This window comes from Enterobacter cloacae complex sp. P16RS2 (assembly GCF_014982155.1).
Taxonomy (GTDB): domain Bacteria; phylum Pseudomonadota; class Gammaproteobacteria; order Enterobacterales; family Enterobacteriaceae; genus Enterobacter; species Enterobacter cloacae_M.
This window is the reverse complement of record NZ_JADCKW010000006.1, coordinates 34,086-91,756: the sequence shown is the minus strand read 5'-3', so window position 1 is coordinate 91,756 and position 57,671 is coordinate 34,086. Positions and strand designations below refer to the sequence as shown.

Below are 57,671 nucleotides of genomic sequence, written 5' to 3'. Positions count from 1 at the left end.
GCAGAACTCGACGTGCTGGAAGAGAAGCTGGCGCAGCTGGAATTCCGCCGTATGTTCTCCGGCGAATACGACAGCGCTGACTGCTATCTCGATATTCAGGCAGGTTCTGGCGGCACCGAAGCGCAGGACTGGGCCAGCATGCTGACGCGTATGTACCTGCGCTGGGCAGAAGCGCGCGGCTTCAAAACCGAAATTATCGAAGAGTCTGAAGGTGAAGTTGCGGGTCTGAAATCCGTCACCATCAAGATCATTGGCGATTACGCCTACGGCTGGCTGCGTACCGAAACCGGCGTTCACCGCCTGGTGCGTAAGAGCCCGTTCGACTCCGGTGGCCGTCGTCATACCTCCTTCAGCTCCGCGTTTGTTTATCCGGAAGTTGATGAAGATATTGATATCGAAATTAACCCGGCGGACCTGCGTATCGACGTTTACCGCGCATCCGGCGCGGGTGGTCAGCACGTTAACCGTACGGAATCGGCGGTGCGTATTACCCACATTCCAACCGGGCTGGTAACACAGTGCCAGAACGACCGTTCCCAGCATAAGAACAAAGACCAGGCCATGAAGCAAATGAAAGCAAAGCTTTATGAGCTGGAGATGCAGAAGAAAAATGCTGAGAAACAGGCGATGGAAGACAACAAGTCCGACATCGGTTGGGGCAGCCAGATCCGTTCTTACGTCCTTGATGACTCCCGCATCAAAGACCTGCGTACCGGGGTTGAAACCCGCAACACGCAGGCGGTGCTGGACGGCAGCCTGGACCAATTTATCGAAGCAAGTTTGAAAGCAGGGTTATGAGGAACCAACATGTCTGAACAACAAGCACAGGGCGCTGACGCGGTAGTCGATCTTAACAACGAACTGAAAACCCGCCGCGAGAAGCTGGCAGCGCTGCGCGAGCAGGGCGTGCCGTTCCCGAACGATTTTCGTCGTGACCATACCTCAGACCAACTGCACGCTGACTTCGACGCTAAAGAGAACGAAGAGCTGGAAGCGCTGAACGTTGAAGTGGCCGTTGCAGGCCGCATGATGACCCGTCGTATCATGGGTAAAGCCTCCTTCGTGACCCTGCAGGACGTTGGCGGCCGTATTCAGCTGTACGTTTCCCGTGACGACCTGCCGGAAGGCATCTACAACGAGCAGTTCAAAAAGTGGGACCTTGGCGATATCCTGGGCGCAAAAGGTAAACTGTTCAAAACCAAAACCGGTGAACTGTCTATCCACTGCACCGAACTGCGTCTGCTGACCAAAGCCCTGCGCCCGCTGCCGGACAAATTCCACGGCCTGCAGGATCAGGAAGCGCGCTATCGTCAGCGCTACCTGGATCTCATCTCTAACGATGAATCCCGTAAGACCTTCAAAATTCGCTCCCAGATCATGGCCGGTATCCGCCAGTTCATGGTCAACCGCGACTTTATGGAAGTGGAAACCCCAATGATGCAGGTGATCCCTGGTGGCGCGTCTGCGCGTCCGTTCATCACCCATCACAACGCCCTGGACCTGGACATGTACCTGCGTATCGCGCCGGAACTGTACCTGAAGCGTCTGGTGGTCGGTGGTTTCGACCGCGTGTTCGAAATCAACCGTAACTTCCGTAACGAAGGTATCTCCGTTCGTCATAACCCAGAGTTCACCATGATGGAACTCTATATGGCGTATGCGGATTACAAAGATCTGATCGAGCTGACCGAATCCCTGTTCCGCACCCTGGCGCAGGACATTCTTGGCACCACGCAGGTTCCTTACGGTGAAGAAGTCTTCGACTTCGGCAAGCCGTTCGAAAAACTGACCATGCGCGAAGCGATCAAGAAATACCGTCCGGAAACCAACATGGCGGACCTGGATAACTTCGATTCTGCGAAAGCGATCGCGGAAAACATCGGTATCAAGGTTGAAAAGAGCTGGGGTCTGGGCCGTATCGTGACCGAGATCTTCGAAGAAGTGGCCGAAGCGCATCTGATTCAGCCGACCTTCATCACCGAGTACCCGGCTGAAGTCTCTCCGCTGGCGCGTCGTAATGACGAGAACCCGGAAATCACCGATCGCTTCGAATTCTTCATCGGTGGCCGCGAAATCGGCAACGGCTTTAGCGAGCTGAACGATGCGGAAGACCAGGCTCAGCGTTTCCAGGATCAGGTTGACGCGAAAGCGGCAGGCGACGACGAAGCGATGTTCTTCGACGAAGACTATGTGACCGCGCTGGAGCACGGTCTGCCGCCAACGGCGGGCCTGGGGATTGGTATCGACCGTATGGTCATGCTGTTCACTAACAGCCACACCATCCGCGACGTGATCCTGTTCCCGGCGATGCGCCCGGTGAAATAAGGCGTTAAGATGTAAAAAAAGCCCCGAAAGGGGCTTTTTTATTGCGCCGCGAAGGCTTTGAGTTTTTCGCGGGCGGTTGTCGCTTCCATGACCATCCACGGGCTAAAGGCCCAGGGCGTCGCGTCCAGCGCGCGGAATAACGCGTCCAGCTCAACCCACTGATAGTCCATCACTTCATCTTCGTTTATCGTCACGTCATTGGTGATGCGGGCCGCGAATACCGGGCAAATTTCGTTTTCCACGATCCCGGACGGGTCGGTTTCCCGATAGCGAAATTCAGGGGCGACGGCGGTGATGTCGGTTAGCTCAGCGCCCACTTCAAAGCGGCAGCGGCGGATTATCGCCTGTATCGTCTCTTCGCCGGACTGCGGGTGGCCGCAGACGGAGTTGGTCCAGACGCCGGGCCAGGCTTTTTTGCTTAAGGCGCGCCGGGTGATCAGACATTCGCCGTTTGCGTTAAAAAGCCAGGAGGAGAAAGCCAGATGCAGAGGGGTATGTAAGGTGTGCGCGGCATATTTTTCCTGAGTGCCAATCACCATTCCCTGGTCGTTTACCAAAATAACGTGTTCTTGAATACTCATTCATGCTCCAGTGCCAAAATGCCGAGTGGTTCAGCACCATCAGCCGGATCATTATACTGCATTCTTATACGAACGGTTTGGCGCGTAGAGCGGAAAAGGGCATGACCCCTGTTCGTTTTGGCTGTTATCATAGTGCGCCATTCACGCTGACCGAGGATCTGTTTTGTTTGCAGGAAGCCTGACGAGAAACCCCATCACCGCCATTTTTTGCCTGACGCTGACGCTATTGCTGGCGGGCTGTTCAGGGAGCAAATCTTCGGATACGGGAAGCTATTCCGGTTCGGTCTATACCGTTAAGCGCGGGGACACCCTGTATCGAATTTCGCGCGCAACGGGGACCAGCGTGAAGGATCTGGCGCGGCTGAATAATCTCTCTCCACCCTACACCATCGAGGTGGGGCAGAAGTTGAAGGTGAGCGGCGGATCGTCCTCTGGCAAAAAATCCTCTTCGAAAGGTAAAACCGCTAAAGTGACGCCGTCTTATCAGGTGCCGCAATCGTCCTGGCCGCCGGTTGGACAGCGCTGCTGGATTTGGCCGGCTAGCGGTAGAGTGGTCGCCCCTTACTCGCTCTCTGAAGGTGGCAATAAGGGTATTGATATCGCGGCTGCACGCGGTACGCCGGTTTATGCCTCAGGAGCCGGGAAGGTGGTTTACGTCGGCAACCAGCTGCGCGGCTACGGTAACCTGATCATGATTAAGCATGGTGAAGACTACATCACGGCCTATGCGCACAACGACACGATGCTGGTCAACAACGGGCAAAACGTCAAAGCCGGGCAGAAGATTGCCACCATGGGTAGCACCGGTACGGACGCGGTGAAGCTGCATTTCCAGATTCGCTATAAGGCGACGGCCATCGATCCGCAGCGTTATCTGCCTGCGCCCGGCAGCAAACCGAAGTGCTAAGTGATTATTTTATCGCCTGTTAGTTGTGAAGAGGCTTGTATGAAGGTGCGTAAGGTCTATAATGCCTTACGCACCTCAAAGCGGGCGTAGTTCAATGGTAGAACGAGAGCTTCCCAAGCTCTATACGAGGGTTCGATTCCCTTCGCCCGCTCCAGCGATTTTTTACACTCAAAATCAGCTAAAAAAGCGTTATGTTTCCGGTGCTTAGAGGGAGGTGCTCTGTAAGCGCTGTTGAGAACCCTCTCGACGTTCTACCTTGGTAACTACCGCGATTTGGTGAGTAGTGATCAGGAAGCTTATCAAAACGCTGGCGGTCGTTCCAGTGTCTTACCGTGATAGTCCAACAAGAAAACAAAGCCTTTCACTAAGGCAGTAATCCATTCCTGAAACTTTTAACCGTTCCACACTTAGCGCGGTGCCCCGTAACAGCCTGTCGTGATGACACGCCACGGATAAACGAGCAAATGTTGGGAAGCCTAACCAGTCCGGAAAAGGGGCTGGCTCTGCCGTGGTGTTCACCGAGCCATAAATGATCGGTACTCGATAAGAGAGCGGTTAACTGACAATTCTGATGATATGCCTTCGGCGCTTAATGTTGGTATGCGCAACACGGCGCTAAGTGGCTTCTATTGATTAATTATTTTGGTAATATAATCATCCCAAAACCTACAACTAATAAATATATAGGAATTAAGCTCAATGGCTGGGGACTCATCACTAGTATGGCAGGTATTTGCAACTATTATAGGAGTGTCGCTACAGGCGGCTATCGCTATTCTTGGCTGGCGCTATGCTGCGAAAAATACTCGAGATACTCTCGATATTCAAGAGCTTGTATCGAATCGAACCACAGCATCATTTATCGCAGAAAAACGCCAAAAATGGATTGATGAGTTACGTTCTGATATGGCTATACATATTGCGCAATCTCAAGAAATAGTGTGGAAATGGCAGGCTATAAAAGATACTACCTCTGAACGTGTTGAGGTTTTGCTAAATGCTGCTTTTGAGGGGAACATTGAAAAAATCAAAGATGAAAAGAAGATAGAAGCTAAAAGAAATGAAATAGTGCAGAAGATGCTTGATGATTTCTCAAAAGAAAATGGCGCTAGAGATCGAGAACACCAAGAAAGACATATACGTATAAAATTTAGATTAAATCCTAAAGAGCATAACGATCTTCGGGATTTACTTGATAAGATTAGAAAAAAAGTACTAAGTGCTCAGGGTGCTACACCTGGGGTTATAATTTCAAATATAAACAATGAGTTAGGTTTTCTTCTGGATTCCGCAACTATCTTGACTCAAGGTATCCTTAAAAAAGAGTGGCAGCGTCTGAAGCAAGAAGTTGCTTATCCTGAATCTTTGATCGCGAACATCCCGAAACCCAGGATAACTAATCAGGATCATCACTAGAGAACGTTTTCACACTGGCATAATGTTTACCGTCCCGGGTAATTGTGAAGCTATATATAGAATTTTCGTAGCGGCAAAGTGTTTTTCCGTTGGCGGTTTCGGTCTGTTCTGTCAGTTGAAGCGTGATTCTCCCCGCATGAGTCGCCAGCGGCAGCAGGTGCCACAACACATAGTAAAACTTTCTTCATTTCCTCAACCTGCCCCGTGGGTGTCCCGTCTCTTTATCCTCACATTTTACATTCTCCTGCTGAAAATATCCCCGGTTCTATTACAGATTCGCTGAGTGGAACTATTAGCTACCTAATAATTTCATTAGATCTGCATGAAATATCCTAGTGTTGCCACTGCGTTACACTACTTTGCTTGCGTTGCAATTTGCCTCGCTTTATTACAACAGGAGAAACGCTGTCTTTCTGTAGTAAAAAGCCTTGGTATATTGCTTAATAAGTTCCTCTGCTTGTTATGGAAATAATCACAAAGGTTATTTAACAATCAATAACAACATGCGCAACAAGTATTAGACCTAAGTGAAACTACGTTTCATAACAGAAGGTTATGCGGTAAAGTGGTGAGCGTTAATCTTCAATAAATCTTAGGCAGGGAATGTTATGGCTGGTGTATTGGCAAACACAGCAGCAGTGGTAGGGATTTTTGATAAGGCGGTTAGTATCACTCAGAAGCTGGCGAATAACAGTGATAACCTGGGGCACGCTTAACTTGAGTTAGATAACCTGTTTTTTGAACTTGCTAATGCCAAGATCGAAGCCGTAACAATGCAAACTCTTGGGACTGACTCCGCCTCAGATCTTCGTTTTTACTCGCCAAACGAATTCTCCTGATTAAAAAATGACTTATATCGCCGACCTCGGCTTCTCTACATTCCTGTATCCCGTCGACCCGGTAAGCGAAGCGTCACCGGGCCATGACAGATTAATATTGACTCATCACCCTTTCGGGAACACCCAAACATGCTTCTCAGGCAGCGAAAGATGGCAGTGCTGCGGATCCCGAACCTCATGCCCATACGCACGAATAACAAAATCATCTCCGACCGTGCGGAACAGGTACTCCCAGCGGTCGCCGAGATACATGCTGGTGAGTAGCGGCAGCTCAAGCTGATTTTCCCCTGGCCCCTCGACTACCGCCACGCGCTCGACGCGGATCACCGCCGTGGCGTCATCACCGCTCTGCACCCCTTCACCGGCCTGGCCCCACAGCACCCAGCCTTTGCCTTCGATACGCGCTTTGCCTTCGCGCACTTCGGTAACCTTGCCGTGCAGGCGGTTGTTGCTGCCCATAAACTCGGCGGTAAAAAGCGTTTTCGGCGAGCCGTACATCTCCTGCGGCGTGCCCTGTTGCTCAATTTTGCCGTTGTTGAGCAGCAGGATGCGGTCGGAAATCGACATCGCTTCGTTCTGGTCGTGCGTCACCATCAGCGCGGATAACCCGAGCTTGATAATCAGCTCGCGCAGGAACACGCGGGCCTCTTCGCGCAGCTTGGCGTCGAGGTTAGAGAGCGGTTCGTCCAGCAAAATCACCGGCGGGTTGTACACCAGCGCCCGGCCAATCGCCACGCGCTGCTGCTGCCCGCCGGAGAGCTGGTGCGGGTGACGTTTGCCGAGATGGCCCAGACCCAGCTGGTCCAGCACGTCCTGCACGCGCTGCTGGATCTCTTTGGCCGGGACTTTGCGCAGCTTGAGCGGATAGGCCACGTTCTCAAACACGGTCTTGTGCGGCCATAGGGCATAGGACTGGAATACCAGCCCCAGGTTACGCTCTTCCGCCGGGACCTCGCTGCGCGGCGTACCGTCGTAAACTTTATTTTTGCCAATGATAATCGACCCCTGCGTCGGTTTTTCCAGACCCGCAACGGCGCGCAGCAGGGTGGTTTTACCGCTACCGGAGGGGCCTAAAAGGGAGACCACTTCGCCGCGCTTCAGGTTCATGGAGACACCTTTTAAAACAGGATTGTCGCCGTAGGTTAAGTGCAGATCGTCAACCGCTAATTCAATCATGTATTTTCACTCCGAAACGAAGGGCAATGCCCAGACCTACCACGACCAGCAGGATGTTAATGAAAGAGAGCGCCGCCACGATATCGATGGCACCCGCGGCCCAGAGGGAAACCAGCATCGAGCCGATGGTCTCCGTGCCGGGTGAAAGCAGGTACACACCCGTTGAATATTCGCGCTCAAAGATCAGGAACATCAGCAGCCACGAACCGATAAGACCGTAGCGGGAGAGCGGGATGGTGACGTGGCGGGTGATCTGCCCGCGCGTCGCCCCGGTGCTGCGCGCCGCTTCTTCAAGCTCCGGCCCCACCTGCAGCAGCGTGGAAGAGATCAGCCTCAGCCCGTAAGCCATCCACACCACGGTATAGGCCAGCCAGACGCTGAAAATGGTGCTGCGCAGCGAACGCAGCCAGACGATGACGTTTTCGCGCATCCAGTCGGTCCAGGCGAACCCGGAAAGCCAGCCGGATTTCAGCGAGTTATCGAGCCACATCGGCAGGAACAGGAACACCCATAGGAACGCCAGACCCGCCAGCAGGCCAGGCACGGCGCGCGGCACCAGCACGCTGTAGTCCAGGAAACGCGTGGTGTTGTCCGGCTTGCGGTGCATGGCAATGCCGACAAACAGGTAGCACACCACGGCCAGCGCGCCGCCAATGACGCCAATCGCCATGGAGTTGACGATGGCGCGCAGCAGGTTGGGCTGCGCCCAGATGGTGCGGAAGGTGTTCAGAGAAAGCTCGTCCCACAGCGAAACGCCCACGCCCCAGTTGGAGATAAACGCGCGCAATACCACGCCGAGCAGCGGAACGCCGATGGTGACGGTGAGCCAGAAAGCAATCACTCCGCCAGCCACCCAGCGCCATTTACCCAGCGGCAGCGCGCGGGCCTGCGAAGCCTTACCCTTCATGGTGACGAAGCGGTTGGCGGTGCGCATCAGGCGACGCTGGAGCATCACCAGCGGGATGGTGATGCAGATCAGCACCACGGCAACCGCCGCCATCAGGTTATAGGATGGGGTGCCCATCTTGTTTGTCAGTTTATAGAGATAGGTCGCCAGCACCATGTTGCCTTCCGGGTCGCCGAGGACCAGCATCAGGCCGAACACTTCCAGCCCGAGGAAGAACAGCAGCACGGTGGCGTACAGAATGGACGGGCGCACCATCGGCAGGCTGACGGAGGTCATCACCTGCCAGGGCGACGCGCCCGCGGTGCGCGCGGCTTCTTCCACATCCGAGCCCACGCTGCGCAGCGCTGACGAGATATACAGATAGGCGTGCGGGACGTGCGTCAGGCCGGCAATGACCACAATGCTCGACATGTCGTAGATATTCCACGGCACAAAGCCAATCAGCGCCTGAGCCCACTGGGAGAGAAAGCCCACCGGACCGGCGGCCACCACGTAGCCGAAGCCCAGCACCATCGGTGAAACGAAAATCGGGACCAGGATCAGCGGCTCAATCAACCGGCGGCCGGGCAGGTCGGTACGCACCATCAGAAACGCCAGCACGCCGCCCAGCGGAATGGAGATAAAGACCAGCCCGAAAGCAAGAATAAAGCCGCTTTTCAGGGCCTTATAAAAATCAGGGTCGGTGAAAATAAACTCAAATGATTCAAAGCTCCACTCTTTTGACGGCGAAAAGAACGGGGCGGACAGGAAGCTCTGTATCACGATAAACGACAGCGGCGTGTAGATAACCAGGGCGGTTATCAGCACGACGATGCCTCGCGGCAGGCTTTGCCACTTTCTGCGTAATGTATTCATGGGGTATCCCTGGTGTTGCAGCCCAGAAAAACGAACTCAGTCGATAAGGGAGCGCGGCGGCCTGCGCCACGCTCAGACGCTTATTTACCGGCGGCGGTACGCCACTCTTTGATGTACTCCAGGCGTTTTTTCGGCTGCAGGTATTCCAGCAGCGTTTCATCAACCGGAATTGGCTTCAGCGCGTTGCCGAGGATTTTGGTCAGGCCGTCGATATCATTTTTCCCTTCGATATCGTTACGAATGGAGGGAATGTCTGCCTGATTGGCCAGAATACTTTGCCCTTGTTCAGACAGCACATAGTCCAGCCACAGCTTCGCGGCGTTGCTGTTTTGCGATTGCTGGCTGATGAACGACACGCGCGACAGCACCAGGGTGTAATCTTTTGGATAGGAAATGCCGAGCGACGGATCGTTCTTCGCGCGCGCTTCCGCGTAGGAGCCGAGGATGTTGAAGCCAATCAGGTTTTCACCGGAGGAGACGCGCTCCATCATGGTGCCGGTAGACGACTGCACCGACAGGCCACCTTTGGCGACGTCGGCCAGGGTCTTAAAGTAGTTTGGATCGGCGTTGTGATCCTGCACCGAGAGCATAAAGCCCAGACCCGATTTTTCGATGTCGTAGGTGGTGACTTTGCCCTTGAATTTGTCCGTCTGGCTGGCAATCAGCTTCGCCAGCGCGGCGTGAGAATCCGGCACGTCGCCGGCCGGGATCAGGCGCTTGTTGTAGATAAAGACCACCGGCTCATAGGTGGTGCCGTAAGCCTTATCTTTCCAGACCGCCCATTTCGGCAGCTGGCTTTGCTCCGGCGATTTATACTCCATGGCGTAGTCGGTGGCGAGCTTCAGGCCGGTGTCCATAGAGGAGCTCCAGACCACGTCGCCGCTCACGCCGCCGGAGGCCTGTTCGCTGATGAAACGGTTGTACAGCTCGGTGCTGTTCATGTCGTTGTATTCGACTTTAATGCCCGGGTAGGTTTTTTCGAAGCCCTGGATCAGCGGCCCGGCGGCCTTGATGTCGGTGGTGGAGTAAATAACAACTTTGCCCTCTTTCGTTGCGGCATCAACAACTTTTTGATACTCAGCAGGATACCCCTGCGGCAGGGCAGACAGTGCAGAAGCAGAGAACAGTACAGTAGCGGTAAGCAGAGAAATTCGGAACGTGTTCGACATTATAGTTAACCTTTTAGTTACATTTGAGGAACTAATTGTCAACATAGCGTATCGGGTTCCACCCACAAGAGGGTGAAGCAAGCAATGATTCCGAAGTGTGATTGTCGCCGTCGTTTCAGCAATTAACACCATAAAATCCGCGAACGTTAGCCTCCGAACGGTTCTGGATTACGGTTTATCGGGCGCTTTGCGGTATAACCTTCGCGGATGACCAATATTGCCATACAGCATTTCGATGCTGATTAACCCGCTCTCCACGCAGTATTCAAGGTAGCGACGCCCCGTGGTTTTGCTGATCCCCACGTTTTCCACCACCTCTTCAACCGACATCGCATCGTCGGGATGCTCGGCGAACAGGCGTTTAATCCGTTCCAGCGTTTGGGGTTCAATGCCTTTCGTCGACGGCGTAATGGAGGCTTCCGCGGCGGGCAGATTAAACAGGCGATCCAGCGCATGCTGGTCGACCACCTTCACCTGCTGCACGGTGTGGATAAAACGCATAAACCGCTCCAGCGAGGCGTGCAGGCGCTGGAAAAAGACGGGCTTAATCAGGTAGTCAAACGCGCCGCTGCGCATGGCGTGGCTGCAGGTCTGCATATCGCTGGCGGCGGTGATGAAAATCACCGAGCATTCGTAGCTTTTCAGCAGCGGATTATCGATGAGCTCCACGCCTTTACCGTCCGGGAGATAGTTGTCCAGCAGGATAAGCCGAGGCTGATGTTGACGAATCAGGCTGCATGCCTGCTTAATCGACGCGGCGATGCCCACCACGCGCAAATGGAAATTCTGCTCGATATACTCGCGATGCAGCTCCGCCAGGTGCGGCTCATCTTCAACTATCACAACGTCAAGTGGTCGGGTGGTGCTCATGCTTTAGCCCTGTTGATCGGGGAGTAGAATAGGTATAAACACAGAAAAAATCGTGCCCTGCGGCGTGTTGTCGGCAATCTCAATGCTGCCGCCGGCCTTGTCGATATATCCTGCCACCAGGAACAGGCCAATACCGTGCTCGGTGCCCACAATGTCGTTTTCGCTGTCCGGCTTGCTGCTGAACCCCTGGCGGAAAATGTGCGGCTTCAACGCATCGTCCACCCCGCAGCCCCGGTCGGCCACCTCAATCAGCAGCTCCTGGTTACGGTCAGAAATGTAGAGTTCTACCGGCGCGTGAACCGGGGCGTTGAGTGTCGCCTCCACGGCGTTATCCAGCAGGTTACCAATAATGGACATCAGCTCCGTTTCACTCAGCGCGGCAGGCATGCGGGTGAGCTGGCAGGCGGGGTCAAACAGCAGCTCGATGCCTTTTTCGCGCGCGCTGACATATTTTCCGAGCAGCAGCCCGCACAGCGCCGGGGAGACAAAATGGGCTGAGACAAAGTCCAGCACGCGCTGCGCGCCCTCTGACTGCACCTGAATGTAACGGATGGCCTCGTCATAGTGTTTCATCTGCAGTAACCCGACGAGAGTGGCGGTCCAGTTCAGCTGTTCGTGGCGCATAATGCGCAGGTTATCCGCATAGCGTTTGATCTGACTGAGCTGGCTGCTGAGCGTGTTAATGTCGTTTTTGTCGCGAAAGCTGTAGACCCAACCGCTTTCAACGCCCGGTTCGACCTCAATGGCTACCCGGTTGACGATCACCTCGCGCTGGTTCAGCACCGCAATCTGGTCGTGGCTCCCGCTGCTCAACGAGGCGTAGCGCTGGGATAAAAAGCCCGGCGCCGTCTGCAGAATGTCCTCCAGCGGTTTACCGATAAGTTCTTTCTCATTTTGCCGAATATCCAGCATTTCGCGTGCCGCGCGGTTAATTAAAATCAGCTGCTTCTCGCTATTAACGGCAAATACGCCTTCGTACATGGCTTCTAATAGGGCGCGCTGCTGCAAGACCAGCTGAGCGATATCTTTCGGCTCCAGCCGGAACATCTGTTTTTTTAAATTGCGGGTAAACAGCCAGGAGAAAATAAACAGCAGCAGCAGAAGCGCAGCGCCGTACAGCCCGGACTGCCAGAGAATGCGGGCATTAATATTAGCAATATAGGAGGTCAGATAGCCGACCGAGACAATACCAATCACCTGATGCCGCGCGTTGAAGATGGGCGCTTTACTGCGTAGTGACACGCCAATCCCGCCCTGACGCACGGAAATAATGGTTTTGCCCTTTAATACCTCCGCATTATCCCCGCCGATCATCGGTAAATTAATCCGCTCCGGGGATTCCGAATGATAGAGGTGCTGCTCCTCGGTATCGCCAATCACAATGTAGCTGGCATCGCTTTCGGCGCGCAGCGGCTGAATTAACCGGGCGATGCCGGGGATATCTCTGGCCGCGACCATGGCCGCCAGACCCGGCATCAGCGCAATCTGGCTGGCCTGAACCCGGGCACGCTGGCCGAGATCGTGATGGAGCTGTCGGTCAATAAAATGGAACAGGATTGTTCCCAGCAGAACTAACAGCAGGCAGGAGAAGCACACCAGCGCTAAAAACAGCTTTACCTGAAAAGAGAGTCTGCGTTTCATTCAACCTGCGGAAGTTATGTAAAAGTGACATTTGCCGAGCCTGACATGGGCCAATAGCGGACGCAATCTGGCGAGAAAAGAGTTGTGACCTGGCTTTTCGTTTTCGGCGTTATACCCTAAATAATTCGAGTTGCAGGACAAAACGGCTTGCCGTTTTGAACAGCGCTTGCGCTGGCCCCGAAGGGGCGAGGCTACAGGCCGAGTAACGCGGCAAGGGAACGAATCCCCGGGAGCGTACATAAGTACGTGACTGGGGTGAGTGAGTGCAGCCAACGCACCTGCAGCTTGAAGTATGACGGGTATATAGCCATCAGGATCCCGTAAGGCTATGCTTCATTCAGCACGATAATAATTACAGAGGCAATGTCATGGATAAAGAACTACTGGATGCGGGTTACCGGGCCTATACCGGCGAGAAAATTGATGTTTACTTCAATACCGGGATCTGCAAACACTCAGGTAACTGCGTGCGTGGGAGCGCAAAGCTGTTTAATCTGAAACGTAAGCCGTGGATCATTCCCGATGAAGTGGACGTTGAAACGGTTGTACGCGTGATTGATACCTGCCCGAGCGGTGCGCTGAAGTATCGCCAAAAATAAGCGAGGAACCATGGATATTCTGGAAGGCCATAACAAGTTTTACGTGAATGATGCGAACGGCAATCAGGTCGCGGAGATTGTCTTTGTACCGACCGGCGAGCACCTGAGCATTATCGAGCACACCGACGTGGATGAGAGCCTGAAAGGGCAGGGCGTCGGTAAACAGCTGGTGGCGAAAGTGGTGGAGAAGATGCGCGGCGAGAATCGCAAAATTATTCCGCTGTGCCCGTTCGCGAAGCATGAGTTTGATAAAACGCGCGAATATGACGATATTCGGGCGTAAATAACACCGGCGATGGCCGGTGTTTTTTTATCTTACCTGCTCAAACAGCAATACCATCGCGATCAGCACCATTATCCCTCCAGATGCCATGCTCACCAGACGCGCCGCCTGTGGCCGGGTCGCCAGTACCGCTTTCGAACCATACCCCACCAGCAGATAGACCAGCGTACAGGTGATAAGGTGCATCACGCCAAGCGCGGACATCTGCTTCGCTATCGACCAGCTTCCGGTCGGGTCGGTGAACTGCGGAAGCAGCGCCAGGAAAAGTAAAAATACTTTCGGGTTAAGACCGCTAATGCAGAGCCCTTTCACCGCCCACTGCCTCCAGTTTCCCTCATGATGGGGGGCCTTTTCCGGTGCGGCAGGGTGACGCAACAGTCCGATGCCAAGCCACAGGAGATACGCGGCCCCCGCGACGGTCAGCCCGGTTAACGCCATCGGGTGTTGAGCAATCACTACGCCCACGCCAGCCACCACAATCAGCGTGGCTAACAGATGCCCGGACATTAACCCCATCACCGCCGGTACCACGCGTCGCCCGTTAATCCCGGCGCTAATGGCGTAGGCCCAGTCGGCGCCTGGCGTCATGATAAGCAGAAACGAAACCACCCAAAAGCCGGCCACAATACTCATTTCCATCGTCCTGAAGACTCCCGCAGTGCGTCAAACGTTGCGAAAAAGAATATCGCTAACCCTGCGAAATAGGCTTTCAATGTTATGCTCATAACACGGTGAAATTGAGAAAATCTTCCAAATGGACAGCATCGATCGAAAAATTCTTGCGGCGCTCCAGTCTGATGGACGCCTGTCGCTTACCGAGCTGGCTGAGCGGGTCAATCTGAGCCTCTCGCCCTGCCATCGTCGCGTGCGGGCGCTGGAGCAAAGCGGGGCCATAACGGGATACCGTGCCAGCCTGGATCCCGCCAAAATGGGGTTTAACTTCCTGGCAATCGTCTTTGCGACGCTGAAAGAAGGGGACCGAAAGGCGGTTAGCGCGTTTGAAGAGGCGGTGGAGGAGATCCCGCAGATCGTGCTGGCGCAGCGTCTCTTTGGCGATCCCGATTATCTGATGCACGTCGTGACCCGCGACCTCTCCGCTTTCCAGAAGCTGTATGACGAGAAGCTCTCCGCCATGCCCGGCGTGCAGCATCTTCGCTCTACGCTTGTCATGAAAACGGTGGTGCAGGACAGGCCTTTTCCGCTGTAAGCAGCAGGCCAGGACTGAATGGCCTGCCCGGCAGAGCGCCGGGCAGGAAAGGGAATTAGCCGACAAACATCACCGACACGCACAGCACGCCGACGATCAGCGTCAGCAGGTTGCCAATGGAGCGGTACTGTTTCAGGGAGGGGATCAGATACGTCGACAGCGTCGGCATGATAAACAGGATCATGGCGATAAGCGGGCCGCTGATGGCGTAAATCATCGAAATGGCGTTCGGGTTAATGCAGCAGACGGCAAAGGTGATTAACGACACCCCCATAATGGAAATCGCACGGTTGAAGGCGCGGCTCTTTTTCACGCCCACCTGATTAAGCGACGACTTCACGATCTCCGTCGCCCCTTCAATCACCCCAAAATAGGTGCCGAGAAACGATTTCGACATCGCAATAATCGCCACGATAATCCCGGAAATGCCCAGCCACGCCGGAGAAGAAGGCATCATCGACAGCGCGGACAGGATCGTTACCCCTTGCTCTTTGGCGGCCACAATGTACGACGGCGGAATTGAGAGCAGGCAGCTGAAGACAAAAAACAGCACGCTCAGGCAGATGATCAGGTAAGCCACCTTCATGATTTTCTTGCATTTATCCATGGCACCGTCGGCAAACTTCTCACGACGGTCAACGGCAAACGTTGAGATAATCGGGGTATGGCTGAAAGCAAATACCATCACTGGAATCGAAATCCATACCTGATGCAGGGTATGGCGATCGACGGCCATCTGGCTGGTCAGCAGCGAGGGTTGCCAGCTGCCGATCAGGTAGAGCGAGACAAACAGGAAATAGGCAATCAGCGGAAACACCAGGAAGCCCATCACTTTTATCGTGATATGCCGTCCCATCAGGAAGATCAGATTCAGGACCAGCACCACGCCCAGGCTGACCAGCACGCGAACGGCGGTATCCACCGTCAGGTGTTTCGCCAGCTGCTCCGTGAGCGAGTTGGTGATGGCCACCGCATAAATCTGCACTACCACAAAGAAGGCGATAAAATAGAGCGTGGTGATCAGGTTGCCAATCTTCCTGCCGTAGTAGTGCGAGACGGCGCCGGTGATCCCTTCGTTGCCTTTTGTTTTCGACGACAGGATAAATTGCGCCAGCGCTTTGTGCGGCCAGTAGGTTAAGGGATAGGCCACGAGGGCGGTAATAAACAGGACGATTGCGCCTGCGGAGCCCAGCTGAATGGGCAAGAACAGCGTTCCTGCGCCCACGGCCGTGCCATAGAGAGCGAAACTCCAGAGAGTCTCATCTTTTGACCAAATTTTCGACATTAGAGCAACGTATCAACTATCAAACCATCGGAATGGCGTGCAATTTACCATAGTTATGCCTGAAGAGCGCAGTTGCTTCGACGGAGTTTGGCCGGAACGGGCGTCCGGCCAGAGGCTGTTTAGCCTGCCAGGGCGCGTCGTTGCTGGCGACGCTTAAGAAATTTCTCGCGCAGGCTATCGTACGCCCAGTTATAGAACATGGTGTACGGCAGGAAGAACAGGAAGAAACCTATTTCCAGCGTGAATGCCTGAGGCAGGGTAACGCCCAGCACGGCGGCGACAATCGACACGCCAATCACAATAAACCCGCATTCGAACCCCAGCGCATGCAGCGCACGGACTTTTGCGGTACGTTTGACGCGCTGAACGGGCCAGAAACGGTCGAAGCCAAAGTTATAAATAATGTTCCACAGCATGGCGGTGGTGGCCAGAATAATGGTCAATCCCCCCATCTCCACCACGGAACGCTGCATTAGCCACGCCGCCGTAGGGGCGAGGATCGCCGTAGCAATCCCTTCGAAACAGACAGCATGAAAGATCCGCTCCGGCAGCTTACGTTGGAGTGCATCCTGATGTTGCATAGTCATAGACCTCATTAATTCGCCGGTATGGGCGTTGATGCAGCCTATTTTTATCGCTAAAGCTGATATATTAAAGATAGTATCCATCGCTAAAGTAGATAGGTTATGCGCTATTCACCCGAAGCCCTTACCGCGTTTGTCGAGACCGTTGCGGCGGGCTCTTTTTCCGCTGCCGCACGCCGGCTGCGGAAAAGCCAGTCGACGATCAGCACGTCCATTGCCAATCTTGAAGCCGATCTCGGTTTCGAGCTGTTTGACCGCTCGGCGCGTCAGCCGGTGTTAACGGTCCAGGGAGAACAGGTGCTGGGCTACGTGCAGGCTATCCTGGCCGCCAGCACGCGGCTGGACGAGCTGGCGGTGTCGCTAACGGCGAAAACGGAGGCGCGTCTGACGTTTGTCCTTTCCGATACCCTCAACCCGGACGTGCTGGAAGATATGATGAAACAGTTTGACGCGCGTTTTCCCCATACGGAATTCGAATGTCTGATTGGCGAGGAAGAGGACGTGATCGATCTGCTGCAAAAGGAGCGAGCGCAGATTGGCCTGACGGAAGCGCGCGACGGTTACCCTACGGATATTGGCGTCACCCGGTTGCCGATGCAGACCCGCATGGCGATCTACGTCGCGACCACGCATCCGCTGGCCGGACAACATGACGTTCAGCATGACGAGCTGCACGGCTGGCGCGAGCTGCGGCTGAGCACCTATCTTGAGCGCGAGGCTGAGATCGCGCGCGGACCCGTCTGGTCAGCGCCGAATTACCTGTTACTCTTGAGTATGGCGGTACAGGGATTTGGCTGGTGCGTGCTGCCGTGTGCGCTGGTGGATGAATTTGCCGCCGCGAAATCCCTGGTACAGCTCAATGTTCCCGGCTGGCCGCGGGCGATCGGCATCGATCTGCTGTGGAATAAACGATCCCCTCCCGGCGTTGCCGGCAGCTGGCTGCGGCAGTATCTGCAGGATGCGCGCTGATCCTTGTGATTAAACTCACTATTTTTAAACAATTAAGATAATTGCCAGTAACAATCCTCTACTATCGTCATGTCATTTAACACAGAGGTCGTGATGAAAGATGTCGTAATAGTGGGTGCGTTGCGTACAGCTATCGGCTGTTTTCAGGGAGCGCTTGCGCGTCACTCGGCGGTTGACCTGGGCAGCGTGGTCGTAAGAGCGCTGGTGGAACGTAGCGGGATCGCAGCACATGAAGTTGATGAGGTGATTCTGGGCCAGGTCCTCACGGCCGGTGCCGGGCAAAACCCTGCGCGTCAGGCGGCGCTGAAGGGCGGGCTGCCCAATACCGTCTCCGCTATCACCATCAACGACGTCTGTGGCTCAGGATTAAAAGCGCTGCATCTCGCGACGCAAGCCATTCAGTGTGGTGAAGCGGACGTGATCATCGCGGGCGGGCAGGAGAATATGAGCCGCGCGCCGCACGTGTTGACCGACAGCCGGACCGGCGCACAGCTTGGCAACAGTCAGCTGCTCGACAGCCTGGTGCATGACGGGCTGTGGGATGCGTTCAATGACTATCATATGGGCGTGACGGCGGAAAACCTGGCGCGCGAGTACGGCATCAGCCGTGAGGTGCAGGATGCCTATGCGCTAAGCTCGCAGCAAAAAGCGAGTGCGGCGATTGATTCCGGTCGTTTTCGCGACGAGATTGTCCCGGTCAGCACGCAGCGTCAGAGCGGCGAGCGTATCCTCGTGGATACCGATGAACAACCGCGCACCGACGCCAGCGCTGAAGGCCTGGCGAGGCTGAACCCCGCGTTTGAAATGCAGGGCTCGGTGACGGCGGGAAATGCCTCTTCCATTAACGACGGCGCTGCCGCCGTCATGATGATGAGCGAAAGCAAAGCCCTTGAACTCGATCTTCCGGTCCTGGCCCGCATTAAAGCATTCGCCAGCGTGGGGGTTGATCCTGCGCTAATGGGGATCGCACCGGTCTACGCTACCCGCCGCTGCCTGGAGCGCGCGGGCTGGCAGCTTTCGGATGTGGATCTGATCGAAGTGAACGAAGCCTATGCCGCGCAGGCGATCTCCGTCGGAAAAATGCTGGAGTGGGATCCTCTGCGGGTCAACGTTAACGGCGGCGCGATCGCGCTGGGGCATCCTATCGGTGCGTCCGGCTGCCGGATCCTGGTTTCGCTGGTCCACGAAATGAAAAAACGTAATGCCCGCAAAGGGATTGCCACACTCTGTATAGGCGGCGGGCAAGGGGTGGCGCTGGCCATCGAACGCTAACCTCTTCTCAAACAAAATGACCTCCTCCGGGAGGTTTTTTTTCGCGTCCTTTTTCTCCCGGCGGTTGAATTGTGATCCGAACATCATTTCCGCTATAAGCAAAAATAAAAATGAAACGTTGTTTTAAATATAATTGAAAAGCCCACTTTATACCGATAGTATGTGCTCATTATGAAAAACGGAACGCTGTTTCGTTTATTTCCGCCTTCGGGCATGACCACATCTGGAGGTTACCGTGGACGTCAGAGAAAGCATCCACAGTGCGCACGCCAAAACGCTGGATACTCAGGGGCTGCGCAATGCATTTTTAGTCGAGCAGGTATTCGAGGCCGACAGGTACACCATGGTTTACAGCCATATCGACCGCATTATTGTGGGCGGGGTTATGCCCGTCACGAAAAGCGTCTCCGTGGGCGGTGAAGTCGGTAAACAGCTGGGCGTGAGCTACTTCCTTGAGCGTCGCGAGCTGGGTGTGATTAACATCGGCGGGCCGGGCACCATCATCGTAGACGGACACTGCTATGAGATTGGCCATCGCGAGGCGCTGTACGTGGGTAAAGGGGCGAAAGACGTGGTCTTTGCCAGCATCGACGGCAGCAAGCCTGCGAAGTTTTACTACAACTGCGCGCCGGCTCACTCCACCTACCCAACCAAAAAAGTGACCCCGGCGGACGTCGCACCCGTGACGCTGGGCGACAACCTCACCAGCAACCGCCGCACCATCAATAAATACTTCGTGCCGGACGTGCTGGAGACCTGCCAGCTCAGTATGGGATTGACCGAGCTGGCACCGGGCAACCTGTGGAACACCATGCCGTGCCATACCCACGAGCGCCGCATGGAAGTCTACTTCTACTTCAATATGGATGAGGACGCCTGCGTGTTCCACATGATGGGACAGCCGCAGGAAACGCGCCATATCGTGATGCACAATGAGCAGGCGGTGATTTCACCGAGCTGGTCCATTCACTCTGGCGTAGGGACGAAAGCCTACACCTTTATCTGGGGAATGGTGGGTGAAAACCAGGTCTTTGATGATATGGACCACGTTGCGGTCAGCGATCTGCGCTAGTCGCGGGCGGTGAAGCATAAACCTGCCTGTGAGTGACAGGCTCTGAAAGAGTAAGGAATAAACATGATTCTGGATGCATTCTCTCTGCAGGGAAAAGTGGCCGTGGTTTCCGGGTGCGACACCGGGCTGGGTCAGGGGATGGCGTTAGGCCTGGCGGAAGCGGGCTGCGATATCGTCGGGATTAATATCGTTGATCCGACTGAAACCATCGAACGCGTGACGGCCCTGGGCCGCCGTTTCCTGAGCCTGACCGCTGATCTGCGTAAAATCGATGCCATTCCTGAACTGCTGGACCGCGCGGTGGCTGAATTCGGTCATATCGACATTCTGGTGAACAACGCCGGGCTGATCCGCCGCGAAGACGCCATCAGCTTCAGCGAGCGCGACTGGGACGACGTGATGGATTTGAACATCAAGAGCGTATTTTTCATGTCCCAGGCGGCGGCGAAGCATTTTATTGCGCAGGGGAAAGGCGGCAAAATCATCAATATTGCCTCTATGCTCTCGTTCCAGGGCGGCATCCGCGTGCCGTCGTACACCGCGTCCAAAAGCGCCGTAATGGGCGTGACCCGCCTGCTGGCAAACGAATGGGCGAAACATAACATCAACGTGAATGCGATTGCGCCGGGCTACATGGCGACGAACAACACGCAGCAGCTGCGTGCGGACGAGCAGCGTAGCGCGGAAATCCTCGACCGCATTCCGGCCGGACGCTGGGGTCTGCCGATCGATCTGATGGGGCCGGTTGTCTTCCTGGCCTCCTCCGCATCGGATTACATCAACGGCTACACCGTGGCTGTAGACGGTGGCTGGCTGGCGCGTTAATTCCACCCGTATTAAGAACCTCTGCCCGTGGGCGGAGGTTTTTTTTGCGCAATAATTGGCTTAGTCCATATCGATAAAGATGAAAAATCCATACTAAAAAATCACAAATGACGGCAATCACACTTTTATTGCTTAAATATTAACTGATTAGTAAAAAAGCGTGATTATTCGCCATGAGTTGAAATTGTAATGTCCATCACAGAACCGTATGCCGTAGCGGAATAATCCATAACTTCGCGATTTCCGGCCTGACACTTTTCCTCGCTTTCTCGTAATTTCAGTTAACGAATTTTGCTGTTGAGGCAGGAAAAATATGACATCGATAAATGACTCTACCCTAATGCCCGCTGCGCTGCGCGATACTCGCCGCATGAACCAGTTTGTCTCCATTGCCGCCGCCGTGGCGGGCCTGTTATTTGGACTGGATATCGGCGTCATTGCCGGCGCATTACCGTTTATTACCGATCACTTTACCCTCAGCAGTCGCCTGCAAGAGTGGGTGGTAAGCAGCATGATGCTCGGCGCGGCCATCGGTGCGCTGTTCAACGGCTGGCTGTCGTTCCGCCTGGGGCGCAAATATAGCCTGATGGTCGGGGCAATTCTGTTCGTTGCCGGCTCCATTGGCTCGGCGTTTGCCGCTAACGTTGAAATCCTCCTGCTCTCTCGCGTGCTGCTGGGCGTGGCGGTGGGGATTGCGTCCTACACGGCGCCGCTTTATCTCTCCGAAATGGCGAGTGAAAACGTGCGCGGCAAGATGATCAGCATGTATCAGCTGATGGTCACGCTGGGTATTGTGCTGGCGTTCCTGTCTGATACCTACTTCAGCTACAGCGGCAACTGGCGCGCGATGCTGGGCGTGTTGGCCTTACCGGCGCTGGTGCTGATCGTCCTGGTGATTTTCCTGCCAAACAGCCCGCGCTGGCTGGCGCAAAAAGGGCGTCACGTGGAGGCGGAAGAGGTCCTGCGCATGCTGCGTGATACCTCGGAAAAAGCGCGCGAAGAGCTGAACGAGATCCGCGAAAGCCTGAAGCTGAAGCAGGGGGGCTGGGCGCTGTTTAAGATCAACCGCAACGTGCGCCGCGCGGTCTTCCTCGGCATGTTGCTGCAGGCGATGCAGCAGTTCACCGGCATGAATATCATCATGTACTACGCGCCGCGCATTTTCAAAATGGCCGGATTCACCACTACGGAACAGCAGATGATCGCAACCCTGGTGGTCGGGCTGACCTTCATGTTCGCCACCTTTATTGCGGTATTCACCGTGGACAAAGCCGGGCGTAAACCGGCGCTGAAAATCGGTTTTAGCGTAATGGCGCTCGGCACGCTGATCCTCGGCTACTGCCTGATGCAGTTTGATAACGGCACGGCCTCAAGCGGGCTTTCCTGGCTTTCTGTCGGGATGACCATGATGTGTATCGCAGGTTACGCGATGAGCGCCGCGCCGGTGGTGTGGATCCTGTGCTCCGAAATTCAGCCGCTCAAATGCCGTGATTTTGGCATCACCTGCTCCACGACCACCAACTGGGTATCAAACATGATCATCGGCGCGACCTTCCTGACGCTGCTGGACGCGATTGGCGCAGCGGGAACGTTCTGGCTCTATACGGTGCTGAACGTGGCGTTTATTGGCGTCACGTTCTGGCTGATCCCGGAAACCAAAGGCGTGACGCTGGAACATATCGAGCGCAAGCTGATGGCTGGCGAGAAGCTGCGGAATATCGGCGTGCGATCGTAATGACTGTTTAAGCGTTCAACACAAGTCAGAGTTGGTAAAATGGTTAGTCATTACAATAATAACGTAATGAAATTCACTACCAACTCTGGCAGGGAAGGATGAATAGAGGGATTTGAACTTAGGATAATTCTTAGGATAATGTATCATCGGAACACCGCTGTTATTTGCGCAACATGAAACGCATCCTAAAAAGAAGAATGTCTATGTCTGAGATGGATATCAAAAAAAGCACCGATCTTGATTTTCCCCGTTATGCCTCCCCGGTAATACACGCTAAAGAAATTGATCTTTTCGGTTTATTAGCGGTCCTTTTGGCGGCCAAAAAACGCATTGTCACCATTACCCTTGCTTTTGCACTGGCGGGGCTGGCCATTTCATTTTTATTGCCGCAGAAGTGGACCAGTAAAGCAGTGATCACTCAGGCAGAATCGTCGCAGTGGAACCCGCTGCGCCAGATGATGGTAGCGTTGCAGGTACTTGACGTGGACGCGAAAATTTCCCGTCCGGAAGTCTTTGACATGTTTATTAAAAAGTTTCAGTCGCAGTCATTGCTCGAAGAGTACCTGAAATCCTCTCCTTACGTGATGTCACAACTTAAAGATGCCGAGGTGGATCCGCTTGAGCTGCATCGGGCGATAGTTAACATTTCAGACAGAATGAAAGCGGTGAATGACGCTCAGGGAAAAGACGCGGATAAAGCGCCTTTTGTTTCCTGGACATTGAGCTTCACTGCCCCGACAGCTGACGATGCGCAAGCCGTCCTGAATGGATACATCGATTATATCGCGGCTATTGTTGAAAAAGAGACGGTGCAGAATATCCGCAACCAGATCGCCCTGAAAAAGAACGTCGTTGAGCAGCAGCTGGAACTGGATCGTGTCCGTCTGACCAATATTCATAATACCAACCTGCAGCGACTGAATTATTCGCTGGAAGTGGCAAATGCCGCAGGCATTAAGAAACCGGTTTACAGCAACGGGCAGGCCGTAAAAGATGACCCGGATTACTCCGTTGCGCTCGGCGCTGACGGTATCGCGCAAAAGCTGCAGATCGAAAAAAATCTGAAGGACGTGACCGAGCTGAATGCGGATTTCCAGAACCGGGAATACCACCTCGCACAGCTGAAAAAGCTCTCCTTTGCCGATGTTAAACTTGAGCCATTCAGATACCAGCTTTCTCCCTCCATGCCGGTGAAAAAGGATGGCCCGGGCAAGGCTCTGATTGTCGTTCTGGCGGCGCTTCTGGGGGGCCTGTTTGCCTGCGGTAGCGTTTTATTGCGCGAGGCGATGCTCGCCCGTACTTCGCCGCCGGAGCCGGTAGTGGAATAAGCTCTGCAGTTTAAAAAGGCGCTGAATACAGCGCCTTTTTTTATGTGCATCGGTTGTGTTAAAAATGAAACACAGATAAGGAGGGATGATGAAAACGATCGGCCTGTTAGGTGGAATGAGCTGGGAATCGACAATCCCTTATTACCGCCTGATTAATGAAGGGGTAAAGCAGCGTCTGGGCGGTCTGCACTCCGCAAGCCTGCTGCTGCATAGCGTTGATTTCCATGAAATCGAAGCCTGCCAGTCGAGCGGGGAATGGGATAAAGCCGGGGAGATCCTGGCCCAGGCGGCGCTGGGGCTGGAGCGCGCCGGCGCCGAGGGTATCGTGCTTTGTACTAATACCATGCACAAAGTGGCGTCGCATATTGAGAACCGCTGCGCGCTGCCGTTTCTGCATATCGCGGACGCAACCGGGCGTGCGATTGCGGCATCCGGGATGCGCCGCGTAGCGCTTTTGGGGACACGCTACACCATGGAACAGGATTTTTATCGTGGACGTTTGCACAGTGAATTTGGGATCGAGAGCCTGATCCCGGATGAAGAAGATCGCGCGCGCATCAATCAGATTATCTTTGACGAGCTCTGCCTCGGTACCTTCACCGAGTCTTCCCGCGCGTATTACGTCAGCGTCATCGATAAACTCGCGCAGCAGGGGGCTGAAGGGGTGATCTTCGGCTGCACCGAGATTGGCCTGCTGGTGCCAGCCGAGCGAAGCCCCGTCCCGGTATTCGATACCACCGCCATCCATGCCGCGGATGCCGTGGCGTTTATGCTGTCATAACGGGTTTTGCAGGTCAGGTAAGCGAAGCGCCACCTGACGCGCGTGCTCCTTTAAGTGTTCGGTGAACGCGTCCACCAGCGCGGAAGCCGGACGGTGCAGCGGGCGGATCAGGCTCACGGTGAACGGGACGGAGACGCTAAAGCGGCGGATGACGATCCCGCTTCCGGCATAGTCCAGCGCCGTGAGCGGATTCACCACCGCGACGCCGACGCCTGCACGCACCATCGCGCAAATCGAAGCCGCGCTGTGCGTTTCCACCACCATTCGCCGTTTGACCTGATGCTCGGCAAATAGCGTATCCAGCAGCTGTCTGTAGCTGTCGGTCTGCGAAAGGCTAATGTAGTTTTCCCCGTGGAAATCCTCCGGTGTGAGCACCGCCTTACCGGCAAGCCGATGCCCTGCGGGCAAAACGCACACTTCATCTAACGAGATCAACTCCGTGCGCGCCGTTCCCGCCGGCGTGGAGAGGGTTTCGGTCAGGCCTAAATCATGGCGCTGAGCCGAAAGCCACTCTTCAAGCAGGGGGGATTCCTGAGGCACGATAGTGAGGCTGACCTCCGGGTATCGGGCCAGAAAGGGCTGCAGCAGCATCGGCAAAAAGGATTGCGAAAAGACGGGCAGGCAGACGATCGACAGCTCGCCCTGGCGAAACTCGCGCAGGCTTTCCGCAGCACTCACTATTCTGTCCAGTCCGTACCAGGAGCGCTGGACTTCCTCGAACAGGCGCAACCCCTGCACCGTCGGGTGAAGCCTGCCCCGGGTGCGCTCGAACAGCTTCAGCCCCAGCACTTTCTCGAAGCGGGCCAGCTCGCGGCTCACCGTCGGCTGCGAGGTATGCAGCATCTGTGCGGCTTCGGTGAGATTGCCGGTAGTCATCACGGCGTGAAAAATCTCGATGTGGCGTAAATTGACGGCGGGCATAGGGCACCTGAAAGCAGATAACTGTCCATATCATTTTTGCATAGACTCGCGATAAAACGATATTTTTTATTCTCTTTGCGCTGTGGCGTAATCATGAAAACGCATTTACCCGGAGAAGACCATGCCACGCCCGCTGAACCAGACTGATACCGATTTGAACGCCGACAACCTGCTGCGCCTGCCCGCCGAGTTTGGCTGCCCGGTGTGGGTCTACGACGCGCAGATCGTTCGCGAGAAGATCGCCGCCCTGCATCAGTTTGACGTGGTGCGTTTTGCCCAGAAGGCGTGCTCAAATATTCATATTCTGCGCCTGATGCGTGAGCAGGGCGTGAAGGTCGACTCCGTCTCGCTTGGCGAAATCGAGCGCGCGCTGGTAGCCGGATTCGATCCGAAAGCCGACAGCGACGCGATCGTCTTTACTGCCGATGTGATCGACGATGCGACGCTTGCGCGCGTCCACGAACTGCAGATCCCGGTGAATGCCGGCTCTGTAGATATGCTGGAGCAGCTGGGTCAGGTTTCTCCTGGCCATCGCGTCTGGCTGCGCGTGAACCCGGGCTTTGGTCATGGCCACAGCCAAAAAACAAATACCGGCGGCGAAAACAGCAAGCACGGGATCTGGTATGCCGATATGCCTGCTGCGCTGGAGGTATTACAGCGCTACGGCCTGAAGCTGGTGGGGATTCATATGCACATTGGCTCTGGCGTCGATTACGGCCACCTGGAGCAGGTGTGCGGTGCGATGGTGCGCCAGGTTGTCGACTTCGGCCAGGATCTGGAGGCGATTTCAGCCGGTGGCGGTCTCTCCATTCCTTATCGCGAAGGCGAAGAGGCGATCGATACCGATCACTACTACGGTCTGTGGAGCGCCGCGCGTGACCAAATCGCCGCGCATCTGGGTCACGCGGTGAAGCTGGAAATTGAGCCGGGTCGTTTCCTGGTGGCGGAAGCCGGCGTGCTGGTTTCGCAGGTGCGCAGCGTAAAAGAGATGGGGTCTCGCCACTTCGTATTGATTGATGCAGGCTTTAACGATCTGATGCGTCCGTCCATGTACGGCAGCTATCACCACATTACCGCCCTGGCCGCCGACGGCCGTGATTTAACGCAGGCGCCGCGCGTTGAGACGGTCGTTGCGGGCCCGCTGTGCGAATCGGGTGACGTGTTTACCCAGCAGGAAGGCGGCAAAGTGGAGACCCGCGCGCTGCCAGAGGTCAAACCGGGTGATTATCTTGTGCTGCATGATACCGGTGCCTACGGGGCGTCGATGTCATCTAACTACAACAGCCGCCCGCTGCTGCCGGAAGTGCTGTTTGATAACGGCAAGGCACGGCTGATCCGTCGTCGTCAGACCATTCAGGAACTGCTGGCTTTAGAACTCATCTGAGGAAAGTAGGGCCCCGTTGTAACCGAATCGCGTAACACCAGCGTGCCGGTAAACGGCGGGATGGCATCGACCGGCTGGTTTTTTGCCAGCCGGATCGCCTGATCGATGGCCGTGACAATCATGTTGTCGATGGGCAGATAAACCGATGAGAGCGCAGGCTCCAGCCATTTCGCGCTTGGGGCATCGTCAAAGCCGAACAGTGAAATATCCTGCGGAATTTTAAGCCCTGCCTGGTGTAACGCTTTGGACGCCCCCAGAGCCATATCGTCGTTACAGGCAAACAGGGCGCTAAACGGCACACCGTCGGCAATCAACTCCTTGCACAGCTCGTATCCCCGCGTCATTCCCGCATCGCCGTACTTTATCCGACGCTCGTCCAGGCGAATGCCGTGCTTTTCCAGCGCCTTACGGTAGCCCATCAGCCGTGCTTTCCCGGTTGGGGTATGGATCGGTACGGTGATACAGGCGATCTCCCGATGGCCCTGGTCGATCAGGTAATCCACGGCCTTAAACGCGGCATCCTGCTGCTCGAAAAACACGCAGCGATCCGGCGCCTGGCTCACTTCTCGGTTAATGACCACCAGCGGCGTTTTCACGGTGTTCATCAGTTTGACGATCGCTTTTTCGCTCATGTAGCGCGTGTAAAGCACGATGGCATCGCACTGGCGATCGGCCAGCATCTGCACGGCCTGTTCTTCCTGTTCCGGCGCGTCGTGACCGTCGGTGACGATCAGCTGTTTCCCGTGAGTTTCCGTCTGCCGCGACGCCTGCTGGAGAAGACGACCAAAGTAAAAGCCGTCGAAGGTCGAGACGACCAGGCCAATGCTGTTGCTGGTCTGGTTAGCCAGCGAACGCGCGAGAAAGTTCGGGCGATAGCCCAGCTCTTCCATCGCAGCAAAGACCTGCTGACGCGTACTCTCTTTAACCTGACCCGTGCCGTTCAGCACGCGCGAGACGGTAGCCTTCGACACGCCCGCACGCAGTGAGACATCCAGCATTGTTGCCATTCTACATTCCTGCTTCCACGTAATGGTTTGCAGTTTAACACAGACCTCACGGCGTATAAGCGATGCGGGAAGCGCAAAACTTCTGCCACGATCACGCTTTTTGGTCACGATTCGTCTGGCCTGCGTGAAGTAAAACGAAATAGTCTGACTCTGGTAAAGTAATCGCCGAACCGAGCTGGGGCGACAGGCCAGCAAATAGACGAGAAAACGCAGGTGAAACGTGAAAAAGATAGCCATCCTCCCGCTTTACCAGGCACCGCACTATGCGGAGCAGGTCACCGACTGGCTCTGGCAGGCCTTTGGCGAAGGGCTTTCTCGGGAATTTTTCCACAGCATTATTGAGCACAGCCAGACGCCGGGAGCATTACCGCTGACCTTTATCGCCGTAGAAGACGAACAGCTTGTTGGTACGGTAGGGCTTTGGCGCTGCGATTTGATCACCCGTCAGGATCTTTTTCCGTGGCTGGCGGCGCTCTACGTTGATGACGCGGCGCGAGGCAAGGGGCTGGCAGGAAAGCTACAGCAGCACGTTATTACCTGGGCCGCGCAGGCGGGATATGAAGAACTGCACCTCTGGTCTGCCTGCCGCGACTTCTACGAACGTTACGGCTGGCAGTATATCGGTGATGGGCTGGAATACCCCAACACCCGGGTTCACCTCTACCGTTATTCGCTCTGCGCTTCCGCAGGCGATGCAACGGAGTGACGGCGAACCAGCGTCGGGCTAAACAGATGCGTAATATCCGGCGGCTGGCGCTGTTCAGCCAGCGCTAGCGCCAGCTCGGCGGCCTGCGTCGCCATGGTGATAATCGGGTAGCGTACGGTGGTCAGACGCGGGCGCACGTAGCGAGACACCAGCACGTCATCGAAGCCAATCAGCGAAATTTCTGCCGGTACCTCAATCCCGTTGTCATTCAGCACCCCCATTGCCCCTGCGGCCATGGAGTCGTTATAGCTGGCAACCGCCGTGAAATTTCGTCCGCGACCGAGCAGCTCGGTCATGGCCTGTTCACCGCCGCTCTCATCCGGTTCACCGTAAGCCACCAGACGGTCATTACACGGCAGGCCGTTTTCGCGCAGGGCGTCGTAGTAGCCCTGCAGGCGGTCTTCCGCATCAGAAATCGGATGATTGGAACAGAGATAGCCAATCCGGGTATGGCCCTGTTGAATCAGATGACGGGTCGCAAGCCAGGCGCCGTAGCGGTCGTCGAGGGCCACACAGCGTTTTTCAAACCCGGGAATAATGCGGTTGATGATCACCATTCCGGGCATCTGCTTCATCAGATGAATCAGCTCGGCATCCGGGATCATTTTGGCGTGAACTACCAGCGCGGCGCAGCGGTGGCGGATCAGCTGCTCGATGGCCTGGCGTTCTTTTTGCTCATTATGATAGCCATTGCCGATCAGCAAAAAATTGCCTGTCTGGTAAGAGACCTGTTCAACCGCTTTCACCATGGCGCCGAAAAAGGGGTCGGAAACATCACCCACTACCAGCCCAATGGTTTCGGTGGACTGCTGGGCGAGCGCGCGGGCATTGGCATTGGGATGATAATTCAGGGATTCCATGGCGGTTTGTACCGCCTGGCGCGATGCGTCACTGGCTTTTGGGGAGTCGTTAATCACTCGAGAGACGGTTGCCACCGACACACCTGCCAGACGGGCCACATCCTTTATTGTCGCCATTCATTACCTTCTTATTGGGGGTAAGCGTTTACACACCAAATAGTGTTGCGGAAAAGCGCCGCGCATTCAAGGGGAGCGGATTTTCGCTCTCCACAAACGTGACGCAGGACAACACTGGTAGTGTAATCGTTACACGCGCAGTCATGTCTGAAAAATGTCAATCTGAACCTTTGGTTACACTTTGCCTCAGGCTGTTGCGATTGTCTGATAGCGGGAACGTTAACACGATTGATACAGTCGAGATCCCAGAGGTATTGATTGGTGAGAATTCTTAGTACGGTTTCGTACTCATCTCTTGCACCAACCTGCGCGGATGCGCAGGTTTTTTTTCGCCTCCACTTTTGCTGTCGCTCCCGTATCACTTCTCGTGTAATCTGCCACCATTTACTATCAACCCTCCACACTGGCTGGCAAAGGGAGTTGAGATGCTATTTGGGTTCTTCCGTACACTGTTCCGTATTCTTTTTCGCATCCACGTCACTGGCGATGCCCAGGCGCTTCGCGGCGAACGCGTTCTTATCACACCAAATCATGTTTCCTTTATAGACGGCATTCTGCTGGCGCTATTTTTACCCGTGCGCCCGGTGTTTGCGGTCTATACCTCTATCAGCCAGCAGTGGTACATGCGCTGGCTCACGCCGCTGATTGATTTTGTGCCGCTCGACCCGACAAAGCCGATGATGATTAAGCATCTGGTGCGTCTGGTTGAGCAGGGGCGCCCGGTGGTTATTTTCCCGGAAGGGCGTATCTCCGTGACCGGTTCGCTGATGAAAATCTACGATGGCGCGGGGTTTGTTGCAGCGAAATCAAAAGCGACCGTGGTGCCGCTGCGTATTGAAGGCGCAGAGTTGACCCATTTCAGCCGACTGAAGGGGCTGGTGAAGCAGCGTCTGTTCCCAAAAATCACGCTGCATATTCTGCCGCCCACGTTGTTACCGATGCCGGACGCCCCGCGTGCCCGCGATCGCCGTAAAATCGCCGGGGAAATGCTGCATCAGATTATGATGGAAGCGCGCATGGCCGTGCGTCCGCGCGAAACGCTGTACGAATCTCTGCTTTCCGCTCAGCACCGCTATGGCGCGAAGAAAAACTGCATCGAAGACATCAACTTTACCCCGGATACCTATCGCAAGCTGCTGACTAAGAGCCTCTTTGTGGGCCGCATTCTTGAGAAATACAGCATGAAGGGCGAAAAGATTGGCCTGATGCTGCCTAACGCAGGCATCAGCGCGGCGGTGATTTTTGGTGCGGTTTCCCGGGGGCGCATCCCGGCAATGATGAACTACACGGCGGGCGTGAAAGGGCTGACCAGCGCCATCACCGCTGCCCAGATTAATACCGTCTTTACCTCTCGTCAGTTCCTGGACAAAGGCAAGCTCTGGCATCTTCCCGAGCAGCTCACCCAGGTGCGCTGGGTCTTCCTGGAGGATCTGAAAGCGGATGTGACCACCGGCGACAAGCTGTGGATTTTTGCTCACCTGCTGATGCCGCGTCTGGCGCAGGTCAAACAGCAGCCGGAAGATGACGCGATCATTCTCTTCACGTCGGGATCGGAGGGCAACCCGAAAGGCGTCGTCCACAGCCACAAGAGCATTCTGGCGAACGTTGAACAGATCAAAAGCATTGCCGACTTTACCGCGAATGACCGTTTTATGTCGGCGCTGCCGCTGTTCCACTCCTTTGGCCTGACGGTGGGGCTGTTTACGCCGCTGCTGACCGGCGCAGAAGTGTTCCTTTATCCAAGCCCGCTGCATTATCGCATTGTGCCGGAGCTGGTGTATGACCGTAACTGCACCGTTCTGTTCGGCACCTCAACCTTCCTCGGCAACTATGCGCGTTTCGCCAATCCGTATGACTTCTATCGCGTGCGGTATGTGGTGGCCGGTGCGGAAAAACTGCAGGAGAGCACGCGTCAGATCTGGCAGGACAAGTTTGGCCTGCGCATTCTCGAAGGCTATGGCGTTACCGAGTGTGCTCCCGTGGTCTCGATTAACGTACCGATGGCGGCGAAGCCGGGTACGGTGGGTCGAATTCTGCCGGGGATGGATGCGCGTCTGCTGGCCGTGCCGGGCATTGAGGACGGTGGCCGTCTGCAGCTGAAAGGGCCAAACGTGATGAACGGTTATCTGCGCGTGGAAAACCCAGGCGTGCTAGAGGTGCCGACGGCTGAAAACGTCAACGGCGAGGTTGAAACCGGCTGGTACGACACCGGTGATATTGTCCGTTTTGATGAACAAGGCTTTGTACAGATTCAGGGACGCGCGAAGCGCTTCGCCAAAATCGCCGGTGAAATGGTCTCTCTGGAAATGGTTGAGCAGCTGGCGACGGCCGTCTCCGCGGATAAGATGCATGCGACGGTGGTGAAGAGTGATGCCAGCAAAGGCGAGGCGCTGGTGCTGTTTACGACTGACGCTGAGCTTAAGCGCGACAGGTTACTGAGCTATGCGCGTGAACACGGTATTCCTGAACTTGCGGTGCCGCGCGATATTCGCTTCCTGAAGCAGCTCCCGGTGCTGGGTAGCGGGAAGCCCGATTTCGTGACCCTGAAAGGCATGGTTGAAGAGGCGGAACAGCAAAATGCGTGAGTCAGTACACACTAACACCTCACTGCGTTCAAAAGGCATGATGGCGGTCATTGCCGCGCAGTTCCTCTCTGCGTTCGGTGATAATGCGCTGTTGTTCGCCACGCTGGCGCTGCTGAAAGCCGAGTTTTACCCCGACTGGAGTCAGCCGATCCTGCAGATGGTGTTTGTGGGCGCTTACATTATCTTTGCTCCGTTCGTAGGGCAGGTAGCGGACAGCTTCCCGAAAGGCCGGGTGATGATGTTTGCCAACGGTCTCAAGCTGCTGGGTGCCGCCAGCATTTGCTTTGGCTTCAATCCGTTTATTGGCTACACGCTGGTGGGCATTGGCGCTGCCGCCTACTCCCCGGCAAAGTATGGCATCCTCGGAGAGCTGACCACGGGCGATAAGCTGGTGAAAGCCAACGGCCTGATGGAGTCGTCAACCATTGCCGCTATTCTGCTCGGATCCGTCGCGGGCGGCGTATTGGCCGACTGGCATGTGCTGGCGGCCCTGGGCGTGTGTGCGGTGGTGTATGGCGGGGCGGTCGTGGCGAACCTCTTTATTCCGAAGCTGCCAGTGGCTCGCCCGGGGCAATCCTGGCGCTTCAAACCGATGACCGGCAGTTTCTTTACCGCCTGCCGCGTGCTGTGGCGTAACGGTGAAACGCGTTTCTCCCTGATGGGAACCAGTATGTTTTGGGGGGCGGGCGTCACGCTGCGCTTCCTGCTGGTGCTGTGGGTGCCGGTAGCGCTGGGAATTACCGATAACGCGACGCCGACCTATCTGAATGCGATGGTGGCCATCGGCATTGTGGTGGGAGCAGGCGCGGCGGCGAAGCTGGTGACGCTCGAGACGGTAGCACGCTGCATGCCCGCAGGGATCCTGATTGGCGTCGTGGTGCTTATTTTCTCGCTGCAACATGCATTATTGCCTGCGTATGTTCTCCTCATCCTGATTGGTATTCTGGGCGGTTTCTTCGTGGTGCCGCTGAACGCGTTGCTGCAGGAACGTGGCAAGCAGACCGTCGGGGCGGGGAATGCCATCGCGGTACAAAACCTGGGTGAAAACCTGGCGATGCTGTTAATGCTGGGGCTCTACTCGCTGGCGGTAAAAGTCGGTGTGCCGGTGGTGGGGATTGGCGTCGGGTTTGGCGGGCTGTTTGCGCTGGCAATTGCGGGATTGTGGGTTTGGCAACGTCGGCGCTGATAAGTGCGGCCTGATGTCCTCACTCTGGCCCTCTCCTACAGGGAGAGGGAGCAAACCCTAAAAACGGCAACGTGCGTTGCCGTTTTGCTTTTATTACGGCGCAGGATACGTATAAACCTGATGCACCGCTTCAATCTCCGCTAACACCTCTTCACTCAGGTTCAGATGGAAACTCTCAATATTGGTTTTCAGTTGCTCCATCGTGGTCGCGCCCAGCAGGGTGCTGGCAACAAACGGCTGACGACGCACGAAGGCCAGCGCCATCTGGGCAGGGTCAAGACCGTGACGCTTTGCGATATCCACATAGGCGGCAACGGCTTTCTGCGTCTGCTCGCCGCTGTAGCGGGTAAAGCGGCTAAAGAGGGTATTTCGCGCCCCGGCCGGTTTCGCGCCGTTCAGGTATTTTCCCGTCAGCGTGCCAAAGCCGAGACAGGAATAGGCGAGCAGTTCCACTTCTTCATACTGCGTCACTTCGGCCAGACCAACCTCATAGCTACGGTTAAGCAGGCTGTACGGATTCTGGATGGTGACGATACGCGGCAGATCGTGTTTATCCGCCAGGTGCAGATAGCGCATTACGCCAAAGGCCGTTTCGTTAGAGACGCCAATGTAGCGGATTTTTCCCGCGCGCTGGCACTCGGTCAGCGCTTCCAGCGTTTCCAGCAGCGTTACGGCGGGGGCACTCTCATTCCAGCTGTAGCCGAGCTTACCAAAGCAGTTGGTTGGGCGCTGCGGCCAGTGCACCTGATACAGGTCGAGGTAGTCGGTTTGCAGGCGCTTCAGGCTGGCGTCCAGTGCAGCGCGGATATTCTTACGATCGAGGATCTGATTCGGGCGGATCCCGGTATCGTTGTTGCGCGCGGGACCACTGACTTTTGAGGCAATCACCAGCTTTTCACGGTTGCCGCGTTTTGCCAGCCAGTTACCGACGTAGGTTTCGGTAAGTCCCTGCGTTTCCGGACGTGGCGGAACAGGGTACATCTCCGCGACATCAATCAGGTTAATCCCCTGGCTGACGGCGTAATCGAGTTGTGCATGGGCATCGGCTTCGCTGTTTTGTTCACCAAATGTCATCGTGCCCAACCCCAGTTGGCTAATTTCCAGAGCGCTGTGGGGGATACGGTGATAATGCATAGCCGGCTTCCTCAGTAGACTTATAGACCGCGTCAGGGCGTGCCCGACAAAGGAATATAAACATGGCAGAGGGGAAGCAAAAGGGGAAGAAAAAAATCAAAAAGGCCAGCAAGCGACTGACCTTTAACTGTTTATCGCTCGATAATTTGCGATACTTCGTCGCGATTGATCTGCATTTTATTGCCTTCCTGGTCGCGGTAGCTGACCAGACCGGTATCATCGTCGACTTCGGGTTTGCCGTCGGTCAGGATCATTCGACCATCTTTTGTCGCCATGACGTAATCGCTGCTACAGCCCGATACGGCAAATGCTAAACCGACTGCTGAAACTAACACTGCCCATTTTTTCATCGTTATCGTCCTCATCTGGCGCGTATCAAATCATAATCTAGTATTAACCCGATATGGCGACTTGAGGAAGCGGTAAAATCTTAAAAAGCAGTCGATTATGTTTGAGAGCTCGCAAAATAAGTAAAAAACTATGTTTTTAAGAGGAAATGACGTGCCAGGAGTGCGCCGGTGAAGTTCTTTTTGAGATAAAAACCGCGCGGCAGCGTCAGTATCGGCTCGCCCTGCGCGCCGATTGCCTCGGTAAGCGCTTTGCTGTTGGCCGCTTTCGGGCGCAGCTGTAATACTTCTCCGTGTCGGGCTGTGATGCGCTCTACCTGCCCAAGCACGATCATGTCCATCAGCTCCTCCCAGTCCAGCCGCAGCTGATGCTCTTCTTCGTCGTTCGGGCTCCAGAGCAGCGGCGCGCCAACGCGACGCTCAGCCAGCGGGATCTGACGCTCACCTTCAACCGGTACCCACAACACGCGCTTCAGCTTGTGGCGAACGTGGCTGGTTTCCCACGTCACGCCGGTGTTGCCGGTTAGTGGCGCAACGCAGACGAAAGTTGTCTCAAGGGGCTTGCCCTGGCTGTCTATGGGGATGGTTTTTAACTCCACGCCAAGCGCTGCAAAATCCTGCTCGGGTTTGCTCCCTGCGCTGGCGCCCAGCCACAGCTCGAGCAGCATGCCGATCCAGCCTTTATCCCGTTTCAGATCCTTCGGGATCTGAAGCCCTGCCATTGCCGCCAGCTCGCCAAGCGAAAAGCCTGCCAGACGCTGTGCCTGCTGTAGCAACTGGCCCTCGCTGGACGGCGGTGAGAGCAAGGGTGTAAGCGGATGCATGAAGGTAACCTTTTGATTAAAAAATAAACGAAGAAATTGTCCCCTGTGGATAGAGTTTAACTATTTCTGTACCAATATTCCATGTCTATGATTTATAGGTTTTTTTATTGCTTGTAAATCGTTTCACCAGACTCAGAAAACCGGTTGTTCAAATCTGGTCACTGACAATGAACAGGATCTTACACCATGTTATCCACAGAAAAATGGGATAACTGGGCATAACCCTGACTACTGTTTCAATTTACAGCCTTGACGTGCGATGAAAATCGAATTTTCAAACAAATTGTGACTAACTTATTGGCACAATCTGTGGATAAAACCGACGCTGTTCGATCTTTCATCAGTACGACGATCCCTGATGTGACGATCGTCACGCTATTCTGTTTTTTGTTCATAAAAATACATTTAACTTTATGAAAAATATTGAATTATTTGAATGGCTCGAAAGCGTTGGCAAAACAGGGTTTGAGGTTGTTCATCGGTAATCAGACACTTCTTCACAACTATATCCACAGAAAAGGTGAATAAAATTCCCTTCACTGCCTCTCATCTGTTTATAACTCAGTACTTATTTGTGAGTTATTCAAATGTTATTAGGTTGCAGCCCTGTAAGAGAGTGGTTTACCGCCTCCCTGTAGTGTGAAACAATCATTCATATATAAGGTTTAATTTGGGGTAGTCCGGTGATTGATGACGATGGCTACCGCCCGAACGTAGGAATAGTAATTTGTAATCGTCAGGGCCAGGTAATGTGGGCCCGGCGATATGGTCAGCACTCCTGGCAGTTCCCGCAAGGCGGGATCAATCCGGGAGAGTCCCCAGAACAAGCGATGTACCGGGAGCTTTTTGAAGAGGTCGGTTTGAGCCGAAAAGATGTTCGCATCCTGGCTTCGACCCGCAACTGGTTGCGTTACAAGTTACCGAAACGTTTGGTGCGTTGGGACACAAAGCCGGTTTGTATCGGCCAGAAACAGAAGTGGTTTCTGTTGCAGTTGGTGGGCAACGATTCAGACATCAATATGCAAACCAGCAGTACGCCGGAGTTCGATGGCTGGCGCTGGGTGAGCTATTGGTATCCTGTTCGTCAGGTCGTGTCATTTAAACGCGATGTTTACCGTAGGGTGATGAAAGAGTTTGCAAGTGTGGTAATGCAGCTTCAGGAGATCCCGCCTAAGCCGCAGAGCGCACCTGCCTGGCGACGTAAAAGAGGTTAAGCTACGCAAATCATGCTCACCCGCTTGCGAGAAATAGTCGAGAAGGTGGCCAGTGCTCCGCGTCTGAACGAGGCGCTGAATATTCTGGTCACTGACATCTGTCTTGCGATGGAGACCGAGGTCTGTTCGGTGTATCTGGCCGACCACGATCGGCGCTGCTATTACCTGATGGCGACCCGTGGTTTGAAAAAACCACGTGGACGCACCGTCACGCTCGCATTTGATGAAGGTATCGTGGGCCTGGTTGGGCGACTGGCTGAACCCATCAACCTAGCTGACGCGCAAAAACACCCCAGCTTTAAATACATCCCTTCCGTAAAAGAAGAGCGCTTCCGCGCTTTCCTTGGCGTGCCGATTATCCAGCGTCGCCAGCTGCTCGGCGTGCTGGTTGTCCAGCAGCGCGAGCTACGTCAGTACGATGAAAGCGAAGAGTCTTTCCTCGTCACGCTGGCCACGCAGATGGCGGCGATCCTCTCCCAGTCCCAGCTTGCTGCGCTCTTTGGTCAATATCGCCATACGCGCATTCGTGCCCTTCCGGCCTCGCCAGGCGTAGCGATCGCGGAAGGCTGGATGGATGCCACGCTGCCGCTGATGGAGCAGGTTTACGAAGCCTCTACGCTTGATGAAGCGCTTGAACGCGAGCGTCTTACCGCTGCGCTGGAAGAGGCGGCGAATGAATTTCGTCGTTACAGCAAGCGCTTTGCCGCAGGCGCACAGAAAGAGACTGCGGCCATCTTCGACCTCTATTCGCACCTGCTCTCCGACGCGCGTCTGCGTCGTGAGCTGTTTGCGGAAGTGGATAAAGGCTCGGTCGCAGAGTGGGCGGTTAAGAAGGTCATCGAAAAATTTGCCGATCAGTTTGCGGCACTGACCGACGGTTACCTGAAAGAACGGGCTGGCGATCTCCGCGCCCTGGGACAGCGTCTGCTGTTCCATCTCGATGACACCATTCAGGGGCCGAATGCCTGGCCAAAACGGTTTGTTCTGGTCGCCGATGAACTCTCGGCAACGACGCTGGCTGAACTGCCTCAGGACAGGCTGGCCGGTGTGGTGGTGCGCGATGGTGCCGCCAATTCACACGCCGCCATTATGGTGCGCGCGCTGGGTATCCCAACCGTTATGGGGGCCGATATCCAGCCGTCGGTACTGCACCGCCGTACGCTGGTGGTTGACGGCTATCGCGGTGAGCTGCTGGTCGATCCTGAGCCAGTTCTGCTCCAGGAATACCAGCGACTTATCAGCGAAGAGAATGAATTAAGCAAGCTGGCGGAGGATGACGTTAACCTGCCCGCACAGCTTAAGAGCGGAGAGCGGATCAAAGTCATGCTCAACGCCGGTTTAAGCCCTGAGCATGAAGAAAAGCTTGGCAGCCGCATCGACGGTATTGGTCTATACCGTACTGAAATCCCGTTCATGCTGCAGAGCGGTTTCCCCTCAGAAGAGGAACAGGTGGCGCAGTATCAGGGGATGCTGCAGATGTTTAACGACAAACCTGTCACCCTGCGAACCCTCGATGTCGGCGCGGATAAACAGCTGCCCTATATGCCGATCAGCGAAGAAAACCCGTGCCTGGGCTGGCGTGGGATCCGCATTACGCTCGATCAGCCGGAGATCTTCCTGATCCAGGTGCGTGCAATGCTGCGCGCCAACGCGGCGACGGGCAATCTCAGCATCTTACTCCCGATGGTCACCAGCATTGATGAGATCGACGAGTCCCGGCGACTGATCGAACGTGCAGGCCGTGAAGTGGAAGAGATGATCGGCTATGCGATCCCGAAACCGCGGATCGGGGTGATGCTTGAAGTGCCGTCTATGGTCTTTATGCTGCCGCAGCTGGCAAACCGTGTTGATTTTATCTCTGTCGGCACGAACGACCTGACGCAATATATTCTGGCCGTCGACCGTAACAATACCCGTGTCGCCAGTATCTACGACAGCCTGCATCCGGCGATCATTCGCGCGTTAGCGATGATTGCCCGTGAAGCGGAACAGTACGGCATTGATTTACGCCTGTGCGGTGAAATGGCCGGGGATTCAATGTGCGTTGCGATCCTGATTGGTCTGGGATATCGCCATCTGTCGATGAACGGTCGCGCTGTCGCCCGCGTGAAGTACCTGCTGCGGCATATCGACATCAACGATGCCCGCGAGCTGGCTGAACGCAGCCTTGACGCGCAGCTGGCAGCAGAGGTTCGTCATCAGGTCGCGGCGTTTATGGAACGACGCGGTATGGGCGGCCTGATCCGCGGCGGCCGCTAATCATCTTTCTGCCTCTCCCTCCGGGAGAGGGCTCCAGCGCGCATAAAACCCTATACACATCTTTTACATCTCTGGCGCATCCTCCGCGCCCGCCTTGTGCTATGATTCGCAACTTTGGAGCCTCTGCTTACGGCAGAATCGCATTTCTACCGCTGTCCACTTTCAGCGGAATAACAACATCTTGTGGTGACAGATGAACAGTGGTTATCTGCATTTTCCGGAATTTGATCCGGTCATTTTCTCAGTAGGACCTGTTTCGCTTCACTGGTACGGTCTGATGTACCTTGTGGGCTTCATTTTTGCCATGTGGCTCGCTGGCCGTCGCGCCAGTCGTCCGGGCAGCGGCTGGACGAAAAACGAAGTTGAAAACCTGCTCTATGCGGGTTTCCTCGGCGTGTTCCTCGGTGGCCGCATTGGGTACGTGCTGTTCTATAACTTCCCGGTATTCCTGAACGATCCGCTCTATCTGTTCCGCGTGTGGGACGGCGGCATGTCCTTCCACGGCGGCCTGATTGGGGTGATCCTGGTGATGGTGATTTTTGCCAAACGCACCAAACGCAACTTCTTCCAGGTTTCAGATTTTATCGCACCGCTGATCCCGTTTGGTCTCGGCGCTGGCCGTCTGGGGAACTTTATCAACGGTGAGCTGTGGGGCCGCGTCGACCCGAGCGTGCCGTACACGATGCTCTTCCCGGGCTCCCGCGCAGAAGATATCGCATTGCTGCCATCACACCCGGAGTGGCAGTCCATTTTCGATACCTACGGCGTTCTGCCGCGCCATATGTCTCAGCTGTACGAGCTGGCGCTGGAAGGTGTGGTGCTGTTTATCATCCTCAACCTGTTTATCCGCAAACCGCGTCCGATGGGCGCTGTCTCCGGCCTGTTCCTGATTGGCTACGGCGCATTCCGTATTATCGTCGAGTTCTTCCGTCAGCCAGACGCACAGTTTACCGGCGAATGGGTACAGTACATCAGCATGGGGCAGATCCTCTCCATTCCGATGATTGTCGCGGGTGCCATTATGATGATTTGGGCGTATCGTCGTCGTCCACAGCAACAAATTTCCTGAGGAACCATGAAACAGTATCTTGAATTGATGAAAAAAGTGCTCGACGAGGGCACGCCGAAAAACGACCGCACCGGCACCGGTACGCTCTCCATTTTTGGCCACCAGATGCGCTTCAATCTGCAAGAAGGCTTCCCACTGGTGACGACAAAGCGCTGCCACCTGCGCTCGATCATTCATGAACTGCTCTGGTTCCTGCAAGGCGATACCAACGTTGCGTATCTGCACGAAAATAACGTCTCAATCTGGGACGAATGGGCAGATGAAAATGGCAACCTGGGCCCGGTTTACGGCAAGCAGTGGCGCGCCTGGCCAACGCCTGATGGTCGCCATATTGACCAGATCACCACCGTGATGAACCAGCTGAAAAACGATCCGGATTCGCGCCGAATCATCGTTTCCGCCTGGAACGTCGGCGAGCTGGATAAAATGGCGCTGGCACCGTGCCATGCGTTCTTCCAGTTCTATGTGGCGGATGGAAAGCTTTCTTGTCAGCTCTACCAGCGCTCCTGTGACGTGTTCCTCGGCCTGCCGTTTAACATCGCCAGCTATGCGCTGTTGGTCCACATGATGGCGCAGCAGTGCGATCTGGAAGTGGGTGATTTTGTCTGGACCGGTGGGGACACCCATCTTTACAGCAACCATATGGAACAGACGCATCTCCAGCTGACCCGCGAACCGCGTGCTCTGCCGAAGCTGATTATCAAGCGCAAACCGGCTTCAATCTTCGACTACCGCTTTGATGATTTCGAGATTGAGGGCTATGACCCGCATCCGGGCATCAAAGCGCCTGTCGCTATCTGATGCGATAAAGCGTGACACAACCGGTGCTGTTTAGCGCCGGTTTTTTTTCGCCTTTATCCTGTTTCCCGAAGCGCTATCCAGAAAGCGTGCAACGCGCTGCAACACTCTCAATTCCTCGGATAACGCCTCGTAAAACGAAGAACTGTCGCTCGTCATGTTCACGGCGCTTCGCCACACTCCCGGTATGAAAAAAGAGAACGGTTTTACGCTTATCGAAACGCTGGTCGCGATTTCGCTTGTCGTTATCCTCAGCGCCTCAGGGCTGTACGGCTGGGACAACTGGCAGCGGCAGCAGCGGCTGTGGCAAACCGCCAGTCAGGTGCGAGATTACCTGCTGTTTCTGCGCAATCATGCCAACCGCTACAACCGCGACCATCAAATTACCCGTCTGCGGGTGGGAGGCATGGATTGTCTGGTGAGCTCTGCAGCGCAAGGCTGTGAGAAGGGCAGTCCCTTTGTGGTGATACCACTCTGGCCAGAGGTCGCGATCGGCGAGGTAACGCCGTCGCTCGCGTTCTATGGATTAAAGGATACTGCATGGGCTGGGCGGATACGCGTTCAAAGCCGCGCGGGAGAATGGCTGATTATTGTCTCAAATGGAGGACGCATCAGGATGTGTAAGGTCTCTGCGGGAGGTTCATGTCGATGAAGCAGCGAGGTTTCTCACTGACTGAATTTCTGATTGCCACGGCGATTAGCAGCCTTTTGCTGATAAGCGCATCGCGTTTTTTACCCGGCTTGCAGCGTGCGATCTTAGCGCAATCTGGTCAGAGACAACTGGAGGAAGAGGTCTGGCACCACCTGTTTGCTCTGGGCAAACAGCTTCAGCGTGCGGGGTACTGCGCGGGAAACTGTCAGGGACAGGCGCTGGTGACAGCCAGGCAAGGAAGTTGCGTCATTGTGCGGTGGGATGCCAACAGTAACGGCAGCTGGGATAACAGCGCATCAGAAAATGACAGCACCGGTTTTCGACTGGAGTCTGGTGCGCTTGAAACCCAGCGTGGAGCGACCTCATGTGAAGGAAAAGGATGGGAAAAGCTCACGGACCCGGACAGGCTAGCGATCGCGCATTTTGTGGTGAGGACAGTGGAACATGCCGGTTTTGCGCCAGAGGTGAATATCGAACTGGCGGCGATTCGTAAAGGCGAGCAGGGGGAACCCTGGCAGGCGTTGTATACGGTCACGGGGTACAACCTGTGAATCGTCAACGCGGAATGTCTTCGCTGGCGCTGGTTCTGCTTTTACTGGTGCTGGGTACCCTGATCCTCACCGGTCTCAGTCAGCAGCTCACAACGTTTAGCGCGCTCGTTGGCGGGGAGAAAAGTTCGATTCAGCAGCAGGCGACGGTGCAGTCCGCGCTTGAGTGGGGACGAGTTCAGAGCTGGTCGTCGGAGCCACAGGTTCAGTGCAAGAAGACACCGGCGTGGCGAGCGTGTTTGCGCCAGCTGAGTGGGGCGCGTGTACTGCTGATTGCCGGAGACAGAGGCCTGCTGCTTTGGCGCTCAGGAGAGATTGTCGACGGGAACGTTCGCTTTTCGCCTCACGGCTGGAGTGATTTTTGTCCCCTTAAGGAGAGCGCGTTATGCCAGCTGCCGTGAACAGAGAAAAAGGGTTTAGCATGGTTGAGGTACTGCTGGCGATGATGCTGCTGGTGATCGTCGTGACGGCTCTGTCGGGTTATCACCGGGCGCTGGCGGCGCGGTTTACCCTGTTTAATCAGTATCGCCAGCTCTGGCAACATGCCTGGAATCAGTCTCAGCTTTCAACAAATGTTCTCCCGGCAGGCTGGCAGGCCAGTCGGGGGCAGACAACGCACGCAGGATGTGTCAGCATCACGGTCACACTTATTTCTCCTCTGGGGCGGCGCGGTGAGATAACGCGTCTGCATTGCCCGGTTAGCCAGTAGTCGGGAGCGTCTATGTTAAGGGTCTACCACTCAAATCGTCTGGATGTGCTGGAAGCGCTGATGGAATTTATCGTTGAGCGCGAGCGGCTTGACGATCCTTTTGAGCCTGAAATGGTGCTGGTGCAGAGCACCGGTATGGCACAGTGGCTGCAAATGTCGCTTTCCCGTAAATTTGGCATAGCCGCAAATATTGATTTCCCGCTGCCCGCGAGTTTTATCTGGGAGATGTTTGTGCGCGTGTTGCCGGACATCCCGGAGCAGAGCGCCTTCAACAAACAAGGCATGAGCTGGAAGCTCATGGCGCTGCTGCCGGAAATGCTGCAGCACGATGAATTCGCCATGCTGCGCCACTACCTCAATGACGATACCGATAAGCGCAAGCTGTTCCAGCTGGCGTCGCGTACCGCCGATCTCTACGACCAATACCTTGTTTACCGTTCTGACTGGTTAATTCGTTGGGAAGCGGGCGAGTTGGTTGAAGGGCTACCGGAGGCGCAAATATGGCAGGCACCTCTGTGGAAAGCACTGGTAGAACATACGGAGAAACTTGGGCAGCCTAAGTGGCATCGTGCCAACCTGTACGAGCGGTTTATCTCCATACTCGAGAATGCGTTGGAGCGCCCGGCCCGACTGCCGTCACGCGTTTTTATCTGCGGGATATCCGCCTTACCGCCTGTTTATCTGAAGGCTTTGAACGCGCTGGGTAAACATATTGATATCCATATTTTGTTCACCAACCCTTGCCGACAGTATTGGGGGGATATCCTCGACGAACGTTGGCTTGCGCGGCTGGTAACTCGCCAACGAAAGCGCCTTTTTGAAGAACGTTCCGTCCCGCTGTTTAAAGACGGCTCGACTGCCGGTCAGCTTTTTGATGAAGACGGTATCCAGAACCTGCCCAATCCACTGCTTGCCTCGTGGGGGAAGCTGGGGCGTGACTACATTCACATGCTTTCAGACATCACTTCATCAGGCGAAGGCGACGTGGATGCCTTTGTCGATATTGCCCCTGATAGCCTGTTGCATCATATTCAGCTGGATATCCTCGATCTGGAAAACCGTGCCGTGATGGGCGTGACGGCGAACGAATTCGAACGTAGCGACAGCAAGCGCAAGCTGGATGCTGACGATCGCAGCATCACGATCCATGTTTGCCATAGCCCTCAGCGTGAGGTCGAAGTGCTTCACGACCAGCTGCTGGCGATGCTGCAGGACGATCCCGAACTGACGCCACGCGATATTGTGGTGATGGTGGCGGATATCGACAGCTATAGTCCCTTTATTCAGGCCGTTTTTGGCAGTGCGACGGGCGAGCGATATCTGCCTTACGCTATCTCTGACCGTCGTGCCCGCCAGTCGCATCCGGCACTGCAGGCCTTTATCACTCTGCTTTCACTGCCGGATAGCCGCTTCATCTCCGAAGATGTCCTGGCGTTACTGGATGTTCCCGTGCTGGCTGCACGCTTTAACATCACTGAAGAGGGGCTGCGCTACCTTCGCCAGTGGGTGAACGAATCTGGCGTGCGCTGGGGGATCGATGACGATAACGTTCAGGAGTTCGAACTTCCTCCAACCGGGCAGCACACGTGGCGTTTTGGCCTGACGCGTATGCTGCTGGGCTACGCCATGGAGAGCAGCCAGGGTGAGTGGAATGAGGTGCTGTCTTACGATGAGTCCAGCGGGTTAATTGCTGAACTGGTGGGGCATTTAGCGTCACTCCTGATGCAGCTTAACCGCTGGCGACACGAGCTGATGCAGCCGCGTCCGCTTGAAGCGTGGCTTCCGGTTTGCAGGGCATTGCTTAATGATTTCTTCCTGCCAGACAGTGACACCGAAGCGGCAATGGCACTGATTGAAACGCAGTGGCAGGCGATCATCGACGAAGGCGTGAACTCCCACTATCAGGAGGCCATCCCGCTGTCGCTGTTGAGGGATGAGCTGACGCAGCGGCTCGATCAGGAGCGAATCAGCCAGCGTTTCCTGGCAGGCCCCATCAATATCTGCACCCTGATGCCAATGCGTTCTATCCCGTTTAAAGTGGTCTGTCTGCTTGGCATGAACGACGGCGTTTATCCGCGCGCGTTGGCGCCGCTGGGGTTCGATTTGATGAGCGCAGATCCAAAGCGGGGCGACCGTAGCCGCCGCGATGATGACCGCTACCTCTTCCTTGAGGCGCTCATTTCCGCCCAGAGTAAGCTCTATATCAGCTATATCGGCCGTTCCATTCAGGACAACAGCGAGCGTTTTCCCTCCGTTCTGGTGCAGGAGCTGGTGGACTATATCGGCCAGAGTCACTATCTGCCAGGGGATGAAGAGCGCAACTGCGATGAAAGCGAGAAGAGGGTGAAATCTCATATCACCTGTTTCCACAGCCGCATGCCGTTTGATCCGGTGAACTATATTGCCAGCGAGCGCCAGAGCTATGCGCAGGAGTGGCTACCGGCGGCGAAAAAGGAGGGGAATGCGCATACCGATTTCATTCAGGAACTTGATCCGCGCCCTGTCGACACCCTGACCTTCGAGCAGCTTCAGCGGTTTTGGGCGCATCCGGTGCGCGCCTTCTTCCAGCAGCGATTGCAGGTCACCTTCCGTTCTGAAGAGAGTGAAATTCCTGATGCAGAGCCCTTTACGCTGGAAGGGCTGGAGCGCTACCAGTTAAACCTGCAGCTGTTGAATGCGCTGGTTGAAGAGGAAGATGCTGACAAACTTTATCGCCGCTACCGTGCTGCAGGGCAGCTGCCCTATGGGGCGTTCGGGGAAATTGTGTGGGAGGCGCAGTGTCAGGAGATGACCGCCCTGGCAGAGCGCGTAAGAGCGTGCCGACAGCCAGGGAAAAGCATTGAAATCGATCTCAACTGCAATGGTGTACAACTCACGGGCTGGTTAACCCAGGTTCAGCCGGACGGGCTGCTGCGCTGGCGGCCCTCTATGCTTAGCGTTTCACAGGGTTTGCAACTCTGGCTGGAACATCTTGTCTACAGTGCGGATGGTCATAAAGGTGAAAGTCGGATTTTCGTGCGCAAAGAGGGCGAATGGCGCTTCCCGCCGATGGAGTCTGAGCAGGCGTTACGGTATCTGTCTTTGTACATTGAGGGCTACCGTCAGGGAATGAACAAACCGCTCCTGGTACTGCCGGAAAGTGGCGGGGCCTGGATAAAAGCCTGTTATGACGCACAGAATGATGCGATGTTAACGGATGAGGCGTCACTGCAGAAAGCGCGCAGTAAATTTATGCAGGCCTACGAAGGTAACATGATGGTGCGGGGCGAAGGTGAAGATGTCTGGTATCAGCGCTTATGGCGAACGCTTGAGCCAGAGTACTTTGAAGCCATCACGGAAGAGGCGCAGCGCTACCTGCTGCCGTTGTTTAAATTTAATCAGTCCTGAGCGCTGTATAAAAATTGCGCAGTATGGGGTGTTCATTTATGATGCACTTCTTATCACGGACTGATGTACCCAATAAAGAGATGTTGGCGTGTCCAGCACGCAATGTGTTAATGATGTAGCCGTGATAAAGAGGTAGCACCTTGTTTAAAGCGTTTGTTTTGTTTTTCGCCCTCTGGGTACCTGTCACTCAGGCAGACTCCGGTTGGCAACCCGTTCAGGAAACTATTCGTAAAAGCGAAAAAGATACTCGTCAATATCAGGCTATTCGTCTTGATAACGGCATGACTGTGCTGTTGGTTTCCGATCCGCAGGCGGTGAAGTCCCTCTCGGCATTAGTGGTGCCGGTTGGATCGCTGGAAGATCCTGACGCGCATCCTGGGCTTGCACACTATCTGGAACATATGACGCTGATGGGGTCAAAAAAATACCCGCAGCCAGATAGCCTGTCCGAATTTTTGAAAATGCATGGCGGCAGCCACAATGCCAGTACGGCACCGTACCGCACGGCCTTTTATCTCGAAGTCGAAAATGATGCGCTGGAAGGCGCGGTCGATCGCCTTGCTGATTCCATCGCCGCCCCCCTGCTGGATAAAAAATATGCCGACCGTGAACGCAATGCCGTCAATGCTGAGTTGACCCTTGCCCGCACGCGAGACGGTATGCGCATGGCCCAGGTCAGCGCCGAAACCATCAACCCTGCGCACCCGGGTTCGCGCTTCTCCGGCGGTAACCTGGAGACGTTGAGCGACAAACCGAACAGCCCGGTGCTTGATGCCCTGCACGCGTTTCGCGATAAATACTACTCCGCCAACCTGATGAAAGCGGTCATCTACAGCAATAAACCGTTGCCGGAACTGGCAGGCATGGCGGCTAAAACGTTTGGTCGGGTGCCGAATAAAAATATCGACCTGCCGCAGATAGACGTACCGGTGGTCACGGACGCGCAAAAGGGCATTGTGATCCACTACGTGCCTGCGCTGCCGCGCAAAGTGCTGCGCGTCGAATTCCGCATCGATAACAACACCGCACAGTTTCGCAGTAAAACCGATGAGCTGGTGACCTACCTGATAGGTAACCGTAGTCCGGGTACGCTTTCTGACTGGCTGCAAAAACAGGGGCTGGTGGAAGGTATTCGCGCCGACTCCGATCCGGTTGTGAACGGTAATAGCGGCGTGCTGGCGATCTCCGCCACCCTGACCGACAAGGGCCTGGCAAACCGTGACGAAGTGGTGGCTGCGATCTTCAGCTACCTCTCTTTACTGCGTGAGAAAGGCGTCGATAAGCGCTACTTTGATGAGCTCGCGCACGTGCTGGATCTCGATTTCCGTTACCCGTCCATTACCCGCGACATGGATTACGTTGAGTGGCTGGCGGATACCATGATCCGCGTGCCGGTGGAGCACACCCTCGACGCGGTGAATATTGCCGACCGGTATGACGCCGAGGCGGTAAAAGCCCGCCTTGCGATGATGACGCCGGAGAATGCCCGCATCTGGTACATCAGCCCGAACGAACCGCATAACAAGACGGCGTATTTTGTCGATGCCCCCTATCAGGTGGATAAAATCAGCGCGCAGACCTTCGCCGACTGGCAGAAGAAGGCCGGAGAGATTGCGTTGAAGCTGCCGGAGCTGAACCCCTATATTCCGGATGACTTCTCGCTGACCAAAACGACAAAAGATTATCCACACCCGGCGCTCATTGTTGATGAGCCGACGCTGCGCGTGGTGTATACGCCCAGCCGCTACTTCGCAAGCGAGCCAAAGGCCGATGTCAGCGTGGTGCTGCGTAACCCGAAAGCGATGAACAGCGCCAAAAATCAGGTGATGTTCGCGCTCAATGACTATCTCGCCGGGATTGCGCTCGATCAGCTTAGCAACCAGGCGGCCGTGGGCGGGATCAGCTTCTCCACCAACGCCAACAACGGTTTGATGCTCAACGCAAACGGCTATACCCAGCGTTTGCCTCAGCTGTTTCAGGCACTGCTGGAGGGCTATTTCAGCTATACGCCGACGGAAGAGCAGCTTGAGCAGGCCAAATCGTGGTATGCGCAGATGATGGATTCTGCGGAGAAGGGCAAAGCTTACGATCTGGCGCTTATGCCGGCGCAAATGCTGTCGCAAGTTCCTTATTTCCAGCGAGAGGACCGCCGCGCGCTGTTGCCTTCGATCACCTTAAAAGACGTGCTGGCTTACCGTGACGCGCTGAAAACCAACACGCGTCCGGAATTCCTGATCGTCGGCAACATGAGTGAGGATCAGGCCAAAACCCTGGCAGAGAATGTACGCACTCAGCTCGGTTCGAAAGGCGACGAGTGGTGCCGCAACCAGGACGTGCTGGTTGAGAAAAAACAGAATGTGATTTTTGAAAAGGCGGGTAACAGCACGGATTCCGCGCTGGCCGCGGTATTTGTGCCAACGGGCTATGATGAATTCGCCAGCTCGGCGCAGAGTGCCGTGCTGGGGCAAATTATTCAGCCGTGGTTCTACAACCAGTTACGCACTGAGGAGCAGCTTGGCTACGCGGTGTTTGCCTTCTCCATGAACGTAGGCCGACAGTGGGGGCTGGGTTTCCTGCTGCAAAGCAGCGATAAACAACCGGCGTATCTCTGGAAGCGTTACCAGGCCTTCTTCCCGCAGGTGGAAGCGAAACTCCGCGCCATGAAGCCGGAAGAGTTTGCGCAGATCCAGCAGGCCGTCATCGCACAGGTGATGCAGCCGCCGCAGACGCTGGGTGAAGAAGCCTCGCAGCTGAGCAAAGATTTCGATCGCGGTAATCTGAAATTTGATTCGCGTGATAAAGTAGTGGCCGAGATAAAACAGCTGACGCCGCAGAAGGTTGCCGACTTCTTCCATCAGGCGGTCATTAAGCCGCAGGGAATCACCATTCTGTCCCAGGTTTCCGGTAGCCAGAACGGGAAAACGGAGTACGTGAACCCGAAAGGCTGGAAAGTCTGGAAGAGCGTCAGCGCGCTGCAGCAATCTATGCCCTGGAGTAAGAAAGAATGACCGATACCGCTGAGTCCCTTGATCCCTTACGTTTACCTCTGCAGGGTGAACGATTGATTGAAGCCTCAGCGGGAACGGGAAAAACCTTCACCATTGCCGCCCTGTACCTGCGTCTGCTGCTGGGGCTTGGCGGCAACGCCGCTTTTCCACGCCCTTTGAGCGTGGAAGAACTGCTGGTAGTCACCTTCACCGAGGCTGCCACCGCTGAGCTGCGGGGCCGTATTCGCAGCAATATCCACGAGCTGCGCATCGCCTGTCTGCGTCAGAGCACGGATAACCCTCTCTACGCCAGCCTTCTGGAAGAGATTGCCGATAAGCAACAGGCAGCCCAGTGGCTGCTCCTCGCTGAACGGCAGATGGATGAAGCGTCCGTCTTCACCATTCACGGTTTTTGCCAGCGTATGCTGAGCCTGAATGCATTTGAATCCGGAATGCTGTTTGAACAGCAGCTCATTGAAGATGAATCCGTGCTTCGCTATCAGGCCTGTGCGGATTTCTGGCGTCGCCACTGCTACCCGTTACAGCGCGATATCGCCGAAGCGGTACACGCACTATGGAAAGGCCCTGAGGCGCTGCTGCGCGCGATCGATCGTTATCTGCAGGGTGAAGCGCCGGTCATCAAATCCCCGCCGCCAGCGGATGAAACCCTGGCCTCACGGCATGAAAAAATCATCGCGCAAATTACCGACATCAAGCAAAAATGGATTGAGTCCGTTGGCGAGATTGACGCAATCATCGAAAATTCCGGGATTGACCGACGCAAGTTTAACCGTGGCAACCAGGGGAAATGGATCGACAAGATCAGCGCCTGGGCGCAGGAAGAGACGCGAGGCTACCAGCTCCCGGACGCGCTGGAGAAATTCTCCCGGCGTTTCCTGGTTGAGCGGACCAAATCCGACGGCATTGTGCCTGAGCATCCCCTGTTTGTGGCGATTGAAACCCTGCTGACTGAGCCTTTAACGCTCAACGATCTGATGATTACCCGCGCCATGACGGAAATTCGCGACGCCGTCGCGCGTGAGAAACGCCGCCGGGGTGAGCTGGGGTTTGACGACATGCTGAGCCGCCTCGATGCGGCGCTGTGCAGTGAAAATGGCGAAGCGCTTGCCGCCGCGATCCGGACCCGCTTCCCGGTGGCGATGATTGACGAATTTCAGGATACCGACCCTCAACAATACCGCATTTTCCGCCGTATCTGGCGCCAGCAGCCCGGTACCGCGCTGTTGTTAATCGGCGATCCGAAACAGGCCATCTACGCCTTCCGCGGTGCGGATATTTTCACCTACATGAAAGCCCGTAGCGAAGTTGACGCGCACTACACTCTCGATACTAACTGGCGCTCCTCTCCCGGCATGGTGGAAAGCGTCAACGCGCTCTTCAGCCGCATGGATACGGCGTTTATGTTCCGGGAGATCCCGTTTCAGCCGGTAAAGTTTGCCGAGAAAAATGCCTCGTTGCGCTTCGAGTTCAACGGCGAGGCGCAGCCTGCCATGAACTTCTGGCTACTGGATGGGGAAGGCTGCGGCGTTGCCGACTATCAAAATGCCATGGCCCAGCACTGTGCCGCACAAATCCGCGACTGGCTCAGTGCGGGCGCGCACGGTAAAGCGCTGCTGTGGAAGGGGGATAAACCAAACCCGGTAAAGGCATCCGATATCACGGTGCTGGTTCGCAGCCGTCAGGAAGCCGCGCTCATCCGCGACGCCCTGACGTTACTAAATATCCCCTCCGTCTACCTCTCAAACCGCGACAGCGTCTTTGAAACGCTGGAAGCGCAGGAGATGCTATGGCTGCTGCAGGCCGTGCTGGCTCCGGAGCGGGAAAGCACGCTGCGTAGCGCACTGGCGAGCGCGATGCTCGGGCTGAACGCGCGGGATATCGATGCGCTCAACAATGACGAAGCCGCGTGGGATGCCGTGGTAGAAGAGTTTGTTCGCTACCGCGAAAAGTGGCAGAAGCGTGGAGTCATGGCGATGGTGCGCGAGCTCATGGCACAGCGCCACATTGCCGAGAATATGCTGGCGACAGCAGGCGGCGAGCGCCGTTTGACCGATATTTTACATATCAGCGAACTGCTGCAGGAAGCCGGAACGCAGCTGGAGAGCGAACACGCCCTGGTGCGCTGGCTGGCGCAGCAGATTGCCGATCCGAACAGTAATTCGTCCAGCCAGCAGATGCGCCTTGAGAGTGATAAACATCTGGTGCAGATCGTCACCATTCACAAGTCGAAAGGCCTGGAATATCCGCTGGTCTGGCTGCCGTTTATCGCCAATTATCGCGTGCAGGATCAGGCCTTTTACCACGATCGCGAGTCTTTTGAGGCGGTGCTCGATCTCAGAAACGCGGAGTCCAGCGTTGAGCTGGCCGAAGCCGAGCGTCTGGCAGAAGACCTGCGCCTGCTTTACGTGGCGCTGACCCGTTCGGTCTGGCACTGCAGCCTGGGCATTGCGCCTCTGTTCCGTCGCCGTGGCGAAAAGACCGGGGAGAGCGATTTTCATCTGAGCGCGCTGGGGCGGCTTATTCAGCATGGTGAACCCAAAGACGCGGCGGGCCTGCGCCAGTGCATCGAATCTCTTTGCACAGAGCATGTTGCCCTGCATATTCCGTCGCAGCCCGACAACAGCCGCTGGCAGATGCCGGAGCTGAGTGAGTCAGAGCTCCATGCCCGCCAGGTTGTGCGTACCATTGCCGACGACTGGCGCGTCACCAGCTACTCCGGTTTACAGCAGCACGGGCAGAGTATTGCGCAGGATCTGATGCCAAAACTGGACGTGGATGCCGCAGGAGCCGGTAGCGTACCCGCTGAGCCGGTGCTCACGCCGCACCAGTTCCCGCGCGGCGCCTCGCCGGGCACGTTTTTGCACAGCCTGTTTGAAGAGCTGGATTTTACCCAGCCAGTTTCCGAAGAGTGGGTACTGAAGATGTTACAGAGTGGCGGCTACGACGCGCAGTGGCAGCCGGTTCTTACCGACTGGATCCGCGCGGTACTGCACGCGCCGCTCACGACGCAGGGGATCTCGCTGAACCAGTTGACCGGCAAAGACAAGCAGGTGGAGATGGAGTTTTATCTCCCCATCGCCAGCCCGCTCAGGGCCGAGGCGCTTGATGCGCTGATCCGCGAGTACGATCCGTTATCCGCCGGGTGCCCGCAGCTGAACTTCCGCCAGGTGCAGGGGATGCTCAAAGGCTTTATCGACCTGGTTTTCCGCCACGAAGGGCGCTACTACCTGCTGGATTACAAATCAAACTGGCTGGGTGAAAGCAGCGAAGCCTACACCCAGGACGCGATGGCCTCGGCAATGCAAATGCATCGCTACGATCTGCAGTACCAGCTTTACACCCTTGCGCTGCACCGTTACCTGCGCCATCGCATGGCCGATTACCGCTACGAAGATCATTTTGGTGGCGTCATTTACCTGTTCCTGCGCGGAGTGGATGCTAACGACCCGCGTTCCGGCGTCTTTAGCACGCGTCCGGCTGCGGAACTGATTGAAAAAATGGATAACCTGTTTGCTGCAGGCACGGAGGAGGTGGCATGACGATGCAGGCGCTACTGCTGGACGCGGTTGAACAACGATTACTGCGCCACCTGGATGTGCAGTTCGCCATGATGGTGGCAGGCGAGGAGCCGGCCGTCATGCTGGCCGCCGCCATTCTGAGTAAAGACGCGGGGGAAGGGCACGTATGTCTGCCGCTGTCGCGTCTGGCGGTGGATGAGAAAATGCCTCCGGCTTTACAGGCGTGTTTCGCGCTGCTGGGGGACGCAGTGGACTGGCAGGAGATATTACTCGGTTCGCCTGCCGTGAGCGGAGCCGATACCGGGACGCCAATGATCCTTGTCGGCGAGCGTTTGTATCTTAACCGGCTGTGGCGTAACGAATTGACGGTAGCGCGCTTCTTCAGCGAGACCAACGCCCCGCTTCCCTGCGATGAAGCGCAGCTCCGGCAAACGCTGGATGCGCTGTTTACCTCTGACGACGCGACAGACTGGCAGAAAGTTGCGGCAGCCGTGGCCTTAACGCGACGGATCTCGGTGATTTCTGGCGGCCCGGGCACCGGGAAAACGACCACTGTGGCAAAACTGCTTGCCGCGCTGATTCAGCTATCGGGTGAGCAAAAGTGCCGTATTCGCCTGGCGGCCCCCACCGGTAAAGCGGCGGCACGTCTGACGGAATCGTTAGGCGGCGCGCTGCAAAAACTGCCGCTAACCGGGAATCAGCTTGCGCTTTTCCCCAATGAAGCCAGCACGCTGCACCGCTTGCTTGGCGCACAGCCGGGTAGCCAGCGTCTACGCTATCATGCCGGTAACCCACTGCACCTTGACGTGCTGGTCGTGGATGAAGCGTCGATGATTGACCTGACGATGATGTCGCGTTTGATCGATGCGCTACCGCCGCACGCGCGTGTCATTTTCCTCGGCGATCGCGACCAGCTTGCCTCCGTAGAGGCGGGAGCCGTATTGGGGGACATCTGCACCTATGCCAGCCTGGGATATACCGCGGAACGCGCGCAGGAGTTAGCCCGTCTCACCGGATGTTCGCTCACGTCTGAAAACCATTCGCTTGCGGGGGCGCTGCGCGACAGCCTGTGTCTGCTGCAAAAAAGCTACCGTTTCGGCAGCGACTCCGGCATCGGCCAGCTTGCGGCGGCGGTGAACCGGGGCGACCGCCGCACCACCACTGCGGTATTTGACGGAACCTATACGGATATTGAGAAAAAATCGCTGCAAAGCGGGGAAGAGTATCAGGCGATGCTTGACGACGCCCTGCAGGGGTACCAGCACTTTCTGACGGGCGTACAACAGCAAAGTACGCCGGAGCAGGTCATTGCCGCGTTTGGCGAATACCAGCTGCTCTGTGCGCTGAGGGAAGGCCCTTTTGGCGTTCGGGGTCTGAACGACAGGCTGGAACAGCTGCTGGCGCAAAAACGCAAAATTAACCGTACCCCGCACTCGCGCTGGTATGAAGGGCGGCCGGTGATGATCTCCCGCAACGACAGCGCGCTGGGGCTCTTTAACGGGGACATCGGGATTGCGCTCGACTGCGGTCAGGGCCTGCGCGTCTGGTTCCAGATGCCGGACGGGACCGTTAAGTCCTTCCAGCCGAGCCGTTTGCCCGAGCATGAAACCGCATGGGCAATGACGGTGCATAAATCCCAGGGCTCCGAGTTTAACCATGCGGCGCTGATCCTGCCCACGCAGCTTTCACCCGTCGTTACCCGCGAGCTGATCTATACCGCCATTACGCGCGCGCGTCAGCGCCTGTCGCTCTATACCGATGAACGGGTGCTGGTGCAGGCGATCGCCACCCGAACGGAACGCCGAAGCGGGCTGGGCGCGATATTTGAGTCACTCTGAACAACGCCAGACATCCAGGCCGGGTACGCGCAGCGCTACCCGGCAAGCGTTGTATTATCCCAGGTCAGCCATCAGCACCTTTGAACGACGCTGATAGTTGTACATCTCTTTCTTCGTTTCCGGCAGAGAATCGATATCCACCGGCGTGAATCCGCGCTCCTGGAACCAGTGAATGCTGCGCGTCGTCAGGACGAACAGCTTGCTTAGCCCCATCTGGCGCGCCTGTGCCGCCACGCGTTCAAGCAGCATTTCGCCGCGTGAAGAGCTACGGTAATCAGGATGCACCGCCACGCAGGCCATTTCACCGATCTTCTCTTCCGGGAACGGATAGAGCGCGGCGCAGGCTATGGTCAGGTTATCGCGCTGAATAATGGTGAATTTGTCGATCTCCATCTCCAGCTGTTCGCGTGAGCGACGCACCAGAATACCCTGCTGTTCCAGCGGGCGGATCAGCTCCAGAATGCCGCCGATGTCATTGATGGTGGCGCGGCGGATCTGCTCCGCACTCTCCATCACAATCTGTGTACCAATACCGTCGCGGGAGAATAGCTCCTGCAGCAGGGCCCCGTCTTCCTGATAGCTGATCAGGTGGCTGCGGCGCACGCCGCTGCGGCAGGCCTTCACGGCGCCACGCAGGAAGCGGACGGTGCCGGAGTGGTAATCACCTTCGGCTTCCAGCGCTTCCACGCGGGCCTGGGCTTCATTCGGGAAGAGTTCCGGTACGATTGTTCCTTCAGCGTCCACGACGCCCTGGGAGGAGCAGAACCCAATCATTTTTTCCGCCTTCAGCTTGATCGCCAGCTGCGTGGCGATCTCTTCGGACGTCAGGTTAAAGCTTTCGCCGGTCACGGAAACGGCGACCGGGCCCATCAGCACGATGGCACCGCTGTCCAGCTGGCGGTGAATAGCTTCCTCATCAATACGACGGATACGGCCGCTGTGGCAGTAATCCACGCCATCGTCCACGCCGAGCGGCTGGGCAATGATAAAGTTGCCGCTCACGACGTTGATATGCGCCCCCTGCAGCGGCGTATTGTTCAGGCTCATGGACAGGCGAGCGGTAATATCCAGCTGCAGCAGACCCGCCGCCTGTTTCACCAGCTCCAGGGTTTTGGCATCGGTGACGCGGGTGTGTTTGTGGTAAATCGGCTCGTGGTGGTGAGCGGCCAGGTTGGCGTCGATCTGCGGACGCGCGCCATACACCACCACCAGGCGGATCCCGAGGCTGTGCAGCAGGCCAATGTCATTGACGATGCTGGAAAAATTTTCATGCTCAATGGCTTCGCCGCCAAGCATGATGACAAACGTTTTTCCCCGATGGGCGTTGATATAGGGAACAGAATGGCGGAATCCCTGGACCAGTTCGGTTCTACGTTCCTTCACCATGGCACAACCCTTAATGAATGTTTATTCGTAATTTCTGTATTTTTATTCGATTGTGGTCCCGTGTGCAAGCGCAAATTTTCCGCGCCCCACAGAAATTAATAAGTAATCCGTGCGTTAGCGTATGATTGTTTACCCTTTTATAGATGACAGTTTATGCGTCATTCGTTAAAGTTTTCGGTCAATTTGGACATTTTGTATATCAGTCAGTGTTCTTGCTCGGGAGAAGCATGTCGGGATCCAATTCAGCAATAAGCCGCCGCCGTTTGTTAAAAGGGGCCGGGGCAATGTGGTTGCTTAGCGTCAGTCAGGTCGGTCTTGCCGCCACCAGTCAGGTGGTGGCGGTGCGCGTCTGGCCGTCGTCGACCTATACGCGCGTGACGGTCGAATCCAATCGCGTGCTGAAATATAAGCAATTTGCCCTCAGCAACCCGGAACGCGTGGTGGTGGATCTCGAAGGCGTTAACCTCAACTCCGTGCTGAAAGGGATGGCGGCGCAGATCCGCGGCGACGATCCGTTTATTAAATCGGCGCGCGTCGGGCAGTTCGATCCGCAAACCGTGCGCATGGTGTTTGAGCTTAAACAGAACGTTAAGCCGCAGCTGTTCGCCCTGGCGCCCGTCGCGACGTTTAAAGAGCGCCTGGTGATGGATCTCTACCCGGCCAACGCAACGGATATTCAGGATCCGCTTCTTGCCCTGCTGGAGGATTACAACAAGGGCGACTTGCAGCGTCAGGTTCCACCTGCGCAAAGCGGTCCGCAGCCGGGGAAAGCAGGGCGCGATCGTCCGATTGTGATCATGCTCGATCCCGGACACGGCGGTGAAGACTCCGGCGCGGTGGGGAAATACCGCACGCGTGAAAAAGACGTGGTGCTGCAAATTGCCCGCCGCCTGAAGGCGTTGATTGATAAAGAAGGTAATATGCGCGCCTATATGACGCGCAATGAAGATATCTTTATTCCGCTGAAGGTCCGGGTGGCGAAAGCGCAGAAGCAGCGCGCCGATTTGTTCGTCTCGATCCATGCAGATGCGTTTACCAGCCGTCAGCCAAGCGGCTCGTCGGTGTTCGCGCTCTCAACCAAAGGCGCGACCAGTACCGCAGCAAGATATCTGGCTGACACCCAGAACGCCTCTGACCTGATTGGCGGCGTGAGCAAAAGCGGTGACCGCTACGTCGACCACACTATGTTCGATATGGTGCAGTCGCTGACCATTAACGACAGCCTGAAGTTTGGTAAAGCGGTGCTGGGCAAGCTGGGCAACATCAATAAGCTGCATAAAAACAGCGTTGAACAGGCCGGGTTTGCGGTACTCAAGGCGCCGGATATCCCGTCCATCCTGGTCGAAACCGCGTTTATCAGTAACGTCGAAGAGGAGCGTAAGCTCAAGACGGCAAAATTCCAGCAGGAGGTTGCGGAGTCGATTCTGGCGGGGATACGGGCGTATTTCTCTGACGGGGCGACGCTGGCGCGACGCGGATAACGCTTTCAGCCGGGTAAACGCCCGGCAAATTCACAAACGACAGATACAAAAAAACACCCTTGAGGGTGTTTATTGTTTTCAGAAGTGTTGGTTGCGGGGGCCGGATT

General features: G+C 55.8%; 47 protein-coding genes and 1 tRNA gene (1 of these 48 only partly in view). 32 read left to right on the top strand and 16 right to left on the bottom strand.

Annotation, left to right across the window (positions count from 1 at the left end):
- Both prfB and lysS read left to right on the top strand, forming a co-directional pair.
- Positions 1 to 798, top strand: a protein-coding gene (prfB, locus tag INF68_RS02555) for a peptide chain release factor 2 (protein ID WP_096151315.1); it begins 301 nt to the left of the window's first position. Within the gene, positions 1 to 798 belong to an annotated coding region that runs on past the window's edge; the region does not span the whole gene.
- Between the two features lie 9 nt (positions 799 to 807).
- Positions 808 to 2,325 carry a lysine--tRNA ligase gene (gene lysS / locus INF68_RS02550; protein ID WP_109844607.1) on the top strand — a complete coding sequence of 506 codons (1,518 nt, stop codon included), beginning with the start codon at positions 808 to 810 and terminating at the stop codon, positions 2,323 to 2,325.
- A 38-nt stretch (positions 2,326 to 2,363) separates the two neighbouring features.
- Here the strand turns inward: lysS and idi are convergent, their stop codons facing one another.
- Positions 2,364 to 2,906: an isopentenyl-diphosphate Delta-isomerase gene (idi, locus tag INF68_RS02545; protein ID WP_023309093.1), complete on the bottom strand. Its 543-nt coding sequence runs from the start codon at positions 2,904 to 2,906 to the stop codon at positions 2,364 to 2,366.
- A 163-nt stretch (positions 2,907 to 3,069) separates the two neighbouring features.
- Here idi and actS point away from each other — a divergent pair, with 163 nt between their 5' ends.
- The 3 genes from actS (at position 3,070) to INF68_RS02530 (ending at position 5,229) form a co-directional block, all read left to right on the top strand.
- Positions 3,070 to 3,813 (top strand): amidase activator ActS, encoded by a 744-nt coding sequence (actS, locus tag INF68_RS02540; protein ID WP_126785816.1) that lies wholly within the window; start codon positions 3,070 to 3,072, stop codon positions 3,811 to 3,813.
- 80 nt (positions 3,814 to 3,893) lie between these two features.
- A tRNA-Gly gene (locus INF68_RS02535) sits at positions 3,894 to 3,967 on the top strand.
- Positions 3,968 to 4,512: 545 nt separating this feature from the next.
- Complete coding sequence (locus INF68_RS02530) at positions 4,513 to 5,229, top strand: hypothetical protein (protein WP_109844608.1); 717 nt, start codon at positions 4,513 to 4,515, stop codon at positions 5,227 to 5,229.
- 944 nt (positions 5,230 to 6,173) lie between these two features.
- Here INF68_RS02530 and INF68_RS02525 read toward each other — a convergent pair.
- The 5 genes from INF68_RS02525 to INF68_RS02505 all read right to left on the bottom strand — a co-directional run bounded on the left by INF68_RS02525 (position 6,174) and on the right by INF68_RS02505 (position 12,686).
- Positions 6,174 to 7,244 (bottom strand): ABC transporter ATP-binding protein, encoded by a 1,071-nt coding sequence (locus INF68_RS02525; RefSeq protein ID WP_126785817.1) that lies wholly within the window; start codon positions 7,242 to 7,244, stop codon positions 6,174 to 6,176.
- A complete protein-coding gene (locus INF68_RS02520) occupies positions 7,237 to 9,006 on the bottom strand; it encodes an iron ABC transporter permease (protein WP_023309073.1) in 1,770 nt (589 codons plus the stop codon). Before INF68_RS02520 ends, INF68_RS02525 begins: the two co-directional genes overlap by 8 nt.
- Before the next feature lie 80 nt (positions 9,007 to 9,086).
- On the bottom strand, positions 9,087 to 10,175 hold the full coding sequence (locus INF68_RS02515; RefSeq protein WP_126785818.1) for an ABC transporter substrate-binding protein: 1,089 nt from the start codon (positions 10,173 to 10,175) through the stop codon (positions 9,087 to 9,089).
- Between the two features lie 168 nt (positions 10,176 to 10,343).
- Positions 10,344 to 11,045, bottom strand: coding sequence for a response regulator (locus INF68_RS02510; RefSeq protein ID WP_126785819.1), 702 nt, complete (start codon positions 11,043 to 11,045; stop codon positions 10,344 to 10,346).
- Between the two features lie 3 nt (positions 11,046 to 11,048).
- Positions 11,049 to 12,686, bottom strand: a complete 1,638-nt coding sequence (locus tag INF68_RS02505) for a sensor histidine kinase (RefSeq protein WP_126785820.1) — start codon at positions 12,684 to 12,686, stop codon at positions 11,049 to 11,051.
- Positions 12,687 to 13,054: 368 nt separating this feature from the next.
- Between INF68_RS02505 and yjdI the strand changes: the two genes are divergently transcribed.
- Together yjdI and INF68_RS02495 are read left to right on the top strand one after the other, a co-directional pair.
- On the top strand, positions 13,055 to 13,285 hold the full coding sequence (yjdI, locus tag INF68_RS02500) for a 4Fe-4S mono-cluster protein YjdI (protein ID WP_008499689.1): 231 nt from the start codon (positions 13,055 to 13,057) through the stop codon (positions 13,283 to 13,285).
- Positions 13,286 to 13,295: 10 nt separating this feature from the next.
- Positions 13,296 to 13,568 carry a GNAT family N-acetyltransferase gene (locus INF68_RS02495; protein WP_008499687.1) on the top strand — a complete coding sequence of 91 codons (273 nt, stop codon included), beginning with the start codon at positions 13,296 to 13,298 and terminating at the stop codon, positions 13,566 to 13,568.
- 27 nt (positions 13,569 to 13,595) lie between these two features.
- Here INF68_RS02495 and INF68_RS02490 read toward each other — a convergent pair whose 3' ends face one another.
- A complete protein-coding gene (locus INF68_RS02490) occupies positions 13,596 to 14,207 on the bottom strand; it encodes a LysE family translocator (RefSeq protein ID WP_109844612.1) in 612 nt (203 codons plus the stop codon).
- Between the two features lie 115 nt (positions 14,208 to 14,322).
- Here INF68_RS02490 and INF68_RS02485 point away from each other — a divergent pair, with 115 nt between their 5' ends.
- Entirely contained in the window at positions 14,323 to 14,775 is a 453-nt protein-coding gene (locus INF68_RS02485) for an Lrp/AsnC family transcriptional regulator (RefSeq protein ID WP_126785821.1), read from the top strand.
- Between the two features lie 55 nt (positions 14,776 to 14,830).
- Here INF68_RS02485 and INF68_RS02480 read toward each other — a convergent pair whose 3' ends face one another.
- Both INF68_RS02480 and INF68_RS02475 read right to left on the bottom strand, forming a co-directional pair.
- A complete protein-coding gene (locus tag INF68_RS02480) occupies positions 14,831 to 16,060 on the bottom strand; it encodes an amino acid permease (RefSeq protein ID WP_047173544.1) in 1,230 nt (409 codons plus the stop codon).
- 119 nt (positions 16,061 to 16,179) lie between these two features.
- Positions 16,180 to 16,641: a multidrug/biocide efflux PACE transporter gene (locus INF68_RS02475; RefSeq protein ID WP_109844615.1), complete on the bottom strand. Its 462-nt coding sequence runs from the start codon at positions 16,639 to 16,641 to the stop codon at positions 16,180 to 16,182.
- 105 nt (positions 16,642 to 16,746) lie between these two features.
- Here INF68_RS02475 and INF68_RS02470 point away from each other — a divergent pair, with 105 nt between their 5' ends.
- The 7 genes from INF68_RS02470 (at position 16,747) to INF68_RS02440 (ending at position 24,626) form a co-directional block, all read left to right on the top strand.
- On the top strand, positions 16,747 to 17,613 hold the full coding sequence (locus INF68_RS02470) for a LysR family transcriptional regulator (RefSeq protein ID WP_126785822.1): 867 nt from the start codon (positions 16,747 to 16,749) through the stop codon (positions 17,611 to 17,613).
- Positions 17,614 to 17,706: 93 nt separating this feature from the next.
- Entirely contained in the window at positions 17,707 to 18,885 is a 1,179-nt protein-coding gene (locus INF68_RS02465) for an acetyl-CoA C-acetyltransferase (protein WP_193525251.1), read from the top strand.
- Between the two features lie 235 nt (positions 18,886 to 19,120).
- Positions 19,121 to 19,957, top strand: a complete 837-nt coding sequence (gene kduI / locus INF68_RS02460; protein ID WP_126785824.1) for a 5-dehydro-4-deoxy-D-glucuronate isomerase — start codon at positions 19,121 to 19,123, stop codon at positions 19,955 to 19,957.
- A gap of 63 nt (positions 19,958 to 20,020) precedes the next feature.
- On the top strand, positions 20,021 to 20,782 hold the full coding sequence (kduD, locus tag INF68_RS02455) for a 2-dehydro-3-deoxy-D-gluconate 5-dehydrogenase KduD (RefSeq protein ID WP_126785825.1): 762 nt from the start codon (positions 20,021 to 20,023) through the stop codon (positions 20,780 to 20,782).
- Between the two features lie 313 nt (positions 20,783 to 21,095).
- Positions 21,096 to 22,517: a sugar porter family MFS transporter gene (locus tag INF68_RS02450; protein WP_126785826.1), complete on the top strand. Its 1,422-nt coding sequence runs from the start codon at positions 21,096 to 21,098 to the stop codon at positions 22,515 to 22,517.
- A 203-nt stretch (positions 22,518 to 22,720) separates the two neighbouring features.
- Entirely contained in the window at positions 22,721 to 23,845 is a 1,125-nt protein-coding gene (gene wzz(fepE) / locus INF68_RS02445) for an LPS O-antigen length regulator Wzz(fepE) (protein WP_109844621.1), read from the top strand.
- Between the two features lie 88 nt (positions 23,846 to 23,933).
- Complete coding sequence (locus tag INF68_RS02440) at positions 23,934 to 24,626, top strand: aspartate/glutamate racemase (RefSeq protein WP_063439911.1); 693 nt, start codon at positions 23,934 to 23,936, stop codon at positions 24,624 to 24,626.
- On the opposite strand, the gene INF68_RS02435 is transcribed toward INF68_RS02440, so the two are convergent.
- Positions 24,621 to 25,547 (bottom strand): LysR family transcriptional regulator, encoded by a 927-nt coding sequence (locus tag INF68_RS02435; protein ID WP_047646287.1) that lies wholly within the window; start codon positions 25,545 to 25,547, stop codon positions 24,621 to 24,623. The two genes, INF68_RS02440 and INF68_RS02435, sit on opposite strands and share 6 nt — an antisense overlap.
- A gap of 121 nt (positions 25,548 to 25,668) precedes the next feature.
- On the opposite strand from INF68_RS02435, the gene lysA reads away from it, so the two are divergent.
- Positions 25,669 to 26,931, top strand: a complete 1,263-nt coding sequence (gene lysA, locus INF68_RS02430; protein ID WP_126785827.1) for a diaminopimelate decarboxylase — start codon at positions 25,669 to 25,671, stop codon at positions 26,929 to 26,931.
- On the opposite strand, the gene INF68_RS02425 is transcribed toward lysA, so the two are convergent.
- On the bottom strand, positions 26,901 to 27,938 hold the full coding sequence (locus INF68_RS02425; RefSeq protein WP_193525250.1) for a LacI family DNA-binding transcriptional regulator: 1,038 nt from the start codon (positions 27,936 to 27,938) through the stop codon (positions 26,901 to 26,903). The two genes, lysA and INF68_RS02425, sit on opposite strands and share 31 nt — an antisense overlap.
- 229 nt (positions 27,939 to 28,167) lie before the next feature.
- Here INF68_RS02425 and INF68_RS02420 point away from each other — a divergent pair, with 229 nt between their 5' ends.
- A complete protein-coding gene (locus INF68_RS02420) occupies positions 28,168 to 28,644 on the top strand; it encodes a GNAT family N-acetyltransferase (protein WP_047060054.1) in 477 nt (158 codons plus the stop codon).
- Here INF68_RS02420 and galR read toward each other — a convergent pair.
- On the bottom strand, positions 28,605 to 29,621 hold the full coding sequence (gene galR / locus INF68_RS02415; protein WP_023309052.1) for an HTH-type transcriptional regulator GalR: 1,017 nt from the start codon (positions 29,619 to 29,621) through the stop codon (positions 28,605 to 28,607). The genes INF68_RS02420 and galR overlap by 40 nt on opposite strands.
- Positions 29,622 to 30,046: 425 nt before the next feature.
- Here galR and aas point away from each other — a divergent pair, with 425 nt between their 5' ends.
- The gene (gene aas, locus INF68_RS02410; RefSeq protein ID WP_126785830.1) at positions 30,047 to 32,206 is read left to right on the top strand and encodes a bifunctional acyl-ACP--phospholipid O-acyltransferase/long-chain-fatty-acid--ACP ligase; all 2,160 of its coding nucleotides are present in this window, start codon (positions 30,047 to 30,049) and stop codon (positions 32,204 to 32,206) included.
- Positions 32,199 to 33,392, top strand: coding sequence for a lysophospholipid transporter LplT (gene lplT / locus INF68_RS02405; RefSeq protein WP_126785831.1), 1,194 nt, complete (start codon positions 32,199 to 32,201; stop codon positions 33,390 to 33,392). Before aas ends, lplT begins: the two co-directional genes overlap by 8 nt.
- A gap of 93 nt (positions 33,393 to 33,485) precedes the next feature.
- Here lplT and INF68_RS02400 read toward each other — a convergent pair whose 3' ends face one another.
- The 3 genes from INF68_RS02400 to mutH form a co-directional block, all read right to left on the bottom strand.
- Entirely contained in the window at positions 33,486 to 34,526 is a 1,041-nt protein-coding gene (locus INF68_RS02400) for an NADP(H)-dependent aldo-keto reductase (RefSeq protein ID WP_023309049.1), read from the bottom strand.
- 131 nt (positions 34,527 to 34,657) lie between these two features.
- On the bottom strand, positions 34,658 to 34,876 hold the full coding sequence (locus INF68_RS02395; RefSeq protein ID WP_008499668.1) for a YgdI/YgdR family lipoprotein: 219 nt from the start codon (positions 34,874 to 34,876) through the stop codon (positions 34,658 to 34,660).
- Between the two features lie 128 nt (positions 34,877 to 35,004).
- The gene (mutH, locus tag INF68_RS02390; RefSeq protein WP_126785832.1) at positions 35,005 to 35,697 is read right to left on the bottom strand and encodes a DNA mismatch repair endonuclease MutH; all 693 of its coding nucleotides are present in this window, start codon (positions 35,695 to 35,697) and stop codon (positions 35,005 to 35,007) included.
- Positions 35,698 to 36,380: 683 nt separating this feature from the next.
- Between mutH and rppH the strand changes: the two genes are divergently transcribed.
- From rppH to recD, 12 genes are all read left to right on the top strand, one after another.
- Positions 36,381 to 36,911 (top strand): RNA pyrophosphohydrolase, encoded by a 531-nt coding sequence (gene rppH, locus INF68_RS02385; protein ID WP_013098553.1) that lies wholly within the window; start codon positions 36,381 to 36,383, stop codon positions 36,909 to 36,911.
- A 12-nt stretch (positions 36,912 to 36,923) separates the two neighbouring features.
- Entirely contained in the window at positions 36,924 to 39,170 is a 2,247-nt protein-coding gene (ptsP, locus tag INF68_RS02380) for a phosphoenolpyruvate--protein phosphotransferase (protein WP_023309047.1), read from the top strand.
- Between the two features lie 193 nt (positions 39,171 to 39,363).
- Entirely contained in the window at positions 39,364 to 40,239 is an 876-nt protein-coding gene (gene lgt, locus INF68_RS02375; RefSeq protein WP_023309046.1) for a prolipoprotein diacylglyceryl transferase, read from the top strand.
- Positions 40,240 to 40,245: 6 nt separating this feature from the next.
- Positions 40,246 to 41,040 (top strand): thymidylate synthase, encoded by a 795-nt coding sequence (gene thyA / locus INF68_RS02370; protein ID WP_014885081.1) that lies wholly within the window; start codon positions 40,246 to 40,248, stop codon positions 41,038 to 41,040.
- A 184-nt stretch (positions 41,041 to 41,224) separates the two neighbouring features.
- Positions 41,225 to 41,689, top strand: a complete 465-nt coding sequence (locus INF68_RS02365) for a prepilin peptidase-dependent protein (protein ID WP_109844637.1) — start codon at positions 41,225 to 41,227, stop codon at positions 41,687 to 41,689.
- Entirely contained in the window at positions 41,680 to 42,240 is a 561-nt protein-coding gene (locus INF68_RS02360) for a prepilin peptidase-dependent protein (protein WP_126785833.1), read from the top strand. Before INF68_RS02365 ends, INF68_RS02360 begins: the two co-directional genes overlap by 10 nt.
- Positions 42,237 to 42,638 carry a DUF2509 family protein gene (locus INF68_RS02355; protein WP_126785834.1) on the top strand — a complete coding sequence of 134 codons (402 nt, stop codon included), beginning with the start codon at positions 42,237 to 42,239 and terminating at the stop codon, positions 42,636 to 42,638. The genes INF68_RS02360 and INF68_RS02355 overlap by 4 nt, the downstream gene beginning before the upstream one ends.
- On the top strand, positions 42,623 to 42,946 hold the full coding sequence (locus INF68_RS02350) for a prepilin-type N-terminal cleavage/methylation domain-containing protein (protein ID WP_126785835.1): 324 nt from the start codon (positions 42,623 to 42,625) through the stop codon (positions 42,944 to 42,946). The genes INF68_RS02355 and INF68_RS02350 overlap by 16 nt, the downstream gene beginning before the upstream one ends.
- A 12-nt stretch (positions 42,947 to 42,958) precedes the next feature.
- Entirely contained in the window at positions 42,959 to 46,333 is a 3,375-nt protein-coding gene (recC, locus tag INF68_RS02345) for an exodeoxyribonuclease V subunit gamma (protein ID WP_193525249.1), read from the top strand.
- A gap of 140 nt (positions 46,334 to 46,473) precedes the next feature.
- Positions 46,474 to 49,341 (top strand): pitrilysin, encoded by a 2,868-nt coding sequence (gene ptrA, locus INF68_RS02340; RefSeq protein WP_126785837.1) that lies wholly within the window; start codon positions 46,474 to 46,476, stop codon positions 49,339 to 49,341.
- Positions 49,338 to 52,880 carry an exodeoxyribonuclease V subunit beta gene (gene recB, locus INF68_RS02335; RefSeq protein ID WP_126785838.1) on the top strand — a complete coding sequence of 1,181 codons (3,543 nt, stop codon included), beginning with the start codon at positions 49,338 to 49,340 and terminating at the stop codon, positions 52,878 to 52,880. Before ptrA ends, recB begins: the two co-directional genes overlap by 4 nt.
- Positions 52,877 to 54,697: an exodeoxyribonuclease V subunit alpha gene (recD, locus tag INF68_RS02330; RefSeq protein ID WP_126785839.1), complete on the top strand. Its 1,821-nt coding sequence runs from the start codon at positions 52,877 to 52,879 to the stop codon at positions 54,695 to 54,697. The genes recB and recD overlap by 4 nt, the downstream gene beginning before the upstream one ends.
- A gap of 54 nt (positions 54,698 to 54,751) precedes the next feature.
- Here the strand turns inward: recD and argA are convergent, their stop codons facing one another.
- Positions 54,752 to 56,083: an amino-acid N-acetyltransferase gene (gene argA / locus INF68_RS02325; RefSeq protein ID WP_023309037.1), complete on the bottom strand. Its 1,332-nt coding sequence runs from the start codon at positions 56,081 to 56,083 to the stop codon at positions 54,752 to 54,754.
- Positions 56,084 to 56,310: 227 nt separating this feature from the next.
- On the opposite strand from argA, the gene amiC reads away from it, so the two are divergent.
- Positions 56,311 to 57,564, top strand: a complete 1,254-nt coding sequence (gene amiC, locus INF68_RS02320) for an N-acetylmuramoyl-L-alanine amidase AmiC (RefSeq protein WP_023309036.1) — start codon at positions 56,311 to 56,313, stop codon at positions 57,562 to 57,564.
- Positions 57,565 to 57,671 lie beyond the last annotated feature (107 nt).

What these genes read in the sequence shown, in the direction of transcription:
- lysS (WP_109844607.1), top strand. Translation starts at nt 808, where the DNA reads ATGTCTGAACAACAAGCACAGGGCGCTGACGCGGTAGTCGATCTTAAC.
- idi (WP_023309093.1), bottom strand. Translation starts at nt 2,906, where the DNA reads ATGAGTATTCAAGAACACGTTATTTTGGTAAACGACCAGGGAATGGTG.
- INF68_RS02530 (WP_109844608.1), top strand. Translation starts at nt 4,513, where the DNA reads ATGGCTGGGGACTCATCACTAGTATGGCAGGTATTTGCAACTATTATA.
- INF68_RS02525 (WP_126785817.1), bottom strand. Translation starts at nt 7,244, where the DNA reads ATGATTGAATTAGCGGTTGACGATCTGCACTTAACCTACGGCGACAAT.
- INF68_RS02520 (WP_023309073.1), bottom strand. Translation starts at nt 9,006, where the DNA reads ATGAATACATTACGCAGAAAGTGGCAAAGCCTGCCGCGAGGCATCGTC.
- INF68_RS02515 (WP_126785818.1), bottom strand. Translation starts at nt 10,175, where the DNA reads ATGTCGAACACGTTCCGAATTTCTCTGCTTACCGCTACTGTACTGTTC.
- INF68_RS02510 (WP_126785819.1), bottom strand. Translation starts at nt 11,045, where the DNA reads ATGAGCACCACCCGACCACTTGACGTTGTGATAGTTGAAGATGAGCCG.
- INF68_RS02505 (WP_126785820.1), bottom strand. Translation starts at nt 12,686, where the DNA reads ATGAAACGCAGACTCTCTTTTCAGGTAAAGCTGTTTTTAGCGCTGGTG.
- yjdI (WP_008499689.1), top strand. Translation starts at nt 13,055, where the DNA reads ATGGATAAAGAACTACTGGATGCGGGTTACCGGGCCTATACCGGCGAG.
- INF68_RS02495 (WP_008499687.1), top strand. Translation starts at nt 13,296, where the DNA reads ATGGATATTCTGGAAGGCCATAACAAGTTTTACGTGAATGATGCGAAC.
- INF68_RS02490 (WP_109844612.1), bottom strand. Translation starts at nt 14,207, where the DNA reads ATGGAAATGAGTATTGTGGCCGGCTTTTGGGTGGTTTCGTTTCTGCTT.
- INF68_RS02485 (WP_126785821.1), top strand. Translation starts at nt 14,323, where the DNA reads ATGGACAGCATCGATCGAAAAATTCTTGCGGCGCTCCAGTCTGATGGA.
- INF68_RS02480 (WP_047173544.1), bottom strand. Translation starts at nt 16,060, where the DNA reads ATGTCGAAAATTTGGTCAAAAGATGAGACTCTCTGGAGTTTCGCTCTC.
- INF68_RS02475 (WP_109844615.1), bottom strand. Translation starts at nt 16,641, where the DNA reads ATGCAACATCAGGATGCACTCCAACGTAAGCTGCCGGAGCGGATCTTT.
- INF68_RS02470 (WP_126785822.1), top strand. Translation starts at nt 16,747, where the DNA reads ATGCGCTATTCACCCGAAGCCCTTACCGCGTTTGTCGAGACCGTTGCG.
- INF68_RS02465 (WP_193525251.1), top strand. Translation starts at nt 17,707, where the DNA reads ATGAAAGATGTCGTAATAGTGGGTGCGTTGCGTACAGCTATCGGCTGT.
- kduD (WP_126785825.1), top strand. Translation starts at nt 20,021, where the DNA reads ATGATTCTGGATGCATTCTCTCTGCAGGGAAAAGTGGCCGTGGTTTCC.
- INF68_RS02450 (WP_126785826.1), top strand. Translation starts at nt 21,096, where the DNA reads ATGACATCGATAAATGACTCTACCCTAATGCCCGCTGCGCTGCGCGAT.
- INF68_RS02440 (WP_063439911.1), top strand. Translation starts at nt 23,934, where the DNA reads ATGAAAACGATCGGCCTGTTAGGTGGAATGAGCTGGGAATCGACAATC.
- INF68_RS02435 (WP_047646287.1), bottom strand. Translation starts at nt 25,547, where the DNA reads ATGCCCGCCGTCAATTTACGCCACATCGAGATTTTTCACGCCGTGATG.
- lysA (WP_126785827.1), top strand. Translation starts at nt 25,669, where the DNA reads ATGCCACGCCCGCTGAACCAGACTGATACCGATTTGAACGCCGACAAC.
- INF68_RS02425 (WP_193525250.1), bottom strand. Translation starts at nt 27,938, where the DNA reads ATGGCAACAATGCTGGATGTCTCACTGCGTGCGGGCGTGTCGAAGGCT.
- galR (WP_023309052.1), bottom strand. Translation starts at nt 29,621, where the DNA reads ATGGCGACAATAAAGGATGTGGCCCGTCTGGCAGGTGTGTCGGTGGCA.
- aas (WP_126785830.1), top strand. Translation starts at nt 30,047, where the DNA reads ATGCTATTTGGGTTCTTCCGTACACTGTTCCGTATTCTTTTTCGCATC.
- lplT (WP_126785831.1), top strand. Translation starts at nt 32,199, where the DNA reads ATGCGTGAGTCAGTACACACTAACACCTCACTGCGTTCAAAAGGCATG.
- INF68_RS02400 (WP_023309049.1), bottom strand. Translation starts at nt 34,526, where the DNA reads ATGCATTATCACCGTATCCCCCACAGCGCTCTGGAAATTAGCCAACTG.
- INF68_RS02395 (WP_008499668.1), bottom strand. Translation starts at nt 34,876, where the DNA reads ATGAAAAAATGGGCAGTGTTAGTTTCAGCAGTCGGTTTAGCATTTGCC.
- mutH (WP_126785832.1), bottom strand. Translation starts at nt 35,697, where the DNA reads ATGCATCCGCTTACACCCTTGCTCTCACCGCCGTCCAGCGAGGGCCAG.
- ptsP (WP_023309047.1), top strand. Translation starts at nt 36,924, where the DNA reads ATGCTCACCCGCTTGCGAGAAATAGTCGAGAAGGTGGCCAGTGCTCCG.
- lgt (WP_023309046.1), top strand. Translation starts at nt 39,364, where the DNA reads ATGAACAGTGGTTATCTGCATTTTCCGGAATTTGATCCGGTCATTTTC.
- thyA (WP_014885081.1), top strand. Translation starts at nt 40,246, where the DNA reads ATGAAACAGTATCTTGAATTGATGAAAAAAGTGCTCGACGAGGGCACG.
- INF68_RS02365 (WP_109844637.1), top strand. Translation starts at nt 41,225, where the DNA reads ATGAAAAAAGAGAACGGTTTTACGCTTATCGAAACGCTGGTCGCGATT.
- INF68_RS02360 (WP_126785833.1), top strand. Translation starts at nt 41,680, where the DNA reads ATGTCGATGAAGCAGCGAGGTTTCTCACTGACTGAATTTCTGATTGCC.
- INF68_RS02350 (WP_126785835.1), top strand. Translation starts at nt 42,623, where the DNA reads ATGCCAGCTGCCGTGAACAGAGAAAAAGGGTTTAGCATGGTTGAGGTA.
- recC (WP_193525249.1), top strand. Translation starts at nt 42,959, where the DNA reads ATGTTAAGGGTCTACCACTCAAATCGTCTGGATGTGCTGGAAGCGCTG.
- recB (WP_126785838.1), top strand. Translation starts at nt 49,338, where the DNA reads ATGACCGATACCGCTGAGTCCCTTGATCCCTTACGTTTACCTCTGCAG.
- recD (WP_126785839.1), top strand. Translation starts at nt 52,877, where the DNA reads ATGACGATGCAGGCGCTACTGCTGGACGCGGTTGAACAACGATTACTG.
- argA (WP_023309037.1), bottom strand. Translation starts at nt 56,083, where the DNA reads ATGGTGAAGGAACGTAGAACCGAACTGGTCCAGGGATTCCGCCATTCT.
- amiC (WP_023309036.1), top strand. Translation starts at nt 56,311, where the DNA reads ATGTCGGGATCCAATTCAGCAATAAGCCGCCGCCGTTTGTTAAAAGGG.